General features: G+C 47.8%; 59 protein-coding genes and 3 pseudogenes. 40 read left to right on the plus strand and 22 right to left on the minus strand.

Annotated elements, in window-relative coordinates:
• Positions 1–288: 288 nt before the first annotated feature.
• From EDM57_RS23975 to EDM57_RS00060, 8 genes and pseudogenes are all read left to right on the plus strand, one after another.
• Positions 289–678: an MgtC/SapB family protein gene (locus tag EDM57_RS23975; protein ID WP_170163340.1), complete on the plus strand. Its 390-nt coding sequence runs from the start codon at positions 289–291 to the stop codon at positions 676–678.
• A gap of 714 nt (positions 679–1,392) precedes the next feature.
• Entirely contained in the window at positions 1,393–1,587 is a 195-nt protein-coding gene (locus tag EDM57_RS22950; RefSeq protein ID WP_148039086.1) for a hypothetical protein, read from the plus strand.
• Positions 1,578–2,423, plus strand: coding sequence for a nucleoid occlusion protein (gene noc, locus EDM57_RS00030; protein WP_122902737.1), 846 nt, complete (start codon positions 1,578–1,580; stop codon positions 2,421–2,423). Before EDM57_RS22950 ends, noc begins: the two co-directional genes overlap by 10 nt.
• A gap of 1,037 nt (positions 2,424–3,460) precedes the next feature.
• Positions 3,461–4,219, plus strand: a complete 759-nt coding sequence (locus tag EDM57_RS00040; protein ID WP_122902739.1) for a ParA family protein — start codon at positions 3,461–3,463, stop codon at positions 4,217–4,219.
• A complete protein-coding gene (locus tag EDM57_RS00045) occupies positions 4,216–5,061 on the plus strand; it encodes a ParB/RepB/Spo0J family partition protein (protein WP_122902740.1) in 846 nt (281 codons plus the stop codon). The genes EDM57_RS00040 and EDM57_RS00045 overlap by 4 nt, the downstream gene beginning before the upstream one ends.
• A 15-nt stretch (positions 5,062–5,076) precedes the next feature.
• Positions 5,077–6,231, plus strand: a complete 1,155-nt coding sequence (locus tag EDM57_RS00050) for an aminotransferase class V-fold PLP-dependent enzyme (protein WP_122902741.1) — start codon at positions 5,077–5,079, stop codon at positions 6,229–6,231.
• Between the two features lie 24 nt (positions 6,232–6,255).
• The gene (locus EDM57_RS00055; protein ID WP_122902742.1) at positions 6,256–6,966 is read left to right on the plus strand and encodes a DUF554 domain-containing protein; all 711 of its coding nucleotides are present in this window, start codon (positions 6,256–6,258) and stop codon (positions 6,964–6,966) included.
• A 229-nt stretch (positions 6,967–7,195) separates the two neighbouring features.
• Positions 7,196–8,088 (plus strand): annotated as a pseudogene (locus EDM57_RS00060) (diacylglycerol/lipid kinase family protein).
• 80 nt (positions 8,089–8,168) lie between these two features.
• On the opposite strand, the gene yyaC reads toward EDM57_RS00060, so the two are convergent.
• Positions 8,169–8,774 (minus strand): spore protease YyaC, encoded by a 606-nt coding sequence (gene yyaC, locus EDM57_RS00065; RefSeq protein ID WP_122902743.1) that lies wholly within the window; start codon positions 8,772–8,774, stop codon positions 8,169–8,171.
• A gap of 213 nt (positions 8,775–8,987) precedes the next feature.
• On the opposite strand from yyaC, the gene EDM57_RS00070 reads away from it, so the two are divergent.
• The 3 genes from EDM57_RS00070 to EDM57_RS00080 are packed head-to-tail and all read left to right on the plus strand — an operon-like array spanning position 8,988 to position 10,385.
• Positions 8,988–9,269, plus strand: a complete 282-nt coding sequence (locus EDM57_RS00070; protein WP_122902744.1) for a putative Se/S carrier protein — start codon at positions 8,988–8,990, stop codon at positions 9,267–9,269.
• Positions 9,266–10,156, plus strand: a complete 891-nt coding sequence (locus tag EDM57_RS00075) for a mechanosensitive ion channel family protein (RefSeq protein WP_122902745.1) — start codon at positions 9,266–9,268, stop codon at positions 10,154–10,156. Before EDM57_RS00070 ends, EDM57_RS00075 begins: the two co-directional genes overlap by 4 nt.
• A gap of 19 nt (positions 10,157–10,175) precedes the next feature.
• Positions 10,176–10,385: a DUF951 domain-containing protein gene (locus tag EDM57_RS00080; protein ID WP_122902746.1), complete on the plus strand. Its 210-nt coding sequence runs from the start codon at positions 10,176–10,178 to the stop codon at positions 10,383–10,385.
• Positions 10,386–10,859: 474 nt separating this feature from the next.
• Here the strand turns inward: EDM57_RS00080 and EDM57_RS00085 are convergent, their stop codons facing one another.
• Complete coding sequence (locus EDM57_RS00085) at positions 10,860–10,946, minus strand: YjcZ family sporulation protein (RefSeq protein WP_017246824.1); 87 nt, start codon at positions 10,944–10,946, stop codon at positions 10,860–10,862.
• Between the two features lie 359 nt (positions 10,947–11,305).
• Between EDM57_RS00085 and pepF the strand changes: the two genes are divergently transcribed.
• Positions 11,306–13,216 (plus strand): oligoendopeptidase F, encoded by a 1,911-nt coding sequence (gene pepF / locus EDM57_RS00090; RefSeq protein ID WP_122902747.1) that lies wholly within the window; start codon positions 11,306–11,308, stop codon positions 13,214–13,216.
• Between the two features lie 206 nt (positions 13,217–13,422).
• Here pepF and EDM57_RS00095 read toward each other — a convergent pair whose 3' ends face one another.
• Complete coding sequence (locus EDM57_RS00095; protein WP_122902748.1) at positions 13,423–14,046, minus strand: NAD(P)-dependent oxidoreductase; 624 nt, start codon at positions 14,044–14,046, stop codon at positions 13,423–13,425.
• Positions 14,047–14,275: 229 nt separating this feature from the next.
• On the opposite strand from EDM57_RS00095, the gene ychF reads away from it, so the two are divergent.
• The 10 genes from ychF to EDM57_RS23980 all read left to right on the plus strand — a co-directional run bounded on the left by ychF (position 14,276) and on the right by EDM57_RS23980 (position 23,209).
• Complete coding sequence (gene ychF, locus EDM57_RS00100) at positions 14,276–15,376, plus strand: redox-regulated ATPase YchF (RefSeq protein ID WP_122902749.1); 1,101 nt, start codon at positions 14,276–14,278, stop codon at positions 15,374–15,376.
• A gap of 141 nt (positions 15,377–15,517) precedes the next feature.
• On the plus strand, positions 15,518–15,805 hold the full coding sequence (gene rpsF / locus EDM57_RS00105) for a 30S ribosomal protein S6 (protein WP_122902750.1): 288 nt from the start codon (positions 15,518–15,520) through the stop codon (positions 15,803–15,805).
• Between the two features lie 29 nt (positions 15,806–15,834).
• Positions 15,835–16,308 carry a single-stranded DNA-binding protein gene (locus tag EDM57_RS00110; RefSeq protein WP_122902751.1) on the plus strand — a complete coding sequence of 158 codons (474 nt, stop codon included), beginning with the start codon at positions 15,835–15,837 and terminating at the stop codon, positions 16,306–16,308.
• Between the two features lie 41 nt (positions 16,309–16,349).
• Positions 16,350–16,580 carry a 30S ribosomal protein S18 gene (gene rpsR, locus EDM57_RS00115; RefSeq protein ID WP_122902752.1) on the plus strand — a complete coding sequence of 77 codons (231 nt, stop codon included), beginning with the start codon at positions 16,350–16,352 and terminating at the stop codon, positions 16,578–16,580.
• A gap of 84 nt (positions 16,581–16,664) precedes the next feature.
• Positions 16,665–17,573, plus strand: coding sequence for a DUF2232 domain-containing protein (locus EDM57_RS00120; RefSeq protein WP_122902753.1), 909 nt, complete (start codon positions 16,665–16,667; stop codon positions 17,571–17,573).
• Between the two features lie 4 nt (positions 17,574–17,577).
• Complete coding sequence (locus EDM57_RS00125) at positions 17,578–19,515, plus strand: DHH family phosphoesterase (RefSeq protein WP_122902754.1); 1,938 nt, start codon at positions 17,578–17,580, stop codon at positions 19,513–19,515.
• 26 nt (positions 19,516–19,541) lie between these two features.
• Positions 19,542–19,985, plus strand: coding sequence for a 50S ribosomal protein L9 (gene rplI / locus EDM57_RS00130; protein ID WP_122902755.1), 444 nt, complete (start codon positions 19,542–19,544; stop codon positions 19,983–19,985).
• A gap of 24 nt (positions 19,986–20,009) precedes the next feature.
• Positions 20,010–21,359: a replicative DNA helicase gene (gene dnaB / locus EDM57_RS00135; protein WP_122902756.1), complete on the plus strand. Its 1,350-nt coding sequence runs from the start codon at positions 20,010–20,012 to the stop codon at positions 21,357–21,359.
• 181 nt (positions 21,360–21,540) lie between these two features.
• Positions 21,541–22,827, plus strand: a complete 1,287-nt coding sequence (locus tag EDM57_RS00140; RefSeq protein WP_122902757.1) for an adenylosuccinate synthase — start codon at positions 21,541–21,543, stop codon at positions 22,825–22,827.
• Positions 22,828–22,885: 58 nt separating this feature from the next.
• The gene (locus tag EDM57_RS23980; RefSeq protein WP_425455750.1) at positions 22,886–23,209 is read left to right on the plus strand and encodes a hypothetical protein; all 324 of its coding nucleotides are present in this window, start codon (positions 22,886–22,888) and stop codon (positions 23,207–23,209) included.
• A 76-nt stretch (positions 23,210–23,285) separates the two neighbouring features.
• Here the strand turns inward: EDM57_RS23980 and EDM57_RS00150 are convergent, their stop codons facing one another.
• Positions 23,286–23,657 carry a hypothetical protein gene (locus tag EDM57_RS00150; RefSeq protein WP_122902758.1) on the minus strand — a complete coding sequence of 124 codons (372 nt, stop codon included), beginning with the start codon at positions 23,655–23,657 and terminating at the stop codon, positions 23,286–23,288.
• Between the two features lie 257 nt (positions 23,658–23,914).
• On the opposite strand from EDM57_RS00150, the gene EDM57_RS00155 reads away from it, so the two are divergent.
• The 6 genes from EDM57_RS00155 to EDM57_RS00180 all read left to right on the plus strand — a co-directional run bounded on the left by EDM57_RS00155 (position 23,915) and on the right by EDM57_RS00180 (position 31,095).
• Positions 23,915–25,405, plus strand: coding sequence for a LysM peptidoglycan-binding domain-containing M23 family metallopeptidase (locus tag EDM57_RS00155; RefSeq protein WP_122902759.1), 1,491 nt, complete (start codon positions 23,915–23,917; stop codon positions 25,403–25,405).
• 185 nt (positions 25,406–25,590) lie between these two features.
• Complete coding sequence (gene yycF / locus EDM57_RS00160; RefSeq protein ID WP_122902760.1) at positions 25,591–26,301, plus strand: response regulator YycF; 711 nt, start codon at positions 25,591–25,593, stop codon at positions 26,299–26,301.
• Positions 26,301–28,124: a cell wall metabolism sensor histidine kinase WalK gene (gene walK / locus EDM57_RS00165; protein ID WP_122902790.1), complete on the plus strand. Its 1,824-nt coding sequence runs from the start codon at positions 26,301–26,303 to the stop codon at positions 28,122–28,124. The genes yycF and walK overlap by 1 nt, the downstream gene beginning before the upstream one ends.
• Positions 28,121–29,503 carry a YycH family regulatory protein gene (locus EDM57_RS00170; protein ID WP_122902761.1) on the plus strand — a complete coding sequence of 461 codons (1,383 nt, stop codon included), beginning with the start codon at positions 28,121–28,123 and terminating at the stop codon, positions 29,501–29,503. Before walK ends, EDM57_RS00170 begins: the two co-directional genes overlap by 4 nt.
• On the plus strand, positions 29,490–30,263 hold the full coding sequence (locus EDM57_RS00175) for a two-component system regulatory protein YycI (RefSeq protein WP_122902762.1): 774 nt from the start codon (positions 29,490–29,492) through the stop codon (positions 30,261–30,263). The genes EDM57_RS00170 and EDM57_RS00175 overlap by 14 nt, the downstream gene beginning before the upstream one ends.
• Before the next feature lie 43 nt (positions 30,264–30,306).
• On the plus strand, positions 30,307–31,095 hold the full coding sequence (locus EDM57_RS00180; protein ID WP_122902763.1) for an MBL fold metallo-hydrolase: 789 nt from the start codon (positions 30,307–30,309) through the stop codon (positions 31,093–31,095).
• On the opposite strand, the gene EDM57_RS00185 is transcribed toward EDM57_RS00180, so the two are convergent.
• Complete coding sequence (locus EDM57_RS00185; RefSeq protein WP_122902764.1) at positions 31,090–31,326, minus strand: hypothetical protein; 237 nt, start codon at positions 31,324–31,326, stop codon at positions 31,090–31,092. The genes EDM57_RS00180 and EDM57_RS00185 overlap by 6 nt on opposite strands.
• A 275-nt stretch (positions 31,327–31,601) precedes the next feature.
• Here EDM57_RS00185 and EDM57_RS00190 point away from each other — a divergent pair, with 275 nt between their 5' ends.
• From EDM57_RS00190 to rlmH, 5 genes are all read left to right on the plus strand, one after another.
• Positions 31,602–32,822, plus strand: a complete 1,221-nt coding sequence (locus EDM57_RS00190) for a S1C family serine protease (RefSeq protein WP_122902765.1) — start codon at positions 31,602–31,604, stop codon at positions 32,820–32,822.
• A 545-nt stretch (positions 32,823–33,367) separates the two neighbouring features.
• Complete coding sequence (locus EDM57_RS00195; RefSeq protein ID WP_122902766.1) at positions 33,368–34,069, plus strand: amidase domain-containing protein; 702 nt, start codon at positions 33,368–33,370, stop codon at positions 34,067–34,069.
• Between the two features lie 31 nt (positions 34,070–34,100).
• Positions 34,101–34,670, plus strand: a complete 570-nt coding sequence (locus tag EDM57_RS00200) for a hypothetical protein (protein WP_122902767.1) — start codon at positions 34,101–34,103, stop codon at positions 34,668–34,670.
• Between the two features lie 337 nt (positions 34,671–35,007).
• Positions 35,008–35,250, plus strand: coding sequence for a CxxH/CxxC protein (locus EDM57_RS00205; RefSeq protein ID WP_122902768.1), 243 nt, complete (start codon positions 35,008–35,010; stop codon positions 35,248–35,250).
• 6 nt (positions 35,251–35,256) lie between these two features.
• On the plus strand, positions 35,257–35,736 hold the full coding sequence (gene rlmH, locus EDM57_RS00210; RefSeq protein WP_122902769.1) for a 23S rRNA (pseudouridine(1915)-N(3))-methyltransferase RlmH: 480 nt from the start codon (positions 35,257–35,259) through the stop codon (positions 35,734–35,736).
• Positions 35,737–35,861: 125 nt separating this feature from the next.
• Here the strand turns inward: rlmH and EDM57_RS00215 are convergent, their stop codons facing one another.
• The 9 genes from EDM57_RS00215 to EDM57_RS00250 form a co-directional block, all read right to left on the minus strand.
• Positions 35,862–37,535 (minus strand): recombinase family protein, encoded by a 1,674-nt coding sequence (locus EDM57_RS00215; RefSeq protein ID WP_122902770.1) that lies wholly within the window; start codon positions 37,533–37,535, stop codon positions 35,862–35,864.
• A 16-nt stretch (positions 37,536–37,551) separates the two neighbouring features.
• Complete coding sequence (locus EDM57_RS00220; protein WP_122902771.1) at positions 37,552–37,779, minus strand: hypothetical protein; 228 nt, start codon at positions 37,777–37,779, stop codon at positions 37,552–37,554.
• Between the two features lie 221 nt (positions 37,780–38,000).
• Positions 38,001–39,800 carry a DNA primase family protein gene (locus tag EDM57_RS00225; protein WP_122902772.1) on the minus strand — a complete coding sequence of 600 codons (1,800 nt, stop codon included), beginning with the start codon at positions 39,798–39,800 and terminating at the stop codon, positions 38,001–38,003.
• 477 nt (positions 39,801–40,277) lie between these two features.
• On the minus strand, positions 40,278–40,601 hold the full coding sequence (locus EDM57_RS00230) for a DUF960 family protein (protein WP_122902773.1): 324 nt from the start codon (positions 40,599–40,601) through the stop codon (positions 40,278–40,280).
• 1 nt (position 40,602) lies between these two features.
• Positions 40,603–41,064, minus strand: coding sequence for a JAB domain-containing protein (locus tag EDM57_RS00235; protein ID WP_122902774.1), 462 nt, complete (start codon positions 41,062–41,064; stop codon positions 40,603–40,605).
• A complete protein-coding gene (locus tag EDM57_RS00240) occupies positions 41,061–41,465 on the minus strand; it encodes a hypothetical protein (protein WP_122902775.1) in 405 nt (134 codons plus the stop codon). The genes EDM57_RS00235 and EDM57_RS00240 overlap by 4 nt, the downstream gene beginning before the upstream one ends.
• A gap of 1 nt (position 41,466) precedes the next feature.
• Positions 41,467–41,727, minus strand: coding sequence for a hypothetical protein (locus tag EDM57_RS00245; RefSeq protein ID WP_005837635.1), 261 nt, complete (start codon positions 41,725–41,727; stop codon positions 41,467–41,469).
• A 75-nt stretch (positions 41,728–41,802) separates the two neighbouring features.
• Positions 41,803–41,961, minus strand: a complete 159-nt coding sequence (locus EDM57_RS23050; RefSeq protein ID WP_170163341.1) for a hypothetical protein — start codon at positions 41,959–41,961, stop codon at positions 41,803–41,805.
• Between the two features lie 66 nt (positions 41,962–42,027).
• Positions 42,028–42,279, minus strand: a complete 252-nt coding sequence (locus EDM57_RS00250; RefSeq protein WP_122902776.1) for a hypothetical protein — start codon at positions 42,277–42,279, stop codon at positions 42,028–42,030.
• 162 nt (positions 42,280–42,441) lie between these two features.
• On the opposite strand from EDM57_RS00250, the gene EDM57_RS00255 reads away from it, so the two are divergent.
• On the plus strand, positions 42,442–42,783 hold the full coding sequence (locus EDM57_RS00255) for a helix-turn-helix domain-containing protein (protein WP_122902777.1): 342 nt from the start codon (positions 42,442–42,444) through the stop codon (positions 42,781–42,783).
• Between the two features lie 144 nt (positions 42,784–42,927).
• On the opposite strand, the gene EDM57_RS00260 is transcribed toward EDM57_RS00255, so the two are convergent.
• Positions 42,928–43,410: a hypothetical protein gene (locus tag EDM57_RS00260; RefSeq protein ID WP_122902778.1), complete on the minus strand. Its 483-nt coding sequence runs from the start codon at positions 43,408–43,410 to the stop codon at positions 42,928–42,930.
• Positions 43,411–43,934: 524 nt separating this feature from the next.
• Here EDM57_RS00260 and EDM57_RS00265 point away from each other — a divergent pair.
• Positions 43,935–44,825, plus strand: coding sequence for a restriction endonuclease (locus tag EDM57_RS00265; protein WP_122902779.1), 891 nt, complete (start codon positions 43,935–43,937; stop codon positions 44,823–44,825).
• A 54-nt stretch (positions 44,826–44,879) separates the two neighbouring features.
• Here the strand turns inward: EDM57_RS00265 and EDM57_RS00270 are convergent, their stop codons facing one another.
• A complete protein-coding gene (locus tag EDM57_RS00270) occupies positions 44,880–45,779 on the minus strand; it encodes a DNA cytosine methyltransferase (protein ID WP_122902780.1) in 900 nt (299 codons plus the stop codon).
• A 259-nt stretch (positions 45,780–46,038) separates the two neighbouring features.
• On the opposite strand from EDM57_RS00270, the gene EDM57_RS00275 reads away from it, so the two are divergent.
• Together EDM57_RS00275 and EDM57_RS00280 are read left to right on the plus strand one after the other, a co-directional pair.
• The gene (locus EDM57_RS00275; RefSeq protein ID WP_122902781.1) at positions 46,039–47,784 is read left to right on the plus strand and encodes an AIPR family protein; all 1,746 of its coding nucleotides are present in this window, start codon (positions 46,039–46,041) and stop codon (positions 47,782–47,784) included.
• 377 nt (positions 47,785–48,161) lie between these two features.
• Positions 48,162–48,338: a transposase gene (locus EDM57_RS00280; RefSeq protein ID WP_122902782.1), complete on the plus strand. Its 177-nt coding sequence runs from the start codon at positions 48,162–48,164 to the stop codon at positions 48,336–48,338.
• Here EDM57_RS00280 and EDM57_RS00285 read toward each other — a convergent pair.
• Positions 48,335–49,458 (minus strand): IS3 family transposase gene (locus tag EDM57_RS00285; protein WP_122902783.1). Its coding sequence is split into 2 segments (ribosomal slippage): positions 48,335–49,209 and positions 49,209–49,458, totalling 1,125 coding nucleotides; the frame shifts between segments, so codons are not numbered across the junction. The two genes, EDM57_RS00280 and EDM57_RS00285, sit on opposite strands and share 4 nt — an antisense overlap.
• Before the next feature lie 426 nt (positions 49,459–49,884).
• Between EDM57_RS00285 and EDM57_RS00290 the strand changes: the two genes are divergently transcribed.
• Positions 49,885–50,079 (plus strand): helix-turn-helix domain-containing protein, encoded by a 195-nt coding sequence (locus tag EDM57_RS00290; RefSeq protein ID WP_122902784.1) that lies wholly within the window; start codon positions 49,885–49,887, stop codon positions 50,077–50,079.
• An 81-nt stretch (positions 50,080–50,160) separates the two neighbouring features.
• Positions 50,161–50,799, plus strand: coding sequence for a hypothetical protein (locus EDM57_RS00295; protein WP_122902785.1), 639 nt, complete (start codon positions 50,161–50,163; stop codon positions 50,797–50,799).
• A gap of 28 nt (positions 50,800–50,827) precedes the next feature.
• Here EDM57_RS00295 and EDM57_RS00300 read toward each other — a convergent pair whose 3' ends face one another.
• Genes EDM57_RS00300 through EDM57_RS00305 form a run of 3 tightly spaced genes read right to left on the minus strand, consistent with a single transcriptional unit; the run spans position 50,828 to position 52,184 of the window.
• The gene (locus tag EDM57_RS00300; RefSeq protein ID WP_122902786.1) at positions 50,828–51,427 is read right to left on the minus strand and encodes a hypothetical protein; all 600 of its coding nucleotides are present in this window, start codon (positions 51,425–51,427) and stop codon (positions 50,828–50,830) included.
• Positions 51,428–51,448: 21 nt separating this feature from the next.
• Complete coding sequence (locus EDM57_RS22955; RefSeq protein ID WP_141333663.1) at positions 51,449–51,790, minus strand: hypothetical protein; 342 nt, start codon at positions 51,788–51,790, stop codon at positions 51,449–51,451.
• Positions 51,774–52,184: a sigma-70 family RNA polymerase sigma factor gene (locus EDM57_RS00305; protein ID WP_307723522.1), complete on the minus strand. Its 411-nt coding sequence runs from the start codon at positions 52,182–52,184 to the stop codon at positions 51,774–51,776. The genes EDM57_RS22955 and EDM57_RS00305 overlap by 17 nt, the downstream gene beginning before the upstream one ends.
• Positions 52,185–52,599: 415 nt before the next feature.
• On the opposite strand from EDM57_RS00305, the pseudogene EDM57_RS00310 reads away from it, so the two are divergent.
• Positions 52,600–53,168: pseudogene (locus tag EDM57_RS00310) on the plus strand (TetR/AcrR family transcriptional regulator).
• A gap of 230 nt (positions 53,169–53,398) precedes the next feature.
• Here the strand turns inward: EDM57_RS00310 and istB are convergent.
• Positions 53,399–54,142 carry an IS21-like element helper ATPase IstB gene (gene istB, locus EDM57_RS00315; protein WP_122902788.1) on the minus strand — a complete coding sequence of 248 codons (744 nt, stop codon included), beginning with the start codon at positions 54,140–54,142 and terminating at the stop codon, positions 53,399–53,401.
• Positions 54,139–54,474: pseudogene (locus EDM57_RS00320) on the minus strand (hypothetical protein); the annotation flags it as partial. The pseudogene EDM57_RS00320 and the gene istB, both read right to left, overlap by 4 nt.

A 54,474-nucleotide genomic window follows, 5' to 3' on the forward strand; every position in this document is an offset into this window, starting at 1 on the left:
CGTTTAATGGTGAAGAGCTATTCCTATTTATATATGTAAATATATTCCATATACAATTCACAGAATTTCCACTTTTATTATCATCATGATATTCAAATGCCTTGTTCACCGGTAAATAAACCCAATAGTTGATGGTAATCGTGGGCTTCCGACCGTTTTGTTGCGGTTGTTTCTTGCTTTTTTGGCAGAGGCCATCATGGGTTGGGAGCGTTTTATTAGAGATGTGAGCATGGCAACGCGGGGCTGGCTTTTGTACCTATAGCCTCGTTTGTTTCGGATCGTGTCTGTTTGGACTGGCTTCCATTTACCGTTTTCAATCCAGCGGGGGGAAATAACGATCCAAACAGGGGAGTTGCACAGGTCGTATCGATATGGAATTTTTGGGTGCTGGAGCCATCATCAAATTCAATGAATTGGTCAAAAGGGCTGACGACTGCGGTCGGGATGTGGGGAGCGTCCACAATCGGGTTGATGTATAGCGCTGACATGTACATAACGGCGATAATGGCTGCATTTTTTGCCTACTTGACTCTGGACTTTCATCGGCTGTTTCCCTGGCTCTTTTCTGTCACCAAGATTTCACACCCCACCGATGAGAGCATAGGCGAGGAGGCGCGGGGAAAACACAGTGACAAAGCCCATTTCTATGACCACGATCACAATGGATGTTTCACGTGAAACGTTTTTCCCAAGCAGGAATTGGGCAAAGCTTGCAGAATTACTTAATATAAAAGAAACTAAGTCATTTTATAGAGAGAATGACAATAGACAAAGGGGATTTTCAAAACGATCGGGTAGGCAACAATTGAGTCTGGCAGGAAGTGCATCGGATAGGGCTTGGGAACTTTGGTAAGCAGGAGTCAAAAGCTTTCCTTTGATAAAAATGGGATGCAAAGGTCAGGAACGTTTCTGCGTGAATGGGCTAATGATCTGAAATGCTAGGGAACGGAAACTAGCTATGAAGAACTAGCCTAGCCTCGTTTCACAATGTACACAGGACAACCGCATCCACTCAACGCTAAAAGGAAGGCTCTACGATTCCTATTTAACCCTTGGATACTGTATACGGCGTAGCGGAGGGGATTACCTGCGAAATGCCCGATGTTGGACGTTGATGCACTTCTCCATGTCTGACAAAAGGTAAGGTGTGCGAACAAGGTTGTTTATGTTCTAACAGTCGATTCCAGCCGATGTATATACTAGAAAGAAAAAATAGCTGGTTACTGAGATTCTGCCATGTGGATGGTCAGAACCTTTTTCGCGTGGGAGAATGTTGCCGTTTTCTCTATGCAAAAATTTGCATCGAGCAGCGTGTTGGAGCGAAACGGTTGTGTTTGGTCAGTTTCTGGCGTCACAGGATTACATTTTTGCAGGTGATGATGCAAGGGGAGCATGACAAATCGAGGTGTCATGACAGCGAAGGTTGGAATGATTGATGAAGAAGCCCGTGCCAATGTGGCATTCAGTTCTCCGGCAGATGCTCAGGAAGAAAGCTTGATTCTTTTTAAGCTTTACGCACAGAGCAGCGGAGATTTTACATTAGCGCGGATGGAACGGGTAGAAGTGGGGGATTTTCTATGGCAGTGAAGGATTCATTTTCTCGGATTTTTGGATTGACGGACAAGACAGATAATGAAGAAATCAGGCAGCTACCAGTCGAGGAGATTGTGCCGAATCCATATCAGCCTCGGACGGTTTTTGATGACGAGAAAATCGATGAGTTGTGTCAAACGATTCGCACTCACGGTCTGATTCAACCGATCGTTGTACGGGTGAGAGACGGTCGCTACGAGTTGATTGCCGGAGAGCGACGTTTGCGCGCAACCAAAAAGCTAGGCATGGAGAAGATTCCTGCGATCATCAAAGATTTTAACGACGCGCAAACCGCCTCGATTGCCTTGATTGAAAATCTTCAGCGCGAAGGACTGACGGCGATTGAAGAGGCTGTGGCCTACCAGAAGCTGATCGATTTGCACGACTTGACGCAGGAAAGTCTGGCGCAGCGTCTGGGCAAAGGGCAATCGACTATTGCCAACAAGCTGCGATTGTTGCATTTGCCCCAGGAGATTCAAGATGCGCTGTTGACTCGCCAGGTGACAGAGCGCCATGCGCGTGCTTTGATTCCACTCAAAGACGCGGAGCTGCAAGTAAAAGTGCTGGCAGAAATTTTGGAACGAGAGTGGAATGTCAAACAGACAGAAGTGCGCGTCAAGCAGCTTCTGGAAGCGGCGGAAAATCCAAAGACGGAAAAAGAGTCGAAGCCGCGCTGGAAAGCATTTTCCCGAGATGCCCGAATCGCGATCAATACTGTGCGTCAGTCTATTGACATGGTCATGCAGACAGGCTTGCCAGTGGAGACGAACGAAGAAGACCACGAAGAATTTTATCAATTCACGATTCGGATTCCGAAAAACAACAAGTAAGGAAGCAAGCGCATATGCAAAATGGCGGGCGGGTTGCTTGACTGTTTGCAAGCGCAAACTGAATCGCGATCGCGGTCGCACATCACATTTTGGGAAAAGGCTCGATTGGCGTTGCGAATCGTGAGGTGGGGAGCATTTATGGCGGAAATGTTCCCTCTATATCCTCTATATAAAGAACGGAAAGCCAACTCCCGTGACGGGACTGAGCATATTCAAAATAACGAGTGTAAAAACGGCAAGGGCATGGCGACACGGTCGCCTTTCTTTTTGTGCAAATCCATGTGATAAAATGAAAATGGCTGGACTATGAGGGCCTGACGACTGCAACATCTGCACAGATGTCTCTTTTCTTTTCAGTGATGTACAAGGGCATTCACCCGCGTCCTTGAACGCTTTTTCCAACGGTTATTTGCCCAAAAGGCATCTTTTACTGGAAAAAGGAGACGGACAAAATCAAAAAAACAGCGTACGGGCAAGCAATAAATCTGGTAACATGGGTAGTACCAAGCTGTTTATTGCATTTTGGGGTTGTCTCGGTTTCCCGATGAGAGCTTGGTTTGCGGGTTAGTGTATCACAGGCAAGCTGGCAAGATTTTTGCTGCATTAGTGAGAATCGTTGGCAAAACTTTTGTTGCAAAAGTGAGAGTTGCAAAGAAGGCAGCGCGAAAAAGGCTGTTTTGGTGTTTCTTTCATGGTGACTTTCTCGGTGAAATAAGCCCTAAAACCTTTTGCAAAAAGCTTTTCTGCAAAAATGTCAGATGCGCACAGTTGAGAGGCACGTCATTGGCCCAACCTTGCCAAGTTCTTAGTAGTTAAAGAAACTAGGTAGTTAAAATCTAGGCAGTTAAAAAATCAGCTCTGGTCAAGCAGGATCAGAAAAAGCATAGGCAGTTAAGATGGCAGTTAAGATGGCGGTTACGATTTTTTTCGTACAGACTAGATATTTTGAAGGAGTCCTGGAAAGTTGAAAATTCCATCTTGCCAGGCAAAATCTGAAACCAGAAGCTTTCCTACACAAAAAAAATGAGGTGGAGAAGTTGGGTAAAATCATTGCGGTTGCGAACCAGAAAGGCGGCGTCGGGAAAACGACTACATCCGTCAATCTAAGTGCTTGTCTGGCCGCATTGGGGAAAAAGGTGCTGCTGGTGGATATTGATCCACAAGGGAACGCAACCAGTGGTATTGGGGTAAACAAAGCCGATGTCCGCTATTGCATTTATGATGTTCTCATTAACGACATCAGCCCCGTCGATGCGACTCTGCCTACCGAGATCGAAGGATTGATGATTATTCCGGCGACGATTCAATTGGCAGGTGCAGAAATTGAATTGGTTCCAACAATTTCCCGGGAGGTTCGTCTGAAAAAGGCCTTGGAGGTTGTAAAGGACAAATACGATTTTGTCATTATCGATTGCCCGCCATCCTTGGGAATTTTGACAGTCAACTCCCTGACGGCTGCTGACTCGGTCTTGATCCCGATTCAATGTGAATACTACGCATTGGAAGGATTGAGCCAACTGTTGAATACGATTCGCCTGGTACAAAAGCATCTCAATTCGCAACTGGCGATTGAAGGCGTCGTGCTGACCATGCTGGATGCACGCACGAATTTGGGTCTGCAAGTAATTGAGGAAGTGAAAAAATACTTCCAGGACAAAGTATACAAAACGATTATTCCACGAAATGTTCGTTTGAGCGAAGCACCGTCACATGGACAAGCCATTATCACGTATGATCCACGCTCGCGTGGTGCAGAAGTTTATTCTGACTTGGCGAAGGAAGTGGTAGGGGTATGAGTAGAGGCTTGGGAAAAGGGCTGAATGCACTTATTACGTCCAATCTCATTGAAGAGGGGGAGCAAGTAAAGGATGTTTCCGTCAGTGAGATTCGTCCCAACCCGTATCAGCCTCGTAAAGAATTCGAACAATCAGCTATTGAAGAATTGGCAGACTCGATACGGGAACACGGAATTATCCAGCCGCTGATTGTCCGGAAAAGCATCAAAGGTTACGAGCTGGTAGCGGGAGAAAGACGTTTGCGTGCGGCCAAGTTGGCAGGCTTGCAGCAGGTTCCGGTAGTCGTCAAAGCCTACACCGATCAGCAACTGATGGAGATTGCGCTCATTGAAAATTTGCAGCGGGAAAACCTGAATCCGTTGGAAGAAGCGGAAGCTTACGACAAGCTGATTGCGCACCATGATTATACCCAGGAACAGCTTGCCAAACGGATTGGAAAAAGCAGACCGCATGTAGCCAATATGCTTCGCCTGTTGCAACTGCCGGATAGCATTCGGAAAATGCTCGCAGCGGCGGAATTGACCATGGGTCATGCTCGGGCACTTTTGGCTGTCGCGGATGCAGCAGTGCAAATGCAGTTGGCAAATGATGTCGTGAAAAAAAGCTTGAATGTGCGGCAACTCGAAGAACTGGTCAAACAGTTGAATGTTTCACGTGAAACAAAGAAGAAAAAGCCGGCAAAAAGCGAACCGATTTTGATTGAGCTGGAAGAACGGCTGCGCACTCGTTTTGGAACTGCCGTCAAAATTAAAAAAGGCGCAAAACGTGGCAAGATCGAAATTGACTTTTATTCGCAGGAAGATTTGCAGCGGATCATTGAGATACTGAATGATGAGAAGTAAGTCCAGGAGGTAGTCATGGCGATCATCTATTTGGATAACGCAGCTTCAACTTGGCCGAAGCCACCCGGCGTGAAAGAACGGATGGCTGAAGTCATCGAAGATTTTGCCGCCAATCCTGGCCGGGGTGGACATACCTTGGCGATGAAAGCGAGCAAAACCGTGTTTCGGACACGCGTGCAGTTATCGCGGTTGTTTGGGATTCAAAACCCGAATAACCTCTTTTTTTATCTAAATGCGACACAGGCACTTAACCAGGCGATCAAAGGCTTTTTGAAGCCAGGCGATCATGTGATTTCTTCATCAGTGGAGCATAACTCCGTGAGGCGTCCTATTGAATATATGCGCCGCGTTCATCAGGTAGAAGCTACTTTTGTCGAGCCTAGAGACGATCATCTTTTTCATGTTGAGGATTTTGTCAAGGCGATCCGCCCAAACACGCGTCTTTTGGTCGTCAGCCACGCTTCCAATCTGACAGGAGTCATTTTGCCGATTGCAGAGTTGGGCAAGCTGGCAAAAGAGCGGGGCATCAAGTTTCTGGTGGACGCTTCCCAATCAGCTGGAGTGCTGCCCATTCACGTCGAAGAAATGAATATTGACATGTTGGCTTTTCCGGGGCACAAAGGGCTGTACGGTCCACAAGGGACAGGCGGATTGTACGTGCACAGCGACATTGATCTGGAGCCGTTGCTTCACGGGGGAACAGGCAGTCAGTCTGAAGCGATTGAACAACCGACGACACGTCCGGACCGCTACGAGAGCGGGACGTTGAATACAGTCGGTTTGGCAGGATTACAGGCCGGGGTTGAATTTGTCCTGGAAAAAGGCGTGGAAAATATTCGCCAGCATGAATGGGAGCTTGCAAAAAGAACAATGACAGGTCTGCAGCAAATCCCTGGGGTGCAGGTTTACGGTCCGGGAGTTGAAACTGAACGGGTTGCCGTAGTTGCCTTCAATATCGGGCAAGTGGATGCTTCGGAGGTTTCCTTTATTCTCGATCAACAATACGGCATTGCAACGAGATCGGGCTATCATTGCACGCCGCTGGGTCATCATACAGCAGGTACTGAGCAGCGGGGCGCCGTGCGTGCCAGCTTTGGGATTTTTAATACAGAGAAAGATGTAGAGGCGCTTATGAGCGCGGTTAGAGAGATAGCATCCGCGTTTTCGTAAAGGTAGCTGTAGGGGGACAAAAACGTGATCTTGCTAGGAACCATAGTAAACGCTGGCGCCATCATAGCAGGAGCTTTGTTGGGGAGGCTCTTGACGAGAATCCCCGATTCGATCCGGCATACGGTCATGCAAGGGATTGGACTTGCTGTCATGATTTTGGGCATCAAAATGAGCCTTGGATCGGAAAACTTCTTGCTGGTGATCGTCAGCATTGTTTTGGGGGCAATTATAGGGGAATTGATGGCGATTGAAAAAGGCTTGAATCATTTGGGCCACTGGCTGGAGCGGAAGGTTGGCGGCGGCAAAGGCAGTATTGCTACCGGTTTTGTAACGGCTACGCTGGTTTATTGTATCGGCGCGATGGCGGTTCTGGGGGCGATGGACAGCGGATTGCGCAACAACCACGATATTTTGTTCACCAAAGCGCTTCTGGACGGTTTTTCTGCGATTATTTTCACTTCGACGCTCGGAATTGGCGTCATGTTTTCGGCCGTACCTGTGTTTTTGTACCAAGGCTTGCTGACGTTGCTGGCTACCCAAATTTACAATGTGGTGAGCCAAACGATGCTCGATGCGATGCTGACAGAAGTAACGGCAGTGGGCGGCTTGATGATTATTGCGATCGGAATCAACATTTTGGAGATAAAAAACATCAGCGTAGCGAACATGCTGCCAGCATTGTTGATTGCGGCATTGGGGGTTCCTGTTAGCCAATGGTTGTCCAGTTTTTTATAAGATAGCGGTAGATAGCGGGAAAAAGACTCTTTCTGCGTACAGGAGGAGTCTTTTTTTATGGGTGGTGCAGTTGCGGCGGCGATCCTATTATGAAAAAAAGGCAATTCAGCAGAGGTGGCTGGTACAAACAAATCGGGATGCGAGTAATGAAATAACGGCTATATCAAAAGAAAAGATCGTGTGATAATGACCAGTAAAATCGAGTGAGCGTTATGGGGAGAGAAAGGCTATGATTGGTTTTGTCGTCAACCCTGTGGCGGGTAATGGCAAAGGAAAACGAGTATGGGAGAGTATAGAGCCTGTTGTAAAGGGCCTGGGAGCCGTTTTTTCCGTAAGGGAGACATCTGGAGAGGGCGAAGCGGAAAAGTTGGCAAAACAGTTGATTCAAAAAGAGGGAGTAAATAAAATCATTGCTGTTGGTGGAGACGGAACCGTGCATGGCGTGTTGAACGGAATCTACCAGTCTGGACAAGCATGCAAGTTTGGATTGGTGCCAACAGGATCAGGGAATGATTTTGCGCGCGCGCATGGCATTGTCCGTGATCCGTTTGTGGCAGTCGAGCGGATTTTGTCGGAAAAAGAGGAAAGACGGATAGATTTGCTGCTGATGAACGGGCGAATTGCCGCAAATTCGATCGGAGCAGGCTTTGATGCGCAAGTCGCAAAGGCAGCAGAGTCAGCAAAATATAAACCCTGGTTGAATCGCTGCGGATTGGGTAGACTGGCTTATGCCATTTCCGTTTTGCTGGAGCTGCGCACATTCAGGCCGACGAATCTGAGCTTGCAGGTCGATGGGAAAACGATCGACAAGACGGGGGTTTGGCTTGTGACAGCCGCCAATATTGCCAATTACGGCGGAGGAATGAAAATTTGTCCCATGGCGGTCGCAGACGATGGCCTGGCTGATTTATGCGTGATAAGCAATGCAAGCCGGGCTGAGCTTTTGCGCGCCTTTTTGAAAGTATACACAGGTACCCACGTCACGCATCCCAAAGTTATCGGGGGAGGCAGATCAAGATTGAAACAGCTGTGCCGCTTATGGTTCATGCCGATGGAGAAGTGATCGGAGAAACACCCGTTCAGGTGGATATACTCCCCGGTCAACAGGTGATCTTCGTCTAAAAAAAGAGACTTGCCATCCGCAATGGAATCGGGCAAGTCAAGGAAATAGGTATTGATGTGAAAAGATTGAGGGAAGACGGTCAGTCGTGCAAAACACTATCCAAACGGTTCGGCGCAGCAGCGAGCGTCGCAGCTTTGACCAAACCAGAGGCAATAATCTCAGCCATGTTCATGACGACGGCCAATCGCGTGTTTTGAAGTACGAAATACTCCATGAAGCCGCCGACATTGACGATTCCTGTAATGTGGAACGTACCGACTGGCGGCAGTTCCTTTTTGACTCCGGCACCCGGCTTTAGCGGTCCGCTGATGACATTGATGTTGCCGACGTGGCTGAACTGGCCCAAACAGGCATCTACGGCAATCAATGTGGCGTTCGGGTGGTTTGTTTGGATGTAATCGAGCTTTTCTCGCAGATTCATCGCATGCACCGGATCGTCCAATGTTCCGTACACCTGCAAATGATTCGGTGCTGCTGCTACCAGTTTGCTCCCGACGAGCGGGCCAAGCGCGTCACCTGTAGAGCGGTCTGTGCCGATACATACAATCACAATGTCCTCATCATACGGTTTTAAGCGAAAGCGCTGCGCAAGGTGACTAGCCAGATGATCCTCTGCGTTTTCACTGCGGTATTCCACTTTAAAAGGTGGCAAAGAACAGTTTTTGAGATTTTCAAACGTACCCATGGCTACCCCCACTCTTGCGGTCTTGGCCTACGTTATAGAAGAGTATTCACAGTATAGTACCGGGAAGTCATTTTTATACCTGCTAATGGGAAGGTTGTGGAGGTTTTGAAAAATCAGCGAAACTGGCAAGCGGGAAAGTGAACGGGTAAAATAAAAGGAGCACGTCAGCCAGTCTTGTGAAAAAGAATACAAGGCGACGAAGGAGGGAGAGGGATGGAAGGAGAGACCGTACTGATTGCGTTTGATTCTACACAGCAAGCTCTGCGCGCGGAAATGCTGCTGGAGTACGAAGATATTGACATCGACACAAGACCGACCCCAAAGGAGATAACGGCCGGCTGTGCCCTTTCCATTGAGTTTCCTTTGCCTGACTATTCTCGCGCCAAAACCATCATGGAAGAGCAGCAAGTAGTCATCCGCGGATATTTTCGTCAGTTTTTCGGCCGGTACGAGGAGATTGACGAAAACGGCAGACAGAAGGAGAGGGCAAAATGAGTACAAATACAGAAGGCTTTTTTCAAAAGCTGTACAACCAGATTTACAGCTATCTGACAGATGCCGATATGTGGGTAAATGTAGGGATGGTGTTGGTCAAAATACTGGCGATTGTCATCGCATCGCGTATCGTGGTTTCGTTGCTGCACGCGACAGTTAACCGCATTTTTCACCATCGTCATGGAGGCGGCAAGATCCAGCTGGATCAACGCCGCGTCGATACGATGCGCGTGCTCGTCAACAATATCGTCCAGTATACGATTTATTTCCTGGCGATTTTGATGATCTTGCAGCTGCTCGGGATCGACTTGCGGCCTGTTTTGGTGAGTGCGGGGGTGCTCGGGCTGGCAGTCGGCTTTGGGGCGCAGAGTCTCGTGCGTGACATCATCACCGGTTTCTTTATTATTTTTGAGGACCAGTTTGCTGTAGGAGATGTCGTGACGATCAATAACATGACGGGCACCGTACAGGAGATTGGCTTGCGAATTACACGCGTCCGTAGCTGGACGGGAGAGGTGCATATTTTCCCGAACGGCACGATTACACAAGTGACCAATTTTTCGCTGCAAAATACATTGGCGGTCGTGGATGTCTCGGTAGCGTACGAGGAAAATCTGGGGCAGGTCGAGGAAGTTCTGAAAGAAGTGCTGGCAAAAGCGCAAGCCGAGCTGCCGGATATTGTGGCAGAGCCACAGATTTTGGGTGTGCAGGCTCTGGGGCCGTCTGAGGTCGTCATGCGAGTGACTGCCGAGTGCAAGCCGAATACACATCACGGCGTCAATCGCAACCTGCGGGCGATGATTCGCACCGAGTTTACCAAACGGGGTATCCAGATTCCGTATCCGAAAATCGTGGCGATGTCGGGAAAAGCACAAGGGCAAGCATAGAAGGGAGAGGAGAAGAAAGATGGAAAGGAAGCAATTCGGGCTGGGAGACATCGTACAGATGAAAAAGCCGCATCCATGCGGAACAAATGCGTGGAAAGTCATTCGCACGGGAATGGACGTGCGGATCAAATGTACAGGCTGCGATCACAGCGTCATGATCGGGAGGCTTGAATTTGAACGCAAGATGAAAAAAATATTGGTTCGCGCAGAGGAAGAGCCAAAAGAGTAAAGCAAAAAACTTTTGCAGAAACCGTCTGTCTTTTTCTGCAATGTCCCAATGTCCGTAACCAAAGGTGGGGCTGACAATAGCGCGAAAGGATGGTCCAAGTCCGCAGGCCTTTAATTTGCCCGGCCATGGCGCCAGGCGGGTCAAGCTGGCGGGACAAGTTGGAGAAGAAAGTGCCTCGTGGTCTGCTGCGAGATCAAGCGGGCCATGTGAATAAGTCAAAACAGTCCAGCTTCACGAGTGGCGGGAGGTAGTGGAAGCTGGTTGTGGATAAAAAAAGGATGCAGCCTGTAGCAAGAGGCGCATCCTTTTTTCTTTTTGACGATTAGATGTATCTCCCGGTGATTGTACTTGAGGCCATGACCGATCATTTTCCGTCGGCAGTGCAGCCTGAAAATGATCTATGTGGGACGGGGGAAGGTAAGATGCATGGCCATGCAAGCTTACCTTCAGATAGGCCGGATGGCAGCGGGAAGCTTAGTCGCAGTCACAACCTACGATTACGAGAAGGATGAAAAGAACCAGGATCAGCGCGAAATCGTCGAAGCCGTTAAAGATACCCACTTGCTAACACCTCCTACCCTAGTTTCAATACTCATGCTATGTAGGAACATGAAAAGGGGTATGGGCGAATGCCCTGGTTCCTGAAGAAAATAAGTTATCAACAACCTATCCACAGAAAATGTGGACAACTTTTTGTCGGAAAATGAAGAATAATAAGGGACTGCGGGATTGGGTGAGTTGTGGATAAAAAGTTATCCACAATAATATCCACAAATCTGAATTTTCTCTGGATAAACCAGTTCTTTTTAGTAAATATTTAAAATATTTTTATTAGTAAGAAGGAATTTCGAGGTACAGCACGTAATTACACTAACTAGATATTGGAAAAGATAATGATTAGGAAAAGGGGCGATTGAGAATTGAAAAAGCAAGTATTTGCTTCCGTTACAGCTTTGGCTATTGCACTTTCCGCCGTATCGGTTCCGTTCATCCCGTACAGCACGCCGGCAGTTGCTTTTGCAGCGGAAAAGCCAAATTATCAAACCCGCGCTGAAATTCCAGACCAGTACAAGTGGAAGCTGGATCATATTTACCCGACTGTTCAGGATTGGGAAAAGGACGTAGCCAAGGTGGAGGCTTTGGCGAATGCGTTTACCAAGCACCAGGGCAAGCTGGGGACATCTGCGGCGGCCATGCTCGCTGCTTTTGATGATTACGTGGACATGATGCGACTGAACGACAAGGCGTATGTGTACGCCAACATGTCGCTGGACGTAAACTCGGCCAACTCTGAACTGCAAAAGCTGGCAGACCGTGCCGAGAAAATGTACACGCTTGTCTCGGAAAAGACAGCATGGCTCCAGCCGGAAATTGTTGCCATCCCGGATGAGAAAATGAAAAGCTTGCTCGCCGACAAGTCACTGGCGCCTTACAAGCTGTTTATTGAAGACATGCTGAGAACCAAGCCGCATTCGCTTTCTACAGAGATGGAGGAGCTGCTGGCCAAATCCTCTCCGCTGGGCAATGCGCCAACCAACATTTACAGCATGCTGTCCAAAGATGTGAAGTTCCCGAAAATCAAGGATGAACAAGGCAAGGAAGTCCAACTGACGCGCGCCAACTTCGTCTCGTATCTGGAAAGCAAGGACCAGCGCGTGAGAAGAGATGCTTTCAAGGCATACTACAGTGCCCTGATTGATTTTCAGGATTCGTTCGCACAGACACTGGCGGCAAAGGTGAAAAGCGACAATTTCTACGCGCAGGCACGCAACTACAAATCTGCGCTGGAAGCAAGCCTGACGCCGAACAACATTCCAACCAAGGTGTACGATGAGCTGATTGACACGGTTAATGAAAATTTGCCGCTTTTGCATCGCTACATTTCCCTGAAGAAAAAAATGCTCGGCGTGAAGGAACTGCACATGTACGACATCTATGTGCCAATCGTTCCGTCCGACGACAAATACATTTCCTTCGAGGAAGGGAAAAAGATCGTCACCGAAGGGCTGAAAGTAATGGGCGACGATTACGTGAAGGTGCTGGAGGAAGGACTGAATGGCGGCTGGGTAGACGTCTATTCGACCGACGACAAACGCACGGGCGCGTACCAGTGGGGAGCCTATGACACGCATCCGTATGTGCTTTTGAACCATCAGGGCACACTCGATGATGTGTACACCATCGCCCACGAGATGGGACACGCCATGCAGTCGTACTACACGAACAAGAACCAGCCGTACATTTCGTCCAACTATCCGACCTTTACGGCAGAAGTGGCTTCCACGATGAATGAGACGCTATTGTTCAAGAGCATGTACGCCCAGGCGAAGACGAAGGAAGAAAAAATGTATCTCCTGAACCACTACCTGGAGAACTTCCGCTCGACCTTGTTCCGCCAAACACAATTTGCCGAGTTCGAAAAAGCGATTCACGAAAAGGAGCAGGCAGGAGAATCGCTCAACGCCGAGGCGATCAAAAAAATCTACCTCGACCTCAACAAAAAATACTACGGCAAAGACATGGTTTCCGACGAGGAAATCGCCATGGAGTGGGCGCGCGTTTCCCATTTCTTCAACTATAAATACTACGTGTACCAATACTCCACGAGCTTTGCAGCGTCCCAGGCGCTGGCCAAGCAGATTATGGATGAAGGACAGCCGGCTGTTGACCGCATCCGTAAAAACTTCCTCGAAGCGGGCAGCTCGGCTCCGCCAATCGAGGTGCTGAAGGCAGCGGGCGTAGACATGTCTACATCCAAGCCGATTGAGCAGGCTATGGAGATTTTTGAAGAGACATTGAATGAACTGGAAAGACTGGTGAACGAAAAGTAAAGCGTTTATCGTCTGCATACCAAAGCAAAGACTCCCTGTTTTCAAGCGGCAGGGAGTCTCTTTTTTGCCAACAAAGACTTTGCGTTACACCATGATGAGAGAACCAGCCTGATTGATGGGACGGTAAAAAAAGAAAAAGTTTCGCATAATCATTGTAATAAACGAATCAAGAGGGATGGCCCACTCACGCTTTCTCCAAACAACCACTAATAAGCAATCCCCACCCGTACACGCAAATAATCCGAACGGCCAAGCTGCCTGTACGTAAACTCCGCCGTATCGGGAACAGAAATTTGCATGCCATCTACAGGCAGGTAATCAGCCTCCACCCGGTACTTGCCTGTGTAGCTGCCGTCAGGCAAGTAGGTCGGGCACACAATCGTCCAGTCCAGCCCGGATTGCTCTAACAGCAAGTACGCCTTGTGGTGCTCCTCGGCAGCCCTGGTCAGCTTTTGCCGCGATTCGCTGGACTGGTAGCGGAGCAAATCAGGGGAGATTCTGCTTTGCAAAATTCCCGCTGTGCCTACGGTGACAATTCGCAGGACGCCCTCCTGTTTCATGGCGCGCAGGATGAGCGGCATGCTTTCCGACAGCGTTGTCGTGCCGTCTGTGCCAAGGGCGCTGATAACGGCGTCGACACCCTGCATCGCCAGTTTGACGTCCTGTTCATTCAAGACGTTTCCCGTAAGCACGCACACATTTTCCGGCAGAGGCTGGGGGAGCTTGTCGGCAGAACGCACCAAAACTGTAACTTCATGACCGTCTTCCAGCGCGTAGCGTAAAATATGGCTGCCGACGCGTCCGGTGGCGCCCAATAGCAAAAGCTTCATGATGTATTCACCTCATAGCGGGATCGTGTCCATGTTTTTTTGTAAGTCTAGCATTTCTTTTTTTGTCCCACCACCATCCGCTATCGTGGAAGTGGAAAGGGGGGACATCCGCCAGCGTCGCAAGCTTCCTGACAGGGCCTAAAGTTGCCACAAGGAGACAATTGTATTCTTAAAACCAAATCTATATACTTAAAAGGATGTTAGGATGATGACAAGGGAGTGTATATAGATGGGTGCATCTTGCGGGATTGTTGGGCTTCCCAACGTAGGAAAATCGACACTGTTCAATGCCATTACACAAGCGGGCGCCGAGTCGGCGAACTACCCGTTCTGTACGATTGACCCGAACGTGGGGATCGTAGAAGTTCCGGACCCGCGTCTGACAAAGCTGACAGAGATCGTGGTTCCGAACAAGGTCGTTCCGACGGCATTTGAGTTCGTGGACATTGCCGGCCTGGTAAAAGGCGCGAGCAAAGGCGAGGGGCTTGGCAACCAGTTCCTCGGCCACATCCGTGAAGTAGATGCAATCGCTCACGTGGTTCGCTGCTTCGAGGATGAAAACATTACGCACGTGGCAGGCCGTGTCGATCCATTGAGCGATATTGAGACGATCAATCTGGAGCTGATTTTTGCCGATCTGGACTCTGTCGAGCGACGTATCGACCGTATCGCACGCAAGGTGAAGTCCGGCGACAAGGAGTCCAAGCAGGAGCTGGACGTGCTGGAAAAACTGAAAGCTGCATTCGAAGAAGGCCAGCCCGCACGCAGCGTGGAACTGGACGACGACGAGCGCAAATTGATTCGCGACCTGCACCTTTTGACGATCAAGCCGATGCTGTACGTTTGCAACGTGGCAGAGGACGGAATCAACGACGCAGACAACAATCCTCACGTGCAGGCTGTTCGCGAGCATGCGGCAAAAGAAGGGGCAGAGGTCGTCGTCATCAGCGCCAAGGTAGAGGCTGAAATTGCTGAGCTGGAAGGCGAAGACAAAGAAATGTTCCTGCAGGAGCTCGGTTTGGCAGAGTCCGGGCTGGACCGCCTGATCCGCGCTGCTTACAAGCTGCTCGGTCTGGTTACCTACTTTACGGCAGGGGTACAGGAAGTGCGCGCGTGGACCATCCGCAAGGGCACGAAGGCTCCAGCTGCAGCAGGCGTGATTCATACCGATTTCGAGCGCGGCTTCATTCGTGCAGAGGTTATTGCTTACGACGATCTTGTAGAGGCCGGTTCTGTAGCGGCTGCCAGAGAGCGCGGAAAGTACCGTCTGGAAGGGAAAGAGTACGTTGTGGCTGACGGAGATGTCATGCATTTCCGCTTCAATGTTTAGTACGAAGTAGTTGCTTCACGATAGGCGTTTTGCTATAATACGATAATGCGAGTATTTATGGAGTGCATGTTGATGCGTTTCGTTTTGGCACTCGCTCCTTGCCCGCACAGGGCCGCAAAGTCCATAAGGAGGTGAAAAGGTATGCGTCAATACGAAGTTATGTATGTATTGCGTCCAGACCTTGAAGAAGAGAAAGTAAAATCCAATGTAGCTCGTTACAGCGAAGTTGTGACTAACTACGGTGGCGAAATCTCCAAGCTTCAAGAAATGGGTAAACGTCGTCTTGCGTACGAGATCAATAAGTTCCGTGAAGGTTACTACGTTCTGATGAACTTCAAAGCGAACGCTGATGCAGTTGCGGAAGCTGAGCGTCTGATGAAAATCAACGACGACATTATCCGCTTCATGTTCGTTCGCGATGAGAAGTAATCGTTGTCGCGGTCAGAGGGGGAACCAAGATGAATAAAGTTATTCTCATCGGCAACCTGACGAAAGATCCTGAACTTCGCTACACGCCAAATGGCGTTGCCGTTGCTACTTTTACCGTGGCTGTCAATCGTCCCCGGACCAATCAGGCCGGTGAGAGAGAAGCTGATTTCATTAATATTGTCGCTTGGCAAAAACTTGCCGATCTTTGTGCAACCTACTTGCGCAAAGGTAGACAAGCTGCCATTGAAGGACGCATTCAAACGCGCTCTTACGATAATAAAGAAGGAAAACGTGTTTATGTAACGGAGGTTGTTGCGGAGAACGTTCAATTTTTGGGCGGTCGAAGCAATGATGGTGGCGGAGATAATGCAGGATTCGATCCAGGATTTGGTGGCGGAAACAAGCCATCCGGTCAGAGAAACAACGACTTCGATCCGTTTGGTGATCCCTTCGCGAGTGCAGGCAAGCCCATCAACATTTCTGATGATGACTTGCCATTCTAAGAATCGGTAAACTTTCACATTCCTAAGAAGGAGGGACTATCATGGCACGCAAAGGACGTCCTAACAAGCGTCGTAAAGTATGCTTCTTTAAAGTAAACAAAATCAAGCACATCGACTATAAAGATGTAGACTTGCTCAGAAAATTCATCAGCGAGCGCGGCAAAATTTTGCCACGTCGTGTAACTGGTACTTCTGCGAAGTATCAACGTGCTCTGACTGTCGCGATCAAACGCGCTCGTCAAGTAGCACTGCTGCCTTACACGGCTGAATAATTTACACAGACGATAAAAAGGGGGACACAATTGCGTGGCCCTCTTTTTTCCATATTTTTCGCTACTCATAAATGAGGTGCTGACATGCCTTCCAAAACGAAGCAATTGGCTGAAAATGCCCTGATGCTGGGTATTGCACTGGTACTGTTGTTCCTGAGTACATATACCGTACTGGGAGCACTGGTCAGTTTCCTTTTACCGTTGCCGTTTATTTTCCTGGCTGTAAGCCGCAACGTGTCCAGTATGGTGTGGATCACGGCCGTGTACACGTTTCTCGGCTGGATCATTGCGGGACCCGTCGCTGCTACGATTGCACTGAGCGGAGCGGTTTGGGGCTCTGTTATGGGAATTGTCTATGCGAAAAGCGGGAAGGCACTTCCGGCAATTGTAGCCGGGGCGGGTGTTGTGTTCCTCAGCACCGTTTTCACGCTTGCCTTCATGGCATTTGGAATGAACCTGAATTTCCAGACCATACTGGAAGAGGCGGCTCGCATGCGCCCTTCCTTTATGACAAAAGAGCAATTTGACCAGATGGTCTCTCTCATCAAGATGGTGTTGCCTGCAAGCATAGTGATGTTCAGCTTTCTCTCCAGCGCAATTACACATGGACTGGCCAGTCTGTTCGGAAAACGGATCAAAAAGCCGGTTCCGGCATTGAAGCCAATCCGGGAGTGGAGTTTCCCAAGATCGTTGCTGTACTACTATTTCCTTGCCATGATTAGCGTTCTGCTGTTTGGCGCAAGCATGCAGGGAACGTTCTGGGAAACGGCGATCATGAACGTAAAAGTCATGCTGGACGGGATTTTTACGCTGCAAGGCTTGAGCTTCTGCCTGTTTGCAGCGTACCTGTACGGGTGGAAGAGATTGACGCCAGTGCTTGTGGTCTGTCTATTTATTTTTCCGATCTTAAGCACTATACTTAGTCTGGTAGGGATATTTGACTTAGGGATTCGTTTGCGTGAAAAACTGGAAACAAGAGTGAAGAGGGGCTGAGGAGATGCCCAAATTCCTGTTAAAGCGTTGGTACGGGATGCACATGGTCCTGGCACTCAGCTTTAGCTTGTTGTTGTTGGGGATTTTGACCCTGCACCATTGGATGTACGGGGCGATCGGCATGATCTGCTTGATTGGCCTGATTTTATACGCCCTTCAGGCAGAAAAAGGATTTCAGCGGGACTTGCGCCTGTATTTGGCGACAGTCACCCACCGTGTGAAAAAAGCCGGAGAAGGCGTGATTCAGGAGCTGCCGATCGGGATTCTCTTATACAACGAGGAAAAGGCAATCGAGTGGGTCAACCCGTTCATGACACAGATGTCCGGGGACGAGTCGATGATCGGGAAGAGCCTTCAAGAGGTATTCCCCCAACTCGTGTGGAAGCCGGAACAAAAACGGCTGGAATTTACTTACAATGAGCGGGTTTACGAAGTCTTGGTTCGGTCCGATGAGCGTCTTTTGTATTTCAAGGACATTACGGACTTCAAGGAATTGACGACGCGTTACCACCGCGAAAAGGCTGCTCTCGCCATTATTCACCTCGACAACCTGGACGAGGTTGGACAAGTCATGGACGATCAGAGCCGCACGCTTTTGTCGACGAGCGTGGCTGGTGTGATTACAGAGTGGGCCAACAAACATGGCATATACCTTCGCCGAATCACGGCTGACAAATTTTTGGCGCTGATGGAACGGGAAGCACTTGATAAATTGGAAGAAACGCGTTTTGACATTCTCGATGTGGTGCGGGAAATGACCGCTGACAACAAGATTCCGATTACGCTCAGTATCGGGGTGGGGGCGGCAGCAAGCACGTACATCGAGTTGGGGCAAATGGCCCAATCGAGCCTGGACATTGCGCTGGGGCGCGGCGGCGACCAGTGTGCGATCAAGATCGGCAACAAGCTCACCTTCTACGGTGGCAAATCGAATGCGGTTGAAAAACGGACCCGCGTTCGGGCACGGGTAATCGCCCATGCGTTGCGTGATTTGATCCACGAGGCGGAGCATGTGATCGTCATGGGTCACAAGCAGCCGGATATGGACTCCATCGGTGCTTCGCTTGGTGTGTTGAAAGCCGTGCAGCTGCACAACAAGGCAGCCTATATCGTCATGGATGAAGGCAACAACTCTGTCGAACGCTTGATGCGGGAGATTTATGCCAATGAGGAATTGGCTGATGCGTTTGTTACACCGGAGCAGGCGATCAGGCTGGTAACGGGCCGCACGTTGCTGGTGGTTGTCGATACGCATCGTCCTTCGCTGGTCATCGAGCCAAAGCTGCTTGCTGAAACAAGCAGGATCGTCGTCATTGACCACCATCGGCGCTCCGAAGAATTTATCGAACCGGTTCTGTTGTACCTCGAACCGTATGCGTCTTCGACGTCCGAGCTGGTCACAGAGCTTTTGCAATACCAGAGCGAGCGGTTGAATATCGACAATCTGATTGCCACTGCACTGTTGGCAGGGATTGTGGTCGATACGAAAAGCTTTGCGTTTCGCACGGGCTCGCGCACGTTTGAAGCGGCGTCTTTCCTGCGGCGCAACGGGGCCGACACGGCTGCTGTCCAACGTTTGCTGAAGGAAGATTTGTCGCAGTATGTGAAGCGGGCGCGTATCATTATGAATACAGTGACGTACCGAGACAACATGGCGATTGCCATCGGTGATCCTACCGAGAACTACACGCAAGTCCAGGTGGCGCAGGCGGCGGAGCAGCTGCTCACGCTCTCGGGCATCCAGGCATCTTTTGTCATTGCCGAACGGGGAGACGATACAATCCTGATTAGCGCACGTTCTCTGGGCGACATCAATGTGCAGTCGATCATGGAACTCTTGGGAGGTGGCGGACACCTGACAGGAGCCGCTACGCAAATTCAGGGCATTTCCGTGAAGGAAGCGACACGACGTTTGAAAGAAGCGATTGACTCGGTCGTGTAGGCCAATATGAAAAGGGGGAAACGATGATGAAAGTCATTTTTCTTCAAGATGTAAAAGGCCAAGGAAAAAAAGGTGAAATTAAAGACCTGTCTGAAGGCTACGTACGCAACTTCCTGCTGCCGCGCAAGCTGGTGAAGGAAGCTACAGATAGCAACATCAAAACGCTGGATGCGCAAAAGCGCAGCGAAGAGAAGCGCAAGGAGCAGGAGAAGCTGGAAGCACAGGAGCTGGGCAAGAAGCTTGAAGAGCTGACCGTAAAAGTAACAGGAAAAGCTGGCGAGGGTGGACGGCTGTTTGGTGCCATTTCCAGCAAACAGGTAGTGCAAGCTCTGGAGGAGCAGTTTAAAATCAAAGTGGACAAACGCAAGCTGGAAATGGACGCCATCCGCGCACTTGGCGTAACCCAGATCAAAGTCAAGCTGCACAACGAAGTAACGGCAACACTCAAAGTTCACGTGGTGGAAGAATAATGACGCAATCCTGGAGGGTGTGACGTGAGCGACCTGTTTTTGGATCGTGTGCCGCCGCAGAACAAGGAAGCGGAACAATCAGTGCTGGGTGCCGTGTTCTTGTCTAAGGAAGCGTTAATTACGGCCATCGAGATTCTCCGCCCGGAGGATTTTTACAAGACAGCGCATCAGCGCATCTTTCAAACCATGGTGGACCTGTACGAAAAAGGCGAGCCGGTTGATCTGGTTACCGTAACTGCTGAGCTGCAGGATCACAAGCTGCTGGACGAAGTCGGCGGCGTCACGTATTTGACGGAAATCGCCAGTTCGGTACCGACAGCGGCGAATATCGAATACTACGCCAAAATTGTGGAAGAAAAAGCGCTGCTTCGGCGCCTGATTCAAACGGCAACCAAAATTGCGAATGACGGTTACTCCCGCGAGGACGACGTAACGGAGATCATTGCAGATGCCGAGAAGTACATCATGGAGATCGGGCAAAACCGCAACAGCGGCGGGTTTACGCCAATCCGTGATGTACTTCTGGAAACGTATGAACGGATCGAGTTTTTGAGTCAACGCCGGGGAGACATTACCGGCATTCCTTCGGGATATACCGATTTGGACAAAATGACTGCCGGATTTCAGCGCAGTGACCTCATCATTCTGGCAGCCCGTCCTTCTGTCGGGAAGACGGCTTTTGCCTTGAATGTTGCGCAAAACGTCGCTGCACGAGCTGGAGAGACGGTCGCCATCTTTTCTTTGGAGATGGGTGCTTCCCAGCTGGTACAGCGGATGATCTGTGCCGAGGGCAATCTGGATGCTTCGCGGATGCGTTCCGGGATGCTGGAGGAAGACGACTGGCAGAAGCTGACGATGGCGATTGGGACGCTGGCGAAAGCGCCAATTTTCATTGACGATACACCGGGCGTGACCGTTCAGGACATTCGTGCGAAATGCCGCAGATTGCAGGCTGAACGCGGTCTGGGTCTGATTCTCATCGACTATTTGCAGCTCATTCACGGCCGGGGCAAGGGAGACAACCGTCAACAGGAAGTATCCGAGATTTCCCGGACGCTCAAAGGGATTGCCCGTGAGCTGAACGTTCCTGTCATCGCTTTGTCCCAGTTGAGCCGTGGTGTAGAACAGCGGCAGGACAAGCGTCCGATGATGTCCGACATCCGCGAGTCCGGTGCGATCGAGCAGGACGCCGATATTGTTGCGTTTTTGTATCGGGATGACTACTACGACAAGGAAACGGAAAACAAAAACGTCATCGAGGTCATCATCGCCAAACAGCGTAACGGCCCGACCGGGACGGTAGAGCTGGCATTCCTCAAAGAATTTAACAAATTCGTAAGCTTGGATCAGCGCTTTCGAAATCAGGCTGGTTAATCGAGCGAATGGACAAAAGGCCGGAGCAATTCCGGCTTTTTTTTCTTGCTTGAATTGCCGAACATATTACCATTCCACAATTTAAATGTTCGTATTTTCCGTTGACATACAAGAAATGGTTTAGTACACTTAGATTGTTTCAGGCCCAAAAGGACATGATGATATCAGGAGGTGTTTTTCGATGTCAACAGTCGTTGTCGTCGGAACCCAGTGGGGCGATGAAGGTAAAGGTAAAATTACAGACTATTTGGCTGAAAGCGCAGAGGTAGTGGCACGTTACCAAGGCGGTAACAATGCAGGCCATACCATTATTTTTGACGGTAACAAATACAAGCTGCACCTGATTCCATCTGGAATTTTCTATAGTGACAAAACCTGCGTAATCGGAAACGGTATGGTAATCGATCCGAAGGCGTTGGTAAAAGAGCTGGAGTACATTCACAGCTTCGGTTTTTCTACAAGCAACCTGAAAATCAGCGACCGCGCACATGTCATTATGCCGTACCACATCAAGCTGGATGGCGTGGAAGAAGACAGCCGCGGAGCTAACAAAATCGGTACGACCCGCAAAGGGATCGGTCCGGCGTACATGGACAAGGCAGCACGCATCGGTATCCGCATCGCCGATCTGTTGGATCGCGACGAGTTTGCCCGCAAGCTGGAACGCAATCTGGCAGAGAAAAACATGCTGCTGGAGAAGCTGTACAACACGACTGGTTTTGAGCTGCAAGAAATCCTGGATGAGTACCTCGCTCTGGCTGAAATCATTCGTCCATACGTAACCGACACATCTGTTGTACTTAACGATGCGATTGACAACGGAAACCGTGTTCTTTTTGAAGGGGCTCAAGGCGTACTGCTCGACATCGACCAAGGCACGTATCCATATGTCACCTCCTCCAATCCGATTGCGGGTGGCGTGACTATCGGTTCCGGCGTGGGACCAACCAAAATCAAACAAGTAATCGGTGTAGCGAAGGCGTACACCACTCGCGTAGGTGACGGTCCGTTTTTGACTGAACTGACTGACGCTACTGGCGACCGCATCCGCGAGGTTGGTCTGGAGTACGGAACGACAACCGGCCGTGCCCGCCGTGTGGGCTGGTTTGACAGCGTGGTAGTTCGTCACGCCCGTCGTGTGAGCGGTGTTACTGGCCTGGCTATCACCAAGCTGGATACACTCACTGGCATTGAGACACTGCGCATTTGCACAGCGTACAAATACAATGGCCAGATCATTGAATCGTTCCCGGCAAACCTCAACCTGCTGGCAAAATGCGAGCCGGTATACGAAGAGCTGCCAGGCTGGACCGAGGACATCACAGGTGTTCGCAATCTGAACGACCTGCCAGAAAACGCTCGTCACTACATCGAGCGCATCACCCAACTGACAGGGATCCCGTTGTCGATTTTCTCCGTAGGACCAGATCGCGAGCAAACGATCGTTGTACGTGGCATCTACGGATAAGACTGGTTCCAACGTCATAGCAAAAAAGACGGCCTGACCATTTTCATGGGCGGGTCACATGAAAAAAGCTGTCGATCATTCGGCAGCTTTTCCTTTTTTTTTGCGGACAGACAAGAAACGGCATCCTCTGGGCATAAGGTTAGACATAAGGAAAAAGGGAGAGGTGATCGTGATGATGGGGTTTGACCAAAAAGCCAAGAAGCTGCTGGGGAAAAACGTACAGGTGAAGATGATTAACGGCGTTGTTATCAAGGGGACAATGACTCATTTCAACAACGGTTACCTTTGCTTCATCACCACATACAAACAGCAAAACGACGCAAAGAAAACGACGATTCGCAGACTCGCCTTAAAAGACGTAACATCGATGCAAGAGGTGTAAGCCTGGATGCCCGCGACGAAATAAGCCATCTTTTCCTCCAAAAAGGGAAAGATGGCTGTTTATTGTGTTTTCGTTTTCAAATCTGGCCGCCATGCGAGCGGATGATGGCGGTCGCTTCGTCTCCCCGTTCTTCGGCAACGACCGCAGTCAGCAGCACGGTCCGGGTCAGATTGTCGTCACCGCGGTCGGACATCCCGCTGGCATCCGGATTCGCCGCTGCCAGAACGCGTGCATCCGGTCCGCTTGGAAAATCGCCAGCCAGTGTCAGCACCCCTAACCCCGGAAAATCGCCGGAAACCGGATTGGTGATCTGTTCGATGCCGTCCCCTGGAAATTGACCGACTTTGTCGATTTGAATGGTGGTAAAGCCAGCTTGGCGAAGTGCCTTTTCAGCTTGCCTGGCCTCATCCTCCGTATGGAATCCAGCCAAAATGTTGCGCTCTCTCACGTAATCAGCCTCCCATTTATGAAAGAAAACACCAATTGTATGACCATATGGTGACGCTTTGTCATATTTTTTATTCGACAGCAATTTACACTTGATGCCGTCGTGAAACTTATGGTAAAGTCGACATAGTTGGTTTCTTTAGGCATTTTGGCAGATAATTGGAAACTAAATTTTGGGATATATGACCTGGTCGGTATATTAAAAATTTTCGGAAAATAGAACGAGATAGCTGTATCTGTTTTCAGGAGGGACAAGTTATGCAATGGTCTGAGTGGAAGGCCAAGCTGCAGGAACGGTCCGAACGCATCGTTCGGGATTGCAGCGATCTGGCGAAACGCGCAATGAAACGTACAAGCTCGTACATCCAGGGACATAAAAAGCAAACGATTTCCATCGCAGCGGGATTGCTGGTGACGATCGCTGCCGGAGCCTCGGCGCAATATTACTACACAAGCAATGTCATTTCGGTCTATCACGTTATCGTAAACGGACAGGAAATCGGTGTCGTGAACGATCCAAAGGTCATTCACGATTGGACAGCAGCCAAGCTGGAAGAGGAAAAAGCCAAAAAAGGGCTGAATCTGACGCTGGCCGATTACATTACCTTCAAGGAAGAGCGCCAGTTCAAGGCTCCTTTTGACAATGAGGCCGCAGTCAAAGCGCTGTCTTCCATGGCAGACATCAAGGTTCAGGCAGTGAAGCTGGTCATCGACGGCAAAGTGGTTGGCTACTTGCCCGATCAGCAATCGGCTGAGGAAGTGCTCGCAGATGTGAAGCAAAAATATTCCGGTGTACCTGCTGGCAAGAAAGCAGCAGTCGCAGCGGCTTCCATGGCGGACGTGAAAGCAAACCCGGTAAAAGAAGTGACATTCAAAGAAAAAGTAGAGTTGCAGACGGACTCAGTAGCTGCAGCTCAAATTTTGCCTGCCGAAAAAGTGGAAGAGCTATTGATTAAGGGCACGTTCAAGGAATTGAAGCACACGGTAGTTGAGGGCGATTGCATCGGCTGCATTGCCAAAAAGTACGGAATTACCTCAAAAGATATTTACGCCAACAACCCTGGCATTACAGAAAATACGCTTTTGCAGCTTGGTCAGGAAATCAACGTCACGGCGATTCGTCCTTTGGTTACGGTACGGGTAAAAGAAGACGTGTCGCAGCAGGAAGTCATTGCGTTCCCTACGCAGATCAACAACAATGACAAGCTTCCCAAAGGGGAGACAAAGGTTATTCAGGAAGGCAAAAACGGTACGAAGCTCGTTCATTACGAGGTCGTAAAAGAAAATGGACAAGTTGTCGAACGCAAGGTTATCAAACAAGATGTCATTACACAGCCTGTCGCAAAAATCATGGAGCGCGGGACAAAGGTTATTCCTTCGCGCGGGACAGGCCGTTTGAGCTGGCCTGCCAGCGGATACATCAGCAGCGGATTCGGCTCTCGCTGGGGCCGATTGCATAAAGGAATCGATATTGCCGGAACAGGTTCTGTCATGGCGGCAGACAACGGCCGCGTCAAATTCGCGGGTTGGGACGGCGACTACGGAAAAGCGATCATCATCGACCACGGAAACGGAATGGAAACGCTGTACGGTCACTTGAGCGTCATCAACGTGAAGGTTGGCGATGTAGTTGAACAAGGGAAGAAAATTGGCGTAAAAGGTTCGACCGGAGACTCTACCGGTATCCATCTCCATTTTGAGGTTCATCAAAATGGACGAGTTCAGAACCCAATGCGTTTCTTGAAATAGATATGTAATTTTTGGATGGAAAAGGGCGACTCTTTGGAGGAGCCCTTTTTGCTGTGTCGGCCCTTCTGACGATGCGAGTGGCAGGGAGTGGCTGGCAGGGGCTTCTATGCAGGGAGGACATGGTGTATTGTAGAGGAATAGCGATGTTCGAAGTGGAATCCTTATAGAGAAAAGGAGGGAGCGGGATGGCAAAACTCCTCGTGGTAGACGATGAAAAGCCGATTGCAGATATATTGAAGTTCACATTTGAAAAAGAAGGGTATCAGGTCGTGTGCGCCTACGATGGTGACGAAGCGCTTGTAGTCGTCCAGGAAGAACAGCCGGATTTGATTTTGCTCGATGTCATGCTGCCGGGCAGGGACGGAATGGACGTCTGCCGGGCCGTCCGGCAAACGCACGACGTGCCGATCATCATGCTGACGGCCAAAGACTCGGAGCTGGACAAGGTACTCGGTCTGGAGCTGGGGGCGGATGATTATGTCACCAAGCCTTTCAGCACCCGTGAGCTGGTGGCGCGGGTCAAAGCGCATTTGCGCCGCCATCGTCCAAGGGCAGAGGAAAAAGAAAGTCAGCATCTGTTGCGCGTGCACGAGCTGGAAATTGATTTGAACTCGTACATCGTGGAAAAGGCGGGAGAGCTGCTGGATCTGACGCATCGCGAGTTTGAGCTGCTGGTGTACCTGGCCCGTCATCAGGGACAAGTTTTGACGCGGGAGCACCTGCTCCAATCTGTGTGGGGCTTCGACTATTTTGGCGATGTACGGACGGTGGACGTCACGATCCGCCGCTTGCGTGAAAAGATCGAAGATGACCCGAGCCAGCCGAAGTACATTATTACAAGGCGCGGCTTAGGCTACACCATGCGCAATCCCGGAGTGGGAGGCACGCCTGGATGATGCGGCGGCTGTTCAAAACGATTCAGTGGAAAATGGTCGTCATCTACATGCTGCTGATTCTGCTTGCCATGCAGTTTATCGGCGCTTATTTTGCCAGAGAAGTAGAAAGCTATTACATCAATAACTTTTCAGAGGCGCTCAATGCCCAGGCGAGTCTGTTGGCGAGCTTGCTGGAGAGCGATCTGCGGCCGCGCGACGGGAAGGAGTCGAGCGCGGAGCAAAACCGCCAGGACATCGACAACCTCATCAACAACCTGGTGAAAATAAACGGCGCCAACGTGCAAGTCATCGACCAGACCGGAACAGTAGTCAGTACGACAGAGGACAAGCGGACGATTGGTCAGCGCACCTCGCAGCCGGAGGTTACAGTAGCGTTGCTCGGAACGCGCAGTGAGTCGATGCGGATTGACCCGCGCACCGGAGCAAGGGTAAAGGTGCTGGTGCTGCCCGTAAAAGGCGACCAGATCGTCTATGGCGCGGTCTACATGATGGCTTCGATGGAAGGCACCTACACGACGATTCGCAAAATGAACGGGATTTTGGCGACGGGCACGATGTTTGCGCTCGTCATTACGGCGGGCCTGGGTGTCGTGCTCGCGCGAACGATCACCAAGCCGATAAAGGAAATGACCAGACAGGCAAGGCTCGTTGCCGACGGTGATTTCAACAGCAGTGTGCGGGTGTACAGCGACGATGAAATCGGCCAGTTGGGAATGGCTTTCAACCATATGACGCTGCGGCTGCAGGAAGCGATTTTGCAGCAGGAGGAAGAACGGGAAAAGCTCGCCGGCATTTTGAGCAACATGACAGACGGCGTGATCGCGGCCAATCGCAACGGCCAGATTATTTTGTTCAATCGCGCAGCAGAAGAGATACTGCAGGTGCGGATGGCAGATGTTTTGCGAAAAAACAGGACGCTGGCCGATCTGCTCGGTCTGCCTCCCGAGGAAGAGATGTCTTTGTACGCGCAGGAGGAGCCGCTTTTTATTGAAATGCGGCTGCCCAATCGGGAAGAGGTCATTTTGCGCGTGACATTTACGCCCTTGCAGCACGACAGCGGAAAAAAGGGCGGGATTATCGCGGTGGTCGCGGACGTAACGGAGCAGCAGCGGCTGGAGCAACAGCGCCGGGAGTTTGTCGCCAACGTCTCGCATGAGCTGCGCACGCCGCTGACGACGATCAAAAGCTACGTGGAAGCTTTGCTGGACGGGGCGGTAGATGAGCCGGAACTGTCCAATCGCTTCTTGAAGGTAACGATGTCCGAGACAGAGCGGATGATTCGCCTGGTCAATGACTTGCTTCAACTGAGTCGCTTCGATTCGCAGGGCGTGCGTCTGCACTGCAAGGAGGCGGACATCAGCCGGCTTTTGCGCTATGCAGCCGATCGCTTTTCCATGTTCAGCGAGCAGCAGGAGGTACAGCTTACCGTTGATGTGCCAAACAAGCTGCCGCCTGTGTACATCGATTTGGATGCGATCAACCAGGTGCTGGACAATTTGCTGTCCAATGCGATCAAATATACGTCCCAGGGCGGCACGGTTGTCCTGTCCGCCAAGGAAAACCGCAGTCAGAAGCGTGTGCAAATCTCGATTAGCGATACCGGAATCGGGATACCGGCCCGCGATTTGAAGCGAATTTTTGAACGGTTCTACCGGGTTGACAAAGCGCGCTCGCGTGGACAAGGCGGTACAGGTTTGGGACTGGCTATCGCCCGCGAACTGGTTCAGGCTCACGGCGCAGATATTGAGATTACCAGTGAATGGAACGTGGGGACGACGGTGACGTTCTGGGTCCCATTTGCCCAAGGAGGTAATGCGGGATGAAGCGGATGCTGGAGCCTGCCAAGACCGTCTTGCTGATCCTGTTGGTCGTGGCCAGTTTTTGCCTGACCGCTATGCTGTGGTCGAACCAGCCCAATTTGCAGTTCATCGAGCCGGCACGTTATACCGAGTCGAAGCCGGTCATGGAAAAGACACTGGAGCAACTGGTGACTCCGGAGTCGGTCGTGTTTCATTACGGGGAAGAGCGCCATACGCGCGCAGTAGCGACGGATGCGCCATACAGCCTGATCGTAAACGAGATGTCAAAATGGATTTTCCTCGATTTCTCGCCATATGTGCTGTCCAATGAAAAGTGGGGAGAAATTGCCCGGGAAAAGTTGGGGCTGGAAGTAAGGTTTCGCAGTACGGTACCGCTGTCGATTGTATCGCGTCTGGTCACTTTCCGCGACGAATATGACCGCGACATCAAGGGCATTGACCGCTTGTGGCTGTACTACGAAAAAGACGAGGACGTCGTCTACGCGTTGTTTCTCTCGACAGAGGAAGGGCGCATGATGCGTTCGCGCACCTCGATCAGCCCGAAAGATTTGCGAGACTCGTATTTGGCTTCCGGCAGCTCCATGCCGGAGCAAATCATGAAGGTCGTCAAGCCGGAGCGGATGTATTCGGTAATCGAAGGCCCGGCGCCGATCTGGAGCACGTATTACTTGCCCAAAAACCAGATGCGGATGCAGCAGTTCCGCTACAGCTATGTGCCTGTTACCAACGAACAGCTGATGGAGGCGTACTTTATCGATCAGTCGCTGGTCAGACAAATCATGGAGCGGGACAAAACGGTTATTCTCACGGATGGCAGCAGATCAATTCAATTGAGGGCGGAGCAGCAGGCAATCACCTTCACAGACCCGGCTTACCAGCAGCGGGCGCAGGAGCCGTCTGCCGAAGAAAAAGTGCAGAGTGCGGTTACTTTTATCAACAAGCATCTCGGCTGGCTGGACGATTTTCATTTTGAACAAATCAAGAAAAGCTACAATGAAAAAGATTTAATCACCTTCCGCCAGTATGTCGGGGCGTATCCGCTGGTCAGCACAGAAGAGCCGATCCAGATTGATACGATCCAGATTACCCTGGAAGCGGGACGGGTTGTGACGATGAACCGTTCTCTACTCGACCTGGATAAATACATCGGCAACCAGGAGCAGACGATCATGTCCGGCCCGGAGTTGTACAAGCTGATCCGGGACAAAAAGCTGGCAGATACGGAGCAAATCACGAATGCCTACCTTGCCTATCAAACGGTCATGGGAGACGGATACGTGGATCTGGTTCCGACCTGGATCGTCGAGCTGGCGAACCAGGGGAATCTGTACATTCTCGCGCGAGTGAAGCAGGGAGGAGGAGGGGCGCATGGATTGGAGTAGAACGAAGACCATTCTGATCTGGGCCTTTCTTCTGCTCGATCTGTTTCTTTTCTATCAGGTGTACGTGACGCGCATCAGCCTCTGGAATGACAAGGAAGTGGCGCAGGGAGAAAAGTGGAACATGGAGCTGTATCTGAATCAGCAAAATATTTCCCTGGACACGGAGATCCCGCAGGAAACTCCGGAGATGGCCTATCTGGACGCGGAGTACGTCGGAATCAATCTGATTAGCTTGCAGGAGCTGCCGGGCATTCAGGCGACCGTGGAGAAAATGTCGCTTGCGGCAATGTTGGACCCGCCGATCCAGTTTCGCGGCCAGCTGGCGCCGAATGAGCTGCTGCGCCAGATCGGGCCAAGGCTGATGTACGCCGAGCAGTACGTGCCGGATTCGTATCAGTCGAATCCATCGCGGCTTTTGTACTGGCAGGTTTATGAGAAAATGCCGATCTTCGTCGCCCCTTTGGAAGTGTATTTGGAAAATGGAGCGATTTTTGGCTATCGGCAAACGTTTTTCCAGGTGCGGGAACAAAAAGACGGTCGGCAGGTCATCTCCGGCTACAAGGCGCTGCTTTCGCTGGTCGAAAAGCAAATGATCCAGCCAGGTGAACGGATTGAAAATGTAAGCCTGGGCTATTACGGTTCATACGATGCGGATAAGCAGGTGCTGGCTCCGGTATGGCGGGTCGTCCACGATGGCAAACAGCACTTTGTCAACGCGTTTACCGGTGCTTTGGAGCGGGCGATGGTTACGCAGCGATGAACAGATAGACAGCAAGGGAAAGTGACGGGAAGAGGGATGTTCGGTGAGATTTAGTGTGTTGGCAAGCGGGAGCACAGGCAATGCCATCTACGTGGCGACAGACCGTGTTTCCGTGCTGATTGATGTGGGGATTACAGGCAAGCAGGCAGAGGCAGCGCTGCAAACGATCGGCGTCAATCCTGCCGATTTGAGCGCGATTCTCGTCACGCACGAGCACGTCGACCATATCAAAGGGGTCGGCGTCATGGCGCGGCGATACAATTTGCCAATTTATGCCAATGAAAAAACGTGGGCGGAGCTGAATGGCCAGATCGGCACGATCAAGGAAGAGCAAAAGCGCCTGTTTGCCGTAGGGGAAAAGCGGGAGCTGGAGGACTTGGGCATCGAGTCGTTCGGCATCTCGCACGATGCGGCGGAGCCGATGGGCTTTTGCTTTTACCACGGCAAGAAAAAGCTCAGTGTCGCAACAGACCTTGGCTATGTCAGCGACCGGATCAAGGAGACGATTCGCGGTGCGGACGCGTATGTATTCGAGTCCAATCACGATGTCGAGCTGCTCCGCATGTCGCAGTATCCGTGGAGTATCAAACGGCGCATTTTAAGCGACGTGGGCCACTTGTCCAACGAAGCGGCGGGCGACGCCCTGACCGAGTGTCTGACAGGTGGGGCAGAGCGCGTATACTTGGCCCATTTGAGCAAGGAAAACAACATGATCGATCTGGCCCGCCTGACGGTGAAAAACATTTTGGAAGAAAAGGGGCTGACCGTCGGGGATGATGTGCATTTGCGCGATACATACCCGGACCGCCCGACCAAGCTGGAAGAGCTATAGGAGCGGTTCGATCCGGGTATGACGGCTGGTGATGGCATCGGAGAGCTTGACCATCGTATCAAGCTGAAAGCTGAGCTGGCTGTCCAGTTCTTTCGCTTTGCTTATCAGCTCGTCATGCGTCAACAGTCCTTTTGCAACGAGAATTTCGATGAGGGCGTGCAGGACAAGCGTATTGTGGTAATCCGTTTCCTGCAGATCGGCGAGCTTGGCGATGAGCTGTACTTCGTTCATACTCTATCAACCCTTTCTTTTCGCTGGCGTCAGAAAAAGCTTTTAATCTATCATATCCGCGCTCTTGGTGAAATATTCCAAGGGCTTTTTGCTTTTTCATTCCACAACCTTTCCATATTTCTCACGCGACTTTGCCGAAACCAGGTCGTATACTAAAGGTGTCATAAGGAACAGACAGCAAAGAACTCATCCATGCAAACAGTGGCACTAGGGTATAGGAGTTGGAAAAACCTGTAACCCTAGTAATTAGCAGAGGAAGAAGGAGAGTGTGAATCATGGGGTTTTACGATGATTTGACTCACGTGGAGCGGAAAAAACGAAGCGGTTCAATCGGTCGCACTGTCTTGACGTCCGTAACGTCAGCGGTAATTGGGGGAATGGTCGTCCTGCTCATGCTGCCGACTCTCTCCAACTCCGGATATATCAATATGGTCGAGCCAGGAACGTCAAACGTCATTAGCAATCCCGCAGCCAACCTGTTTGCCACGCCTGTATCGGTGAAGGTTGAAACCGGCACAGTAAACGCGGTGAAAAAAGTGGAGAACGCGGTTGTCGGCGTCATCAATATCGGCCGTGCTCGCAGCAATTGGTTCAGCAATACGCAAGACATCGAGCAGGGCGAAGGTTCCGGCGTCATTTTCGAGAAAAAGGGCGGCAAAGCCCACATCATCACCAACTACCACGTCATCGACCAGGCGCAGAAGCTGGAAGTCGCCTTGCCGACAGGGGAAAAGGTGCAAGCAAAGGTTTTGGGTGCTGACCCGTACGCCGACCTCGCCGTACTGGAAATCGACGGCTCGAAGGTAACTGCCGTTGCCGAGCTGGGGGACTCCTCCACGCTGCAAGTGGGCGAGCCGGCAATCGCTATCGGGAACCCTCTGGGCATGAAGTTTTCCCGCACAGTGACACAGGGTATCATCAGTTCCCTGGAGCGTTCGATGCCAATGGACTTTAACGAAGACGGCCAGGACGACTGGGAACTGGATGTTTTGCAAACCGACGCCGCAATCAACCCCGGCAACAGCGGTGGCGCGCTCGTCAACATTCAGGGACAGGTTATCGGAATCAACACCTTGAAAATTTCCAAAGCCGGTGTAGAAGGTCTGGGCTTTGCCCTGCCGATCAATGACGTGAAGGTCATCGTCAGCGAGCTGATGGAAAAAGGCAAGCTGGAACGCGCCTATCTCGGCGTACAGCCATTCGACCTGACCAACGTGCCGCGCGTGCACTGGAAAGAAACCTTGAACCTGCCGGATGAAGTCAAGGCAGGGGTCGTCGTCCAAGGCGAAGTCGGCAAATTCTCCCCAGCAGGCCAAGTCGGCCTGAGACAATACGATGTCATCGTCAAAATGGACAACAAGGACATTGCCAACGGCGCTCAACTGCGCAAGTTCCTGACCTTGAACAAAAAGCCGGGTGACACCGTTGTGATTACGTACTACCGTGACGGCTTCAAGAAGACGGCGACCGTCAAGCTGGCGAAAACGCCGGAGTAAGCAACAACAGGAAAGTTGTTGGCAGACCGTAGCGTCTCGCCAGCAACCAACCGACAGCAATTCCGGGACGATTTTGTCCCGTTTGCATATAAGTAGTTCCCCCCCTCTAACTATTTGTAAAATAGATCCCTTCTTTGTAGAGCGTCGAGCTGAGATCGGCGCTCTCTTTTTTTGGTCGATAGGAATTTATAAATTTTTACCCTATCGACATAAGTGCAACTACGGCTCTGCTGTCGCCAAAGGCAGGGCAATCGCCGAGTTTTCTAATATTTCAGGATATCAATCCCTTTCTTAGTTTAGAACCGCTTCTTGGCTTTTGACATAAGACAAAGTGATTTTTACATGCTACTTCAACCATTAATATGAAGGAAATCCTTATTATATATTTGGTTATCGATAGTATACGTGTGACTTTTAGCAATGAAGATTCGTCTATAAATCACGAGTTATCCCATTTTTTTCAATAATAGGGATAATAAACAATTTTATTAGCTGATATTGTTCGTTTAGGATTCTAAAAATTTATTCAAAGGAGATGAGCTAGTTTGAAAAATGTTCTTAAAAAGTCAGTAACACTTGCGTGCCTAGCATCTATCTTAGTGACTGGCCAGGCGATAGCTGCCGAAACTTTATTCACCAATAGCTCCTCTACTAATAAAGAATATGATCGTAGCGCAGCAAAAAAATATGCTGAAAAGTATGCTGAGAGACCAGGAAACAAGAATTACGCAAATTACGGAAGCAACAGTGATGGCGGCGATTGCACAAACTTTGTTTCTCAGGTACTGCACGAAGGAGGTGGGTTGGATTTTCATGGCAAAGAAGGTTATAATCGGAATCAAAAGGATTGGTACTATTACGGTCCACATGTTCCCAAAAATACAAATGATAAAAAATCGCGCACATCATCTTGGACTGGAGCCCATCAATTTCGGGAGCACTGGGCCGTAGTGAATGGTTCCGGAGGAAAATTTGCTTATCAAGCCAAAAAGTACACAGTTCAAGAAGCAATCGATAATTTTGATGAAATTTATGATGATTTAAATGTTGGGGATATTGTTCAATTTGTTGATAAACACGGAAAGACATTACACTCACAAGTCGTACACAGGTTTAAAAATAAGGAAGTATATATGGCACAACACTCGGTTAATGATGAAGATTATTATTGGGGAACAGATTTGCCACTAAGTGAATGGCTCAATTATGGTGGTGCATATGTTATTACTATACAGATAAAAAAATGACGACAAATGGATGTTGATTGGAGATGATGATATGCGTAAGGCGAACAAAACGCATGTATTATTTTTCTCTGCAACGCTTCTTCTGGGGTTAGGCATCATTGGGGTTAACGCATATGCTGGTAACCCGCACGACACAGGAACGCTAGTTCAGCAGAAGGAGGAAGTCGATAAAGCAGAATTGCTAGCGAAGCTGGAGGAGGAATTCGAAAAGGAAGAAGAAGCTCTCTATCAGAACTATACCGATGAACAGGCAAAAAAGGTAAAAAAGTTAGCATGGGAAATTGGGAAATTGAGAGAAGAGTTATACCCTGTAGATCCTGAAGAAAAATTGAAAAGTCAACTTTTTGCTTTCAAACAAATGACGCTCATTCACGAAAAAGCTTATAAAGGTGAAAATGTGGAAAGCGTAGATTTCAATGATCCAGAAGTGATTGGAATTTTGGAAAGAATCGAGAAGAGAAAACAACTCATTGAACGAATAGAAAATGAGCTTTCTGGAAATGCGAAGTTTGGGAAGGGGAAGTCCGCTCAACAATTACTCGAAGAATTTGAAAAAGAGAGAATGGCATTACGTGACGCAACTTCGGATACAGGAAATTAAACAGGTACTTCTCTTACTTGTCAATCAGTGGGGCTGTCTGAAAAGTCGATTCATCGGCTTAGAGATGCCCCTTTATCGTTTTTTTGGTCGATAGGAATTTATAAAATTATACCCTATCGACATAAGTGTAACTACGGCTCTGCTGTCGCCAAAGGCTCGGCAATCGCCGAGGTTTCTAAAGAGAACGAGACCGCTTCACCTAGCGACTTGGTTGTTTTCACATCCATACTTCACTTGGTTTCATAACAGCAGATTACCACGTGATGGACTTGTCTTGCTGTCGTTCTGGGGTAGAATAAGAAGCGACAAGAAAATGCGCGGAAAAGAGGGAATAAAGATGGATATGATGATGCAAAGCATTCGCATAGAGAACAAGGAAGTGGAGCTGCAGGCGGGATATCCGGTGCGATTTACCTGCATGGAGCATCTGGAGCAGGAGTTGGATGACTACGTGAACGACTTCGAGGCAGCACCAGACACGTACCCGGCGCAGGCGATCGACGACAGTGCAGCTGACAAGCGCTGCCGGGTATGCGGCGAGCCAGGCCAGATTGCGCTTTTGAAAGAGAAAGGAATGTAGACGACCGTGCAAATTTCGATCATCACCGTAGGCAAGCTGAAAGAAAAGTATTTGCGTGAGGGCATCGCCGAGTACAGCAAACGCCTGTCTGCCTACTGCAAGCTGCAAATTATCGAGGTCAACGACGAAAAAGCCCCGGAAGAAATGAGCACGGCCGAAATGGAGCAGGTAAAACGCAAGGAAGGCGAGCGCATTCTGGCGCAGATCAAGCAGGACCAGTATGTGATTGCGCTGGCGATTGAGGGGCAAATGTGGTCATCGGAGAAGCTGTCTGCGGAGCTGGACAGACTGGCCCTGCACGGCCGCAGCCAGGTGGCGTTCGTGATCGGCGGATCGCTCGGGCTGGCGGATACGGTCCTGAAGCGGGCAAATGTGCTGTTGTCTTTTTCGAAGATGACGTTTCCGCATCAGTTGGTGAGGCTGGTGTTGTTGGAGCAGGTTTATCGGGGGTTTCGGATTAGTCGGGGGGAACCTTACCACAAGTAACGGCAAGTTTTTTGAGGTTCGAGCCCTCAGGAGCCCTTCAAAGAGGTTTTATTATTTGAGGTTTACCTACCATCACCTTTCCTGAAAAGACTCGTTTTACGGGCGTTTACGAGCCATTTTGGGTACTAGATTACGAGAGTGTACCTTGAGGGGGACTTTTGCTTGCGAAAAGCAAAAGCCCCCTCCACCTTATCGGTGGAAGGGGCAAGGGTCAAAAAACACTTCTTTATCCCTTCGTCGAACTCTAGTTCGATGCCTTCGAGTTCTTTGCCATTCTTCTTTACGTGTACTTGCTTTATTACCGTTTGAAGAAGGGTTTTCTGCGTGTTGAGGGGCGAGTTTTCCAGGAGTTTGTGGAACATTGTCAGGACTTCACGAACTTCCTTGATTGAGATGGGGCTTGACGTGTTGGTCTCAAGCTGTCTCTCAGCCTCACGCTTGCGCTGTGCAAACTGGTCGAACTTCGCCTTTAGTTCGTTGAGTCTCTCGACCAGAAAATCGTTGTCTATGGCATCGCTCTCATACAGCTTGAAGTACTTCTGTTTCTGGGATTCGAGAGTTTTCAGCTCCTTGTCCAACGCTGCGATTTCTTTTTGAAGAGGCAAGACGCTCTTTGAGCGATCTTTATTGATTTTATTTACGATGTCTTCCAAAATTTTAGGCTGAAGAACGACTTCTTTGATTCGGTTCATCACGAAATCTTCCACAAGGTCTGCCCGTACGGAGTTTGAACTGCAAACGCGACTTCCGTTGTTCCTGAACCTGTTGCAAACGTAGTACCGCCGTACGACAACGGTTCCGTCCTTGAGCTTGTCTTTTACCCGATGGGCTCCCAAAGTTCCGCCGCATTGGGGACACCGCATCAGGCCAGTCAGGAGGTACGTACCCTCAAACACTCTCGGCGACGTTTTTGATTTTTTGCCGTACAATTTTTGTACGGCTTCCCAGGTGTCCATGTCGATGATGGGCTCGTGTTCCCCGTCTGCGATGATCGGGTTTGGGTTGATTCCCTTGCGTCGCTTTTCGTTCCAGTTTTCACGGACGTTATAGCGAATCTTTCCAATGTACACGGGATTGGTGAGAATGGTTTTGACTGCTACAGTGCTGAACGAATTCCCAAGTTTTGTCCTGTAGCCTTCGTTATTGAGTTGATTGGCTATGCTTCTTAGCCCTTGACCAGCTGCGTACATCCGAAAGATTTTTCGGACGAGCTCTGCTTCGACAGGGTTGACAAGAAGCACGGACTCGCTACCTTTACCGGAAGGAACCTCGACAACATTGTAGCCAAGGACGTTACCGCCATTCCACTTTCCGTTTCGTGCCCGCTGTTTCATCCCCATCTTTACGTTTTCTATGATGGTGTTGCGCTGAAACTCGGCGATTACACCCAAGATTTGAATGCTCAACTTCCCTGCTGCCGTTTCGGTGTCGAACTCCTTTTCGGAGTAGCTCCGAAACTTTACGTTATTTTTATTGAGTTTTTCCACGATGTACAGAAGGTCGGAAGTCTTTCGGCTGATCCTGTCCAACTTCCAGACCAGTACCTCTTGAATTTTACCCTCTTCAACGTCCCGCAAAAGCTCTTGCAGAGCAGGCCTTTTGTCGATGCTCTTACCGGAAATCCCTGCATCGACGTACTCCTTGTAGACAATTTTTCGTTCCGATTTGCACAAAGAACGAAGAACTTCCAGTTGTGCCGGGATGCTGTACCCTTGTTCAGCTTGTTCTTCTGTGCTTACACGCGCATAGATGGCTACGTTTATTGCGACAGGATCTCCTTTGAAATCGAGGGTCATCATCAAGAAAACTCCTTTCTTACGCGATTTGTCGGAACTCCCGTGTACCAAGAAGTTCCGCAGTCAGTTCGAAGTCGGCGTACTCTTCGGCCTCCTGGTCCAACAGGACGAGAATGTGGCGTCGAATGCTCTCGTTTATTTGCGACTGCTTTTTGCGCTTTTGATTGGTGGAAAGAAAACTTGTGACCATCTCGGCAAGAATCTGGATCATCGCAGTGTAGCTGTCGTCTACTCTCAGTTGCAACATGGTTCCCTCCAGATGAAAATTTTTTTAGAAGGGATCTTATGGGGCCAAGGCTGGCCCCTTTGCCCCTGTGTTCATCGGTTTTGCCAGCAGCGGAGAGCCGCGACCCAAAGGTTTTGCAGTGATGTGCTGCACAGTGCACTACAGTGCAGCACGAGAGCACAACGAAGAGCAGGCGTTTTGCTTGACTTTACTGGGTTTTGAACCAAAAGTGCAGAAGTGCACTAGGAGAGAAGAATCTCCGAAGGGACTTCATTTGTCGCTTTCTTTTTGACAGGCGGCGACACTTTCTTTGGTGCTGGCGGTTTGATTAGGGACTTTTTTTGAGTCACGTTTGCTGACTCAGCCTGTGGCAGAACCTCAGTACTGTCGTCATCCTCAAAAAGTTTGGAAAGGTCATCTTCTGGTTTATCCAGGAGCACTAATCCAGGAAAGTAGCGCCAACCGCCGGAATTTTTTCTATCTGGTGCTGGAATCCCAGCCTCTAACAGGGCTGTCTTGAAAGCGTCGTAGAAAACTTGACGTCTTTTGACTGTAATGGCTGAAAAGTCTGTTTCACCTGTTCTTCTGCACCAGGTTAGGAAAGCTTCATGCAACTCGTTACTACCAAGCCTGTCGTCCGGGCTACCTACTCGGATATAATCGGCAACGAACGGTATGACGGGGTTTTGTTCACTTTTGTAGTTAGAAACAGCCTGTTGTATTGCCTTAGAAGTGGAAAATTCAAAATCTTGCTCTCTCAATCGCTTGAGCCCTTCCATCGCGAAATTGAAGATGCCCGGCAACTCGGCGAGAAGCTTTTGCAGGAGGTTTTTGTCTACCTCAGCACCCTTGAAGATCCTACGAAATGGGACGATTACCAACCTTCTGAAAAAGCCATGGGATCTATCAAGGGTTGCTGGCAGGGTGTTTAGAGCAAATAAGAGCTTGCATTTCGGTTTGTAGCTAAAGCCCTTTTCGAACTTGTTTTCTACCCGAATCATGTCCCCAGCTACGATGGTCTTTATATGTTGCGTATTCAGCCCTTTTTCATTAAATTCGTTCTCGGCTGACACGTTTAAGATTTTTCCTACCAACTCTGCTCGGGCAAAAGGATGGTTGAGTTCGTTCATCGCGACGTGAGAAGTGTTCTGGCGTCCAACAAGGTGCTCAATGAGCTCAATCAGTACTGACTTACCGTTAGAACCAATTCCCTCGAAAATGAACATTTTATGAGCCCGCGTTTCGGAAGTGCAGCAGTATCCCATGATCTCTTGCACAACCTTGATGGTTTGTTCATCGCCCTGAAAGATTTCGTATAGAAACCTGTTAAATGTCGGGCATTCTGCTGCAGGGTCGTATTCAATGGAATTCTGAATGCTAGAGTACTTATTGGGATCGTGTGGCTCCAGCACAAAGGTGTTGGTGTTAAACATACCGTTTGCCAAATTAATATAGTCCCTGTCAGTGTCGAACTCTTCCACGAATGTGGCAGATCTTTGTAGAATTGCCATGTAGCGACCCTCCCAGCTAGGGTTCCAGGCCCCTTCTTGGACGGCTTCAATCTCACGATACAGGAGACGGTGAAGCTGTTTTTCGCGAAGTGGTTTCCAGACACCGTTTTTATAGAAATAAAAACGTTCACCTACGGTAAAAACTAAGTGGTATTTATTCATCACATACTTTGCAAAGAGATGGGGATCAATGTTAACAACCCCTTTTTGAGCGTCAATAACAAATCCCTTACTCTGCAATTCCTGTATTTGTTCGAGAGTGAACAAGGGTTGTCCACCTTGCTGGGACGTTGAATTCCTTGCTTCTTCCGCTACTTTTTTTAGAGCAGCGTTTAAATCACGTTTTGGGACACCCACGCTGGTGAGTTTATCCCTCAGACGTTGGAATTCAGCAACATCCTGACTTGCTACCTCTACAAGCGCAGCCAGAACAGGAGGCTCAAACGGAGCCCCCATGTCACCAGCTTCAAATGCGCTGACCGCTTCCTGGATCAGATTTTGGATTTCTTCCAGTCTTTGTGTACCCACCATTTTTATCTCTCCTCTCTTGTGAAAAGTAGTTTCAGTTTACTTATTGAGAGGAGAGAAGACAAAAAACGACTCTACGTGAAAAACGGAGAAAAAAACGCATCAGCACAAAACGCCCGCAAACGTTTTAGGCTCGTTATTGAGTCCAAAAGGTTCCTCAGCAACCCAATTTTTAAAGGAAAATATACGTGTTTTTTTCAGATAATCGCCGATTTTCGCATGAGATCGCCTATTTTGGACTTTCATTTTTTTATAACGGCGTTCCGAGCTTTTTGTGGCGGAAATCCAGCCTTAAACGGTTTTTAGCTTTTTTAAAAAAATTCCCTTCCGCTGAGTCAGCAGGGAATTTCGCTGCAGTGTTTGTTATAGTTGAAAATTATGTTCGCCTTTTTCCTATCTTCTCTTTCCCTAGAATGACAATGACCTCGGCGACTAGGAGGACAATCTTCGCAATGGCTGCTAATTTCATTGAAACACCTCCTAGTACTCGTTCGGGAACAACATGGTGCAGTACTCACCGGAGTCGATGACCCAAAGCGTGATTCCGTCTACCGGTTCGGAAACGTCCAGGTAGATTGTTTCCTCATGTGGCGGCTGTTCCTGACGGTTCCGTACAACCTGCAAGGGTTCTCCGTCTACGAGTTCGACGATTAACTCAAACACCTGCATGCTGTCCAGGGTGTCTCCCCGTTGTTTTCGCTTGTCCAGGATGCTCCACAGGGCCAGTTGAATGTCCAGCGGCACTCGCTCGCTGACTCCTCTTGTCGCATACTTTTCGGACGAAAACATCTCGTTTGTTGTCATGTTACATGAGTCCCCTTTCTTTTAGGCTGGTGTAGGCCCCCTCGGTACCCACAATGACATGATCCAGCAGAGTGATGCCTAACAACTCTCCGGCCTCTTGCAGTTTCCTCGTCACCTGTATGTCCTCTTGGCTTGCTGTGGGATCTCCGCTGGGATGGTTGTGGGCGACAATGACCGACGCGGCATTGGAGAGAATGGCGACCTTGTACACTTCCCTTGGATGGACAATGCTTGCATCCAGGGAACCGATTGACACGGTGTGCAGCGCAGTCGGTTCGTTCTTCGTGTTTAGGCAAAGCAAAAAGAACTGCTCCCGATCCGTTTCGTCCAGAAACTTCAGGAACAGTTCTACGACATCCCTTGCCATCCTGATGCGGCGCTGCGGGTACAGGAAACTTGCTTCCCGTACCATTTTGACTCGGACGATGTTGACTCGTTTGGCGACTTCTCTGTTTTGACTCATTCCACATGCTCCTCCAACCAGTTTTGGATTTCGTTGTCGTCAGAGATTGCTTCTGCCGGAACGTAGAAGGCCATCCCGTACTCGTTGGTGTAGATCACGACCACCTTGTACCAGCACTCACCGTTTCGTTCCACCTTCTCGACAAATTCCGGCAGACTGCCAAGCAAGCCCCCGTCCTCTCGGTTTAGGCCGACCACGCTCAGATCCCGCAGATTGTCTCCCTTCTCCAGCACAACCATGTAGCCGTATGTGTCCAACGTGAATGCTTCGTCCAGACCGTCGAAGTCGAACGCCTCCTTCAGTCCCAAAAATTCTTCTTCCAAGTACGACAGAAAGCTCGGCGAAAACACCTTTGCTTCCTGCAAGCAGCGTACATCTGCCAAGGTTTTGATCGTTCTCATGCTACACGTCCCCTTTCCGTTTCATCTGGTGTGCGAGCAGTGCCTTTTGGATTTTGATGGTGAGCCATTCTCCCCTCAGTCGCTGTTCGACTTCGTGAATGATCTTGAGAATCTCGGTGTAGGTGTCTTGATTCTGTGCCTCTCCGGTGTGGTAGAGATTGTCCAGCAGCAGCGTGACACAATGTTCACATGTCTGGATGCCGAACACGACTTTGTCTTCTTCCCCTATCAACTGCTCGTACTGTTCCGCTGGTGTCTGCATGTGTGCCCTCCTCGTTTACTGGCTACAAAATGAGAAAAGGCATCCCACCGCCCCTGTTACGGGCGGCAGAATGCCTTACTGACGCAAAAGATGGTTATTCTTTTCCTGTACCGTTGCAGGCCGGGCAGGTATGTACACCTGAGCCGCCGCACGCGTAACAATCGTCATTGGCGGCGTGTTTTCCAACTCCGCCGGTGCAATCGCAAAGAACTTTCTTCTTGCCTCCGCATTCACTGCAAAGCGCCATCTTTTTCACCCCCTTTCCGGTACGATCTTCTATCTCATTACCTGCAGGGGTACCTAAATTGAGGTGACATCCTGTTCCCTTGATTCGCGCGGCTTTCTTCGGAACAGGCGAAAGATTGCTCCAATCAAACGAAACGGCAATGTTACGACCCAGAACGCCACTTTGATGATGTTCCACAGAAGTTTGAACACCCCGAGCAGGAAGGAAAAGATGAGCTCCAGCCATCCCCTTACAATGAGCCAGGCAAAAGAGAGAAAGCCGAGTGCCAGTAGAATGATGATGCCGTAGAAAAGAATTGCGTCCATGTTTCTTGCCTCCGTTTTTGCTAGATTGGGTTACCACTACACACTATTGATTGGAAAACTTCATTAATTATTATCTTTGGGCGTTATCTTTCTGTCAATTCACATTTATAGTTTGTGTTCCCTTTTCTTTTCCTCCCGTAAGCTTGTCTTGAGGTGGTTTCCATGACCGAGTTGGTCAAGCGATTAGGCAATCGAATCCGCTTTCTCCGAAAAGAGAAGGGGATGAGCCAGGAGCAATTAGGCGAATTGTCCGGTTTACATACGAACTACGTGGGGCAAGTAGAGCGAGGGGAAAAGAACGTCACGGTGGAGAGCCTGGAGAAGATCGCCAAAGGTCTTGGCGTTTCGATGGAAGATCTGTTCCGGCACATTGACCCTTCCCCACAACCAGACGAGCTTCGCCAACTGGTTGATCTCTTGACGGAACGCTCCAAACACGATCGCGCTTTGGCCCTGAAACTTGTGAAGTCGGTATTCGAGTGGGAGCAAGAGAAGTACCAGTAGTTTACCTACCTGCTCATCTCCACCCTTTTACCTTCTCCCGAACACAAAGCAAATGGCCCTACATCTCTGCGGAATGTAGGGCTAGTGAGTTGCATCACTTATTCGTTTTTGGTCGTGTACATGGTGCACTGCAAGGATTTCAGGCTACTCCTTGCTGTTGTAATTGTAGTGTTTCATGAGGTACAGTTTGACCGCCGTGTTGACCAGATTGCTGATCCGGTCGATTTCTCTTGCCTCGTACAACTGCTGAACCTTGTCGTAGACACCGTTCTCAAGGTAGGTGGTCAATCTCCTGTACCGTTTCTCGAATGGTGCTTGTCTTTTGGGAATTTTTTCTCGTTCAGATAACTGGCTTGCCGTCGGTATCGGTTGGTTCCCTACATCGTTCACCTTCTCAGTCTTTTTGGCTTGGAACGGTCGAACTCTCAACGGCCTGGATGCTTCCCCTGCTACTGGTTTCGACCCAAGATTCCCTATCTCCTGGATTTTTTGTTCGCTTTCCTTGGGAGGTACTACATTTGCTCTCTCTGTGGAAGTTCCCTGTCTCTGGTTAGCTGCATTTTGAGATGCCTTTTTTGCATTCAGCTGAGCAACAACTCTAGCAAGGGGAGATTTCTTGCTGTTCATTTTGTTCACTCCTACTCTGATGTTTCGTCTTCGTCAACACCTACGTCTACGGAAACGTAGATGTCGATGTTTATTAAATTGTTTTCAAAAAGGTGGAGTGAAACAGAGCTATTATTTCTACCTCCTTTTGGTGATGGTATCAGGAAAATAACATATGTTTATCGTTTGGTTTGTTCCATTTTTTGGTTTTATTTTCCGAGTGTGATTCCCAAAAGTGGTCCCAACTAGAGCAGCACTGTGCAAAAAAGAGCGGGTGGAGTGCAGTACTAGAGCACCCCAAAATCCTTGTCCTGTTTGGAAGATCGGCAAGTGCAAGCAAAACGACAAAGCTTGTTTAGCCTTTTACCAAAAGCTTTCCCACAGTTAGTAGAGAGTTAGTATTACCCACTGACAAAGAGCAATAGCTCTTTGTGGTTTTTAAACTCTGAATAAAAAGATTATTTACTGTCAGTGTTGACAGTCAGTAAATCAATCCGGTAAACTTTACCTTAGTTGGAACAAGATCTCGCTAGGGAGGTTGTATTATGGGAGTGAGCGTTGCGGAGTATTTGGGTCAAAGAGCTGACATCGACAACTACGTGATTCAACCAGCTGAACAAGGAGCGATGTGTCCGTTTATGAATGCTCCTTGTTCAAAAATTCAACAAGGTTATGAGCCGGTATGTTCTGTGCGCAAGCGTACTGGCGAACTCTGGATTACATGCAGAAACAGGTTATGTGCAACCCTTAAGACGGTTAGTCTTTCTCCACATCAGATTGACATCCTTACAAAAATAGCAAGAGTAGTCTATGGTACCGACCAAGTTTCACCCAGCGATATTTATGTAAAACGTGAAGAGCCATTAAAGGCAAGTAGTAAGGCAAATTACAACGCTGACTACATTATGGTTCGACGAGGTGACACCAAAAAACTGGTTGTTGAGATGCAAGGTGGCGGCGAAACGTCAGGAACGGGGCTAATTACAGAACAGGTTCTAAAGTGGCGCAACTCTGAAAACAGGTCAAATCGTATGCTCCGCGAAGAAGTCCAAAAAGCCGGTACCATTGAAACCAATGCATGGAGACGTCAACAAGAGCAATTCATTGTAAAAGGCAATGTTGCACAAATGAGTGGAGGTGCTATCGTCTTTGTAGTTGGTGCCCCAATCTATGACTATTTGAGATCAAAGCTTGACTGGACTCAATTTAAGGACCTTCGTGATTATACATGGTCATTGGCAATCATTGGTATTGCTGAAGATAAAGAAAACCAACCTGTACCGGGTCCAATTCCACTAAAGGTTGACGAAAGTCGTGTGTTATTCACAAATTACGGTAACTTTCTACAAGCTCTTACAAACCAAGGCTATCCTACTCCTGGAGCTTTCTCTGGAGAATTTACGGCGTTGGACGGTACTACGGTTCAAATTCCCTAGCAAAAAGTAAGGAACCAGGCAATTTCAACTGCCTGGTTCCCAAACTATAGATTTTCAAATATTGATTCTGCCTTCCTCAATCGCCATTATTCTTTTACCAATCCACTCAATGACTGGTACAGCAACAGCATTTCCTAGTGTTCGGAATCGACTTCCGTCCATCCCTCCGGAAACCCCTGTAGTATCTCGTACTCGGAAGGGAGCATCCGTCTGACAAACAGCGTCTGAGCTGCCTCTGGAGTCAAGTGTATAGGTTTCTCCATCGTTTCGGTACCCTTTCGCTTGGGGGCCTGCTGAAGGCTTGCGTCCAATTCCGGCATGCTGGATAGAGTAGAGATTTGCAGATTGATTGCCCTTTCCAAATCCGGTGGCAGAGATTTCCCTCTGGCCAAGGCCCTGTCGATGAGCGATTGCAATTGAGCCTTGTTCAAAAAGTACCTCAGCGGCGCTTCGGCTTTGATAACTTGCGACAATGTACACTCTTCTACGACGCTGGGGTGTTCCAAAGTATTTTGCATCCAGTATTCTCCACGCCACGCAATACCCGAGTTCATCCAAGGTTGAGATGACCACTCTGAAATCATTTCCGTTGTTACTATTAAGCAATCCGGGAACATTTTCGACAAGAACCCAACGAGGTCTTCGTTGTTCGATGAGTTCTGCGTACTTGTAGAAGAGTCCGCTTCGATCTCCTTTAAGCCCTTTTCTCTTACCTTGGTTGGCAAGAGATACATCTTGGCACGGGAATCCTCCACACCAGACTTCTGCTTCTGGTACCTCATTGATTGTAACGTCATTTATATCACCCATTAGTTTGACATTTGGCCAATGTTTTCGAAGAACCTTTTGGCAAAAGGCATCTTTCTCACATTGAAATACAACTTCCATCCCGGCTCTTTCAAGACCGAGATCGAAGCCTCCTATTCCGCTAAAAAAGGATGCAACCTTTAACATATTCTTTTCACCAGCCTAGAAACCTGTATCTAGTAGTAATTCGACAAAAGTTGCAGGAATCCTACCTTAACAAAGTAACAGTAATCTCCTTATTTTCCCTAAAATAAATAATATCGAATGATAGATTTGCGAACAAGTGTTTTCTATGCACAAAAACTTTGTCTGGAGAAGAGAAATTTCAGACAACTTGGAGGGTTTTGCCAATAATTGACGAAAATACAATGCGGATTAACATTTTACTAGAGAACAAGGTGATCGTATGAGTGGTTTTTTTTCGTCATTCATGTCTAGAGAAGATTTAATTCCTTATGGAGATAATGCATTACTTTTGTATGCTCTTGAACTGAAATGGCATATTGAAGATATTGCTACTGTAGCTACCCAAGCTTTAACTGATGGATCTGATGATAAAAAGTGCGATTTAATCTACGTTGATCGAATAAATAAGATAGCTGTAGTTGCACAGGGTTATTATACTGAAAAAGAAAAGCAGTCAGCTCCGGCTAATAAAGCTTCTGACCTAAATACGGCGGTAGCCTGGGTCTTATCTATGGATGTAGAAAGGTTACCTGAAAGGATTAAAGCAGCAGCGATTGAACTTAGACAAGCATTAACTGACGATGAAATTGAAGCGATTGAATTTTGGTACGTTCACAATCTGCCTCATTCCCAAAATGTCAGGGAAGAACTAGATGCTGTTGAGCATACAGCTATGAATGCCTTAAAAGCAAATTTTCCAAACTCTAATTGTAGAACAGTAAAGGCAATTGAGGTAGGGCATCATACGCTTGAAGAGTGGTATAAGGCAACACAAACAGCAATTCTAGTTAACGAGGAGTTTACTATTGAAATAACTGGAGGCTACCATCAGGAATCAGATAAATGGAAGGCATTTGCAACATCTGTTCCAGCGAAGTGGTTAGCAGACCTTCAACGAAGATATCCTGAGGATCTCTTCTCTGCAAATGTCAGATATTTTCTAGGGGCTAAGAAAGGCGATTCTCCCATAAATGCTGGAATTCAGGAAACAGTGTCAACTAGTCCAAGTGAATTCTGGGTTTATAATAATGGTATAACTGCCCTTGTACATCATTTTGATGTTATAGATGACAAACTGATAATTAAGGGTATTTCAATTGTTAATGGAGCACAAACAACTGGATCACTAGGCTCAACTAGTAACCCAATTCCTGAAAATACAATGGTACCAGCAAGGTTTATTAAATGTGACGATGAATCAATTATTAGAAACATCATTAAATACAACAATAGTCAAAATGAAATAGAGCCCGAGGATTTTAGAAGTACAGACGGTGTTCAGCAAAGATTGAGAAGTGAATTTTCATCGAATGAGTTCTTTAGTTATACTGGTGCTCGAAGAGGTGGCGTTTCTCTTCCAAAAGAAAAGCATTTGATACCAGCAGGAACCGTTTCTCAAGCTATTGCAGCTTTTTATGGGGAACCAGAATTGGCGTATCATCGTGCTAAAGAAATCTGGGAAAAGAATACCGAGTATGAAAAAATCTTTAGTGAAAAAACCCATGCAGACCACATGATTTTTGTTTATTCATTGTATAAAACGATCGTTAATTACAAAGCTAAGTTAATGAAGATGGCGAAAACTGGTAGTACAATGAATCAAGCAGAAGAAAAGTCTTTAGAATTCTTGCGAAATCGTGGTGCTATTTATCTTCTAACCTCGGCAATTAGCGCAAGTTTAGGGTTAATATTGAAGAAGAGTTTAACAAACATCTATGATTTAAGATTTAACAGATCAATGAGTTTAGAGGAATGTGAGAGATTATGGGAACCAATTGTTTTAACCTGTATATCGTTTAGAGATTCTCTGAATCCTGCATTGGCAAAGGGAATGAAAAATATAGAAGAGAATAAAAAAGCAATAGATAGTTTTACTAGTTTTGTAGAGGTAGTCAGTCAACAGGAACTATTGGTCAAATCATTTGAAGTATTTGCTAGTCATGTTGTAATTGAAAGTGTGGTATAAGATCAAAAAGCTATGATTGGTTCAATTATTTCAACCCCAATCATAGCTTATTTGAAATAACGAAACTTGCCGTTACAGACAGCGCGGAGAACCGTATCATAAGTGAGGGATAATTTTCTATATAAATTGATGGGACCAAGCATGCTAAATAATCAAGAGTCTTTTGAAAAAGATTCTGAAACAAGTAACATATTTGAGGAATTTCAGGATAACATGAAAACAGCTAAGATGACTGAACAGCTTACCATAGTAATTAATTAGTATCAGGTTAAAGGAGCATCCCCCTGTAACACGCCTTTTAAGCCCCAAAATTAGATTTGAGTCATACCCCCTTATCTTGTTAAGCTGATATCAGAAGAACAGAGGGGGATATTTTTATGCAACGGAGACGCTATTCCATCGAGTTCAAACAACAACTGATCCAGGAAGCCCACGAAGTCGGAAATGCTAGCCAAGTAGCCAGACGGCATGGGATCGACCCGAAGATGCTGTATCGATGGATACGTGATTCCAAACACGCCGATTGGCAGAATGGACTGTCAACACCAAACTAGACAAATTCCTTAAGTGCCTCCTGTTTGTAAACAAGTGGACTTAAATAGCCCAATGTTGAGTGAATCCTTGTTTCGTTAAACCATTTCACATATGCTCCTAATTCTTGCTTCAACTGGGGAAGTGATTCAAACCGTCGATTCTTAACAAACTCCGTTTTAATCAGTTTGAAAGTTGCCTCTGCTACAGCATTATCATATGGGCAGCCTTTTATGCTTAAAGAGCGCTTGATGTTGAATGTACGGATGACATCACCAATCGTACGATTGGTGAACTCACTGCCACGATCTGTGTGGAAAAGCTGAATTTGACGCAAGTCTCCTTTTACGCTTGCAAAAGCTCGATAGACAAGCGCGGCGTCTTTACTGGATCCACAGCTATACCCAATAATCTCCCGGTTGAATAAGTCCACAAGTAGACAGATATAGTGCCATTTGTTTGCGACTCGAACATACGTTAAATCGCTCACAACCGCTTCTAGTGGTTGATCTTTTGTAAACTCGCGGTTTAGTTCATTCTGAATGGCCGAATCGTTACAAGGAGACTTATGCGGCTTATACTGTGCAATCGTATACGCCGATACAAGGCCGTTCTTCTTCATCAAACGTCCAATACGTCGTCTGGAAACAGTCTTTCCTTCTTTTTGCAGAATTGCTTTGATCTTTCTTGTTCCATAGACGCGCTGATTCTCTTCGAAAATACGAATGATCGCCTGTTCCACCTCATCTTCACTAGATGAATGCTGACTATTTTCGTAATAGTAAGTACTCCGATTCACCTGGAGAATGGTACACATGGCAGACACAGAGTACTTATGTGCATTTTGCCGGATCACTGTTATTTTCGTCCGAAGATCAGCGCTGCTTGCTTTAAAATATCGTTTTCCATTTTTAATCGCTGAATTTCTTTGCGTAGCGCAAGGAATTCATTCTGTTCTTCCGTTCGGTTGTCTTTTTCTTTGAAAGAACCTGTCGTTCTGCTTTGTTTGACCCAACGGTCAAACGCAGATGCACTCAGATCGTATTCTTTCAAAATATCTGCACGCGTTTTTCCATTCTCGTAGAGTTGAACCATTTGCCGCTTGAACTCGTCTGTAAATGACCGACGCTCACGTTTCCCCATGACATTCTCCCCGTTCTATATCGATTTGCTTTCAATCTACTAGACCTTAAGAGAATTGTCCAATTCAGTGTAGCCGATCCACGCAGAGATGAAGCAGGAAGAACCGCTGTATTTTTGCAAATAGAAAATTGGACTTTGAAAAATGAGGGACACCCACTTACCCAATGACGAAAGTAAGGTATTCTTCACCATGGCTTGATCCTTTCAGTGGATTTGAACAGAAACTACTTGACCATTCCATTGCAGAGGATTTTTTTGTGTCCTTAACGGGTTGACATACCCAAACATTCAACCGGGTCTATTGAGAAATGAGAAACCTTTTAGAGTGATGAATCGTCTTACTCTAAGGTTGATGGAATATTTTTCGATAAATGTAATAAAACTCCACAATATGGCGCTATATGGTTTTTAGGAGGTGAGTACATTATGCTTCAGTTAAAGGAATTAGTATTGAAGGCACAACAGGGTGATGGTGAAGCGTTGATGATGATCTTAAATCAATTTACCCCTGCTATCAAGAAACATGCTAAAAATCTGGGTTATGAGGATGCTGAAGCTGATCTCAAAGCTTGGGCATGTAGATCAATCATGAACTACAAGATTCGCTCAAGAGTAAATTAATGAAATAAAACCATGATCGCCTGCACTCTTATAGCAATGTGTGTAGGCGACTCCCTTAACTAAGCCAAGGAGGATTTAATTATGAGGAAAGTCGTTTTAAGCAGTATATTGGTGTTATCTGTTCTTGCTGGATGTTCTCCTTCGACAAATCCAAATGTAGAAAAGCAAATTCATTATGGTGAAAATGCTGAAGCTTCTCAAGATTATCTTAACAAAATTAAGATTATAAAAAGTCATAGTGAAATTGGTTCTGGCGAGCTTACCAAGGAGAATATCGCATTAGGTGGTATTCACATCGGTGATAGTGCAGAAACTGTAAGAAACTTGTTTGGAGAGCCAACGAGTAAGGGTGTGTTACATTCTACACCTTTTCCATTGTGGACTTATGAAAAACTTAATCTGTTTATCGCCTTCTATGATAAGGGAGGAGCCAATCCACCAATAGATAATCCAAAAGGCGGAGTAGTAAGTATAGTTGTTAACGATCCATCAGACATCAAAACAGATCGTGGTTTTGGTATCGGAAGCAGTCTAAAAGAAGTTATGGAAAGTTTTCAGAGTGCTTACGGCTATGAGAAACGTAAAGATACTGATACACAATATGTCGTGATTTCAGGTTCTAGTTCATCTGGCAATACCTTTTATCCAACATTAGGCGTATTATTAAAAGGAGACAAGGTAATTAGTATTGAACTAAGCAATCAAGAAGAGCAACCATAAAAATGAGAGGGGAATCCCCCTCTCAATATTACCAGCCAGCATCGTTAAGCAGAGCATTAAGTCTTCGACCCGGATAGGTATCACCTTTGCTGGCTCTCATGTAATGTCCTGCATTCCATGGTGACGCACCTAACGCTTCATTGCAAGCATAGTTCCCGCCGACAAACCGTTCACTAACTACATTTACTTTCTTGTTGTCATCAGTTTGAACATTGAATGCCTTCAAGCCACCTTTGAAGCCGTCTTCATATGCTGCCTTAATGTTAGTTTTATTACCAAAAATATCATTGAAAGCATCTTTTCCACCAACATACCGCTTATTGATTTGTTTGCAATATGCCTCAACACCATCGTCTAAAGTTGCATAAACAGGGAAGGTGCCGCATTTTCCTACAGGTTCACCAATGCTTCCTCCTTGAAATCCGGGGTTGTTAATTGGAATGCCCCATTCTTGATACCATTGAGTTAATACTACAGCAGTAGAAATACCGATTTGTTCAGCAGCAGCGCTTGCATATTCGGAATATTTTTTAGCGAATGTATCATAATCTGGTTTCTTTGGATATTTAGAGTTACTTGGGCAAACGTAGCTAGACGAAGTAAGTTTTGTGTTAAGTTTTTGTTCCATTAATATCAATCCTCTCGAATTTTAGTAGTTAAAAACAATTGGCTTAGTTATTTCTGAAATTTCTTCGTCCCAAAAACGCTGAACAGGAAGAGAAACTTGCATTTCAGCGAGAGAAACATGGATATCAAAATGGTGCTTGAGTAACTTGACCCATACTTCGGCTTGGTATCCATCATGTCGATATCCTCCTATGAAGAATGATGGAATCAAAGTTAATCTCATTCTTTTAAAATCTTTAAACGCTTCTGGGTTCCTAATTATGTTTCTCTCCACATGAGGTACTTTGTAATGTTTGAAAAGACACAAAACTTGAAAAGCAATAGTTGAAAAATCGTCAGTAAATACTTCAACGACTTGACTCATAGTTTTTCCACTCTCTTAAGTCATTTTGCAATTTTTTTAATGCTGCTTTTTTTATCTTATTTACGGCAGGTTGAGAAATTTTTAATTGTTTACTAACTTCTTGTTCGGTATAGCCATATAAAAAAATTGATCGAATCACATAAAACTGTCTAGGAGATAGCCTTGATAATGCGTCCCGTAGAGAAATAGATAGATCATTTTCATGCTGCTCTTGCAAAGGCAGTAATTCTACCAATTCTACAGAAGCATCATCGCTTAATGGAGCATTAAGACTTAATTCCTCATGCCGTCTAATCTTACAATGTTTCTTAGATAGCCTATACATTTCGTGTTGTAAACCTTTTAAAAACCATGATGCGATTCTAGCATTTTCTATAAAAGCATCTTCATTAATACAAGGGTGACATTTGTATCATCTCCTTTTCCTGCCGACACCATGTATAGAGAAAATTAGTAGGGAATATATAACCTGTTTTAGAAAAAAGGAGATTATCCAAGTTAGATCATAGAAAATATAAAATGCTTCAAAATAATGCCTATCCTATATCGTTGCAAATCCTCGAAATGAGGCGATGATGAGATCAATTTTTTGTCCATTTTTCAATACTTGAGTCGGTAAAGGTATCAAAGTTACTCAGTGGGAAGAGCAGCACAAAGAAAGGCGATAAAATGAAAAGGTGGGGGGAGGAACGGCAGAACATTATTCTGCGCAAAGGTTACAGGTCACGTAAAAAAGCAGTAAAACAAGCTATTTAGGACTATGATTTCCATAGATGATGTACAATAGCTTGAAAAAGGAGGTCTTTGCCTTGGCCAGAAGCAAAGAATTTGATACGATAGCCACCCTTCATAAAGCAAATGGAGGTATTCGGTCACTATGGCTATGAGGGCACGTCCTTGCAAAACCTTCTGGATGACTTGGGGATTGCACGTCAAAGTCTTTACGACACATATGGAACAAAGCGTGATTTATTCATCTCTGCTGTCAAGCAATATGCGGATCAGAAAACATCACTAGTAATCTGGATCGGCGAAGGGAGCTATCATTGCCGTTTTCAACGCGAGTGCTGCTGCGCTGAAAGATCCCGTGCGGAATAAGGAATGTTTCATCATGCAAAGCGCAATCGAACAAGTCCCGCATATTCCCGAAATTGCTGAATTTTTTCTGCATGATATAGAGCGTTTAGAAAAAGCATTTTATGAAGCACTCGTCCGTGCCAAGCAACAAGGTGAGCTAAAAGATCGGCGCCAGGATCTTCGGTCCATCGCACATTTTTTAAACTACTCGCGTTTATCCCTCACTCAGACAGCCAAACTACAACCAAGTCCAGATGTTTTGGACGAGATAGTAAAAACGACTCTTTCCATACTCGACTAAATTTATGAAGCAAACGAAGCTTCATTTTTATTTTGCCTTCATTGGCCATTAATTACCAAAAAACATCGTGTAAACACATAAAAACGTGGTGAACCCAATCACCACGTTCCAAAAAGTTTGCTCGAGGATGTTTGTGAATGTCAATCAAAATGTTGACCACCGTGCTCATCAAAAAATTGACCACCATGGCAAAAATCAATCCACCCGTCGGGTGGGTAACTTTTTCATGATCACGATCTTTGAATGCTCTGCTTAAAGCGATAACTGTCTCCATTCATTGCAAAGATATGGGCACGATGGGTAAGCCGATCAACCAAGGCTGACGTCATTTGCTCATCTTTGAAAATCTGTGTCCATTCCGTAAATTCCAGATTGCTGGTAATGATCATGCTTCCTTTCTCATAGCGAGCCGCACAAAATTGGAATAATAACTCCGCCCCGGTCCGACTCAGAGGGACAAACCCGACTTCATCCAAAATAATCAAATCTGTTTTCAACCATTGCCTCTCTAACTGGAGGATTCGCTTTTGGGACTGAGCTTCCATAAGCTCGTTACATATTTTAGCAGCAGTCCAAAACTGGACGGAATAGCCTTGATGGCAAGCTTCCTTCCCGAGTGCAATGGAGAGATGAGTTTTTCCAGTGCCAGAGTTTCCGATAAACATGATGTTCTCTGCTTTTTCGATGTACTCACAACGAGCCAGTTGAAGCAATTTGGGCTTATTGAGAGACGGAATCGCCGAGAATTGAAATTGATCGAGCGTTTTCATAGAAGGGAATTTAGCGTGCTTGATGCGACTCGCAATTTGGTTAGCATCCCTTTGCTGAACTTCTTGCTCTAGTAGGGCTAAGAGGAACTCCTCGTAGGGAATTTGCCGTTCAGCAGCATCATGGGCGATTTCCTTATAGACACGTTTAATCGCAGGTAAACGAAGGCGTTTCGCGTAGGTTTCAAGCAGGAAACTCGTACTCAATGAACCACACTCCTTTTCTGTAACAAACGATTATACTGGCTAAGATCTGGGGCCTTTACCTGAATACGTGGAACAGAGCTATCCTCCGCCAACGAGAGTTGGGGCAAACGGTGTTCCGGCAATGTTCGCTGAAGCAATAATTGCCTTACGGCATCATACTGGAACATCCCTTTTTGGCAGGCCTCCCCCAGTGCTTCTTCGACGAGAGAAGTATCGAATTCACGGTGCAAAAGCAAGAGTCGAACGAACTCCTTCATCCCTCCTGGTCGGTTACGGCACTTGTCCAAGAACTTTTGGTAAATGGCGGGTAATTGTTTTTCGCAAGTCAAAAA

It is taken from the genome of Brevibacillus gelatini, assembly GCF_003710935.1.
Taxonomy (GTDB): domain Bacteria; phylum Bacillota; class Bacilli; order Brevibacillales; family Brevibacillaceae; genus Brevibacillus; species Brevibacillus gelatini.

Excerpts from the sequence above, each read along its gene's own strand:
- EDM57_RS22950 (WP_148039086.1), top strand. The coding sequence starts at position 1,393 with ATGACAAATCGAGGTGTCATGACAGCGAAGGTTGGAATGATTGATGAA.
- noc (WP_122902737.1), top strand. The coding sequence starts at position 1,578 with ATGGCAGTGAAGGATTCATTTTCTCGGATTTTTGGATTGACGGACAAG.
- EDM57_RS00045 (WP_122902740.1), top strand. The coding sequence starts at position 4,216 with ATGAGTAGAGGCTTGGGAAAAGGGCTGAATGCACTTATTACGTCCAAT.
- EDM57_RS00050 (WP_122902741.1), top strand. The coding sequence starts at position 5,077 with ATGGCGATCATCTATTTGGATAACGCAGCTTCAACTTGGCCGAAGCCA.
- yyaC (WP_122902743.1), bottom strand. The coding sequence starts at position 8,774 with ATGGGTACGTTTGAAAATCTCAAAAACTGTTCTTTGCCACCTTTTAAA.
- EDM57_RS00070 (WP_122902744.1), top strand. The coding sequence starts at position 8,988 with ATGGAAGGAGAGACCGTACTGATTGCGTTTGATTCTACACAGCAAGCT.
- EDM57_RS00075 (WP_122902745.1), top strand. The coding sequence starts at position 9,266 with ATGAGTACAAATACAGAAGGCTTTTTTCAAAAGCTGTACAACCAGATT.
- EDM57_RS00080 (WP_122902746.1), top strand. The coding sequence starts at position 10,176 with ATGGAAAGGAAGCAATTCGGGCTGGGAGACATCGTACAGATGAAAAAG.
- EDM57_RS00095 (WP_122902748.1), bottom strand. The coding sequence starts at position 14,046 with ATGAAGCTTTTGCTATTGGGCGCCACCGGACGCGTCGGCAGCCATATT.
- ychF (WP_122902749.1), top strand. The coding sequence starts at position 14,276 with ATGGGTGCATCTTGCGGGATTGTTGGGCTTCCCAACGTAGGAAAATCG.
- rpsF (WP_122902750.1), top strand. The coding sequence starts at position 15,518 with ATGCGTCAATACGAAGTTATGTATGTATTGCGTCCAGACCTTGAAGAA.
- EDM57_RS00110 (WP_122902751.1), top strand. The coding sequence starts at position 15,835 with ATGAATAAAGTTATTCTCATCGGCAACCTGACGAAAGATCCTGAACTT.
- rpsR (WP_122902752.1), top strand. The coding sequence starts at position 16,350 with ATGGCACGCAAAGGACGTCCTAACAAGCGTCGTAAAGTATGCTTCTTT.
- EDM57_RS00120 (WP_122902753.1), top strand. The coding sequence starts at position 16,665 with ATGCCTTCCAAAACGAAGCAATTGGCTGAAAATGCCCTGATGCTGGGT.
- EDM57_RS00125 (WP_122902754.1), top strand. The coding sequence starts at position 17,578 with ATGCCCAAATTCCTGTTAAAGCGTTGGTACGGGATGCACATGGTCCTG.
- rplI (WP_122902755.1), top strand. The coding sequence starts at position 19,542 with ATGAAAGTCATTTTTCTTCAAGATGTAAAAGGCCAAGGAAAAAAAGGT.
- EDM57_RS00140 (WP_122902757.1), top strand. The coding sequence starts at position 21,541 with ATGTCAACAGTCGTTGTCGTCGGAACCCAGTGGGGCGATGAAGGTAAA.
- EDM57_RS23980 (WP_425455750.1), top strand. The coding sequence starts at position 22,886 with ATGAAAAAAGCTGTCGATCATTCGGCAGCTTTTCCTTTTTTTTTGCGG.
- EDM57_RS00155 (WP_122902759.1), top strand. The coding sequence starts at position 23,915 with ATGCAATGGTCTGAGTGGAAGGCCAAGCTGCAGGAACGGTCCGAACGC.
- yycF (WP_122902760.1), top strand. The coding sequence starts at position 25,591 with ATGGCAAAACTCCTCGTGGTAGACGATGAAAAGCCGATTGCAGATATA.
- walK (WP_122902790.1), top strand. The coding sequence starts at position 26,301 with ATGCGGCGGCTGTTCAAAACGATTCAGTGGAAAATGGTCGTCATCTAC.
- EDM57_RS00170 (WP_122902761.1), top strand. The coding sequence starts at position 28,121 with ATGAAGCGGATGCTGGAGCCTGCCAAGACCGTCTTGCTGATCCTGTTG.
- EDM57_RS00175 (WP_122902762.1), top strand. The coding sequence starts at position 29,490 with ATGGATTGGAGTAGAACGAAGACCATTCTGATCTGGGCCTTTCTTCTG.
- EDM57_RS00185 (WP_122902764.1), bottom strand. The coding sequence starts at position 31,326 with ATGAACGAAGTACAGCTCATCGCCAAGCTCGCCGATCTGCAGGAAACG.
- EDM57_RS00190 (WP_122902765.1), top strand. The coding sequence starts at position 31,602 with ATGGGGTTTTACGATGATTTGACTCACGTGGAGCGGAAAAAACGAAGC.
- EDM57_RS00200 (WP_122902767.1), top strand. The coding sequence starts at position 34,101 with ATGCGTAAGGCGAACAAAACGCATGTATTATTTTTCTCTGCAACGCTT.
- EDM57_RS00205 (WP_122902768.1), top strand. The coding sequence starts at position 35,008 with ATGGATATGATGATGCAAAGCATTCGCATAGAGAACAAGGAAGTGGAG.
- EDM57_RS00215 (WP_122902770.1), bottom strand. The coding sequence starts at position 37,535 with ATGATGACCCTCGATTTCAAAGGAGATCCTGTCGCAATAAACGTAGCC.
- EDM57_RS00220 (WP_122902771.1), bottom strand. The coding sequence starts at position 37,779 with ATGTTGCAACTGAGAGTAGACGACAGCTACACTGCGATGATCCAGATT.
- EDM57_RS00225 (WP_122902772.1), bottom strand. The coding sequence starts at position 39,800 with ATGGTGGGTACACAAAGACTGGAAGAAATCCAAAATCTGATCCAGGAA.
- EDM57_RS00230 (WP_122902773.1), bottom strand. The coding sequence starts at position 40,601 with ATGACAACAAACGAGATGTTTTCGTCCGAAAAGTATGCGACAAGAGGA.
- EDM57_RS00235 (WP_122902774.1), bottom strand. The coding sequence starts at position 41,064 with ATGAGTCAAAACAGAGAAGTCGCCAAACGAGTCAACATCGTCCGAGTC.
- EDM57_RS00240 (WP_122902775.1), bottom strand. The coding sequence starts at position 41,465 with ATGAGAACGATCAAAACCTTGGCAGATGTACGCTGCTTGCAGGAAGCA.
- EDM57_RS00245 (WP_005837635.1), bottom strand. The coding sequence starts at position 41,727 with ATGCAGACACCAGCGGAACAGTACGAGCAGTTGATAGGGGAAGAAGAC.
- EDM57_RS00250 (WP_122902776.1), bottom strand. The coding sequence starts at position 42,279 with ATGGACGCAATTCTTTTCTACGGCATCATCATTCTACTGGCACTCGGC.
- EDM57_RS00255 (WP_122902777.1), top strand. The coding sequence starts at position 42,442 with ATGACCGAGTTGGTCAAGCGATTAGGCAATCGAATCCGCTTTCTCCGA.
- EDM57_RS00260 (WP_122902778.1), bottom strand. The coding sequence starts at position 43,410 with ATGAACAGCAAGAAATCTCCCCTTGCTAGAGTTGTTGCTCAGCTGAAT.
- EDM57_RS00265 (WP_122902779.1), top strand. The coding sequence starts at position 43,935 with ATGGGAGTGAGCGTTGCGGAGTATTTGGGTCAAAGAGCTGACATCGAC.
- EDM57_RS00270 (WP_122902780.1), bottom strand. The coding sequence starts at position 45,779 with ATGTTAAAGGTTGCATCCTTTTTTAGCGGAATAGGAGGCTTCGATCTC.
- EDM57_RS00275 (WP_122902781.1), top strand. The coding sequence starts at position 46,039 with ATGAGTGGTTTTTTTTCGTCATTCATGTCTAGAGAAGATTTAATTCCT.
- EDM57_RS00280 (WP_122902782.1), top strand. The coding sequence starts at position 48,162 with ATGCAACGGAGACGCTATTCCATCGAGTTCAAACAACAACTGATCCAG.
- EDM57_RS00290 (WP_122902784.1), top strand. The coding sequence starts at position 49,885 with ATGCTTCAGTTAAAGGAATTAGTATTGAAGGCACAACAGGGTGATGGT.
- EDM57_RS00295 (WP_122902785.1), top strand. The coding sequence starts at position 50,161 with ATGAGGAAAGTCGTTTTAAGCAGTATATTGGTGTTATCTGTTCTTGCT.
- EDM57_RS00300 (WP_122902786.1), bottom strand. The coding sequence starts at position 51,427 with ATGGAACAAAAACTTAACACAAAACTTACTTCGTCTAGCTACGTTTGC.
- EDM57_RS22955 (WP_141333663.1), bottom strand. The coding sequence starts at position 51,790 with ATGAGTCAAGTCGTTGAAGTATTTACTGACGATTTTTCAACTATTGCT.